This is a genomic window from Pedobacter metabolipauper (assembly GCF_004362715.1).
In the GTDB taxonomy this organism is placed as follows: domain Bacteria; phylum Bacteroidota; class Bacteroidia; order Sphingobacteriales; family Sphingobacteriaceae; genus Pedobacter; species Pedobacter metabolipauper.
Genome location: NZ_SNYC01000003.1, coordinates 1114671 through 1171822 on the forward strand (window position 1 = coordinate 1114671; position 57152 = coordinate 1171822).

A 57152-nucleotide genomic window follows, 5' to 3' on the forward strand; every position below is an offset into this window, starting at 1 on the left:
GAAACACTGAGCATGAACAGTACGTTAATGAAGAAAAATACGAGGGGAGGCATCGGTCTGGTGAACATAAAAAAAAGGCTGGAGCTTTACTATCCCAATAGAAACCAGCTTTTACTTCATGAAACCAATGATAAGTATACCGCAGAACTAATCCTGAAACTCACATGAACTGTATAATTTTAGATGATGAGCCTCTTGCACACCAGGTACTTGAACATTATATTATGGAAACACCCGGTCTTACACTTGTTGCTAAATTCCGAAATGCGGTAGAAGCCTATGAATACCTGGGCAAGCATACCATAGATATTCTTTTCCTGGATATAGAGATGCCGCTGGTAAATGGGGTTAGTTTTTTACAGGCCCTTCCAAATCCGCCTAAAACCATCTTTACGACGGCATACAAACAATATGCTTTTGAAGGTTTTGAGTTAAATGCTTTGGATTATTTACTAAAGCCTTTTTCTTATGAAAGGTTCATTACCGCAATAAAGAAAACCGAAAAGGTAAATTCAGCACCAGGGCCACATTCTGGTACATTGGCCGTTAAGGATAAAGATGGTGCGTTGATCCTGAAACAGGCTGATGTTTTATACATTGAAGGATGCAAGGATTATATTAAAATTGTAACGACCGAAAAAACCCATATCATGTATCATACGCTCAAAGCCATATTACAAAAGCTGGATCCCTCCATATTTATACAAGCACACCGCTCCTACCTGATTAACAAAATACACGTAATCAGAATTTCACAAAACAACCTGATCTTTTCAAATCAAACCTTTGTACCTATTGGAGAATCCTATAAGAAAGAACTTCTGCTGCACATCAATATTTAGAATTTACGCATGATATTAAAGCCCTTTATTTAATGATGATATAGTTTAAAAGCTCTGTCAATAAAGAATACATGGAATTTTAATTTTACCCGCTTACTCTTCAATTTGCGTGAAAATAACTGATAAGTTCACTGCCCATTTTCATTTGTCGTTCTTAGTGCAATACCGATGATGTTAAATGCTTCTATTGTGATTTTATTCATATATCTGGTTTGGTCAGGCTTAAGCTGAATCTCTCAAATTTATAAATCTATACGCGCTAAACAAACCAACTTTATCAACAATGCGTATTCCCATTTAACCGCATTATTCATTATATTAGCCTCATATAAAGGATTGCCTAATTTTAATCTAACTATTGTGAAAATATCTCTGATCGTACCCTTTTTATTAATCTTCAGTGTTGGCTATGCACAGCAACAAACAAGTCCCGTTAAAGAAGATTACAGGGATGATTGGGCGGCACTTCATCATTACCAGGAACTCAACAAGAAGCTGCCAGCACCAGGAAAGAACGAAAAAAGGGTGGTATTTCTTGGCAGTTCGATATTTGAAAACTGGACACAGCACATGCCTGATTTTTTTAAAAACAAGAACTACATCAACCGTGGTATAGGTGGCCAGATCTCTCCGCAGTTATTGATCCGGTTCAGACAGGATGTAATCGATCTGCATCCTAAAGCGGTGATTATCCTTGCCGGTAGTAATGATATTTCTGGAAGTACAGGCCATATTACAAACGAGGTTATTTTAAATAATATTAAATCGATGGCCGAATTGGCTAAACTAAACGGCATTAAAGTGATCCTTTGTGCATACGTTCCCGTATTTAAATATCCATGGCGAGAAGAAATAATTGATGCTCCCGGAAAGATCATATCTCTTAACCAGGAGATTGAGAAGTATGCAAAATTGAATAAACTGGTTCTTCTTGATTTTTTTCATCCACTGGTGGATGAAAAAAACGGACAAAAAGCAGAACTGACCTTAGATGGTGTACATCCCAATGCTGCTGGCTATAAAATCATGGCCAAAGTTACAGAAGAAGCAATAGCTAAAGCGCTCAAATAAAAAAATTGCTTATTTAACGGTCGACTTCAGTTCCTTTTTGGTGAATTCTTTCTGAATGATCTCTGGTGTGCTTGCCCCGATATATTCCTGCTGCGGAACCAACGTTACACTCGCACCTTCAGCTGTATAGAAATGAGGGGTTACAAAACCATAAACACTATTCGATTTTTGAAGCGTACCAGCCGTTTCCCTGCCAAATTCTAATGATTTAAGATATACGATCCGAATAGAACTGTGAAACTTGCTTCTCACATTCGATCGGCTGTTGACACCCAAAATAGTACCGGGAAAAACAGTTTGACCGACTTTAACAGGGATACTACCTTTTTTAAAACCGATATAGGTTGCCATAGTACCGTCTGCATGTTCAACGATCAGTTCATTTTTTTTAGAGCTGAATTCAACATTTGCGTTTTCGTCACTTTCAAACTTATCCTTCACATCTACCACGATTCCTTTTCTTATGGCAGTAACGGTATCTGCAGTTTCGGTAAAAAAGGTATAAACTTTCCAGTCTGCCGGAGTGGTATCACCAAAAAAAGTAGCCCCTACAAATGTTGATTCTGCAGGTCTTACTTTTGAACCTTTTTTACAAGGAAGGATATATACAAATTCGGTATCGTATTTAGGGTTGAGTTTACCCCTGATGTAAGAATAGCTATAGGAATATCCGATTCCCTGCTCTTTATTTGTTGGTGTTAATGTCGTTACATTTCCTGAAGTGCTTTTAATGGTAAAATCCTTTTTCTGAGAAGCAATGGTGTTGGTAAAATCATTGAAGCTGAGGATTAAGGTAACAGTTCCGGGATCAGGTTTTTCATATACAAAATCGACACTATTGTTGGTATTTCTTCTTGCTGTTACCTTTACCAGTGCCTCCTGGGCCTGTATCGTTAGGTTGCTGAATAAAAGCATGCTGAGCGCAGCCAATTTTAAGATATTTTTCATCGAATTAAAAGACGTTTTATTTAATGCAAGCTACATAAATTCTATTTCTTCCTACGCAGCTTTCTTAAAATTTTAAGCTTTTCTTTTTGTCAGCACCCAGTTTCTCAACAGCTGTTAAGAATGCTGCCGGATGCATGATACCGGCGTATTTATTTAAAATTAACAAATTAATTTATAGCCGAGTCCCCTAATATTTAAGATCTCAATGGAAGGATCATCACCCAGATGTTTACGGAGCTTACTGATAAATACATCCATAGTTCTGGTATTGTAAAAAGTGTCATCACCCCATAAGGTAATCAGTGCATATTTACGGTTCAGTAATGAATTCTTATTCTTATATAAAAGCATCAGCAATTCTGTTTCGCGGTGCGACAGCTTGATCACCTTACTGTATTCCAGCGTTTGCTTGTGCGGAATAAAGGAATACTTACCAATAAGAATAAGATCTGGAGGTGTTGCCGGGACCACAGAACTTCGTTTGATCAATTCGTTTACCCTTAAAAAGAGTTCCTCCAAACTAAAAGGCTTTTTCAGATAATCATTGCCCCCGCTATGATACCCCTCAACAACATCATCCGTACCGGTCTTTGCAGTCAAAAAAAGAACCGGAACTTCTGTATTTAACAAACGGATCTGCTTTACCAAAGTAAAACCATCCATAAAAGGGAGCATAACATCAACAATGCACAATGAAAACGAATGGTTTAAAAACAGATTATAGGCTTTAGAACCATCGCCGGCAAGCGTTACCCTGTAATTACGCTGTTCCAGACTTTCTTTGATCACCTTTGCTAAGAAAGGTTCATCCTCCACTAAAAGTATGCTTAATCCTTCCATCAGCATATAGGTAAACGAATGATAAACACAGCACCATTAATTTGATTTGCCGCTACAGAAACCGAACCTTTATAATACTCAATCATCTGCTTAACAAAGCTTAAACCAAGGCCATAGCCCTTAATATCATGAATATTGCCTTTTGGTATTCTAAAAAACCGATCAAACACCATCGGCAGGTATTCTGGTGGAATACCAATTCCATTATCGGAAAATGTAATTTCTGCATTGCTGCCCACGGCAGTTAATGTAATGTCCAAATGAGCAGTCCCATGGTTGTATTTCAATGCATTATCAATAATATTGGTAAACACATGGATCAGGCTCTCTATTTCTGCCCGAACACATACTGGCTTTTGCGATGGCTGAAATTTAATAACGGCTTTATGATGTAATGATTGAGGCTCCATTTCTTTGATGGCCTTTCTAAGTACGTCGTTTAATTCTATTTCTGGCAGATCCTTTTTAACGTTTTTCTTAAATCTATTTAAGGTTAAGATCTGGGTGGTTAAGCCAGACAACTTTTCTGCCTGGTAACTAATAATATCTAAATAACCTTTTTGGGTATTTCTGTCGTGATCAAATGTTTTGAGAGACTCGGCCGTAATGCGGATGGATGATAAGGGCGTATTGATCTCGTGTGTTATGTTATTTATAAAATCATCTTTGAGTTCTGCCAGTTTATGCTGGGACAATAATGTTTTTACGGTATATGCAAAGCAAAAAATAGTAATACTGATCAACAATAAAGAACTGATGATCAACCATTTCATTTCTTTTAAAAAGAAATAATCCGGACTTTCAAAACCAGCCGAGATCATTTCTTTCCGGTATGGCCTTCTTAATGCCGCATTTACCTTTTGGGTTAGGTAAGATTGCTGATCCGGGTTTTTAGGGTTTAATATAAAACCGGAATGAATTCCTTTTGCGGAGAGTTCCTCCGTATAAAAGCGGGAAAGCACTTTGATGTTTAAATTACTGGCCTCATACGCCGTTTCTAAGCTATCGCCCAACCGCGCTGTATAATAATAAATATTACCATCATGCAGGTCTTTTTTTAAAATAACATCACCGAAATGATCAATGAGCAGCTTTTTGGCTTTCGGAGTAACTTTCGTCAATTTCTCTTTATAATCAGTCAAACCAAAAGTTGCACCCTTCTGTCCTTTAACATACGGATGGGTATCATTAATGTGAAAAATGGTGCTGAGCTTTCTGTTATCAAGATTGCAGGTAATCTGAACAAAAGAAGTATCTGAAAGCCAGCCTTTGAATTTTTTAATTAATTGTTGATGGCGCTCGTCCATTTCCCGGTTAAGGGCATGATTTAATGCTTCATTAATGCCACGGTCAAAACTCTTAACGGTGCTTTTGTAATTCTGAAAATTCCAGTAAAGCTGTAACCCGGCAATACCCGTAACACAGACAGACATTAAAATAAGGATCAGGGTAATGTGCCTTTTCATGGTGATAAATGTAATACAACAGTTTAGGATTATTGAGCTTATTAACACTAATTAACTTTACTTAACGTGCATTAACATTTTCATCATGGTATTTTAACGTCATTTGATCCATGGTAAAGCTAACCCTGCTATTCGTCCTTTTTACACATTTTACCTCTGCCAAACTGAAAAGTGAACCCATTAATGTGTCATCCGTTATTTCTGATGATGCCATCTTTGGAAACATTACCCCTTACACTCCGAAAAATCTTGTAACATGTACGCCGGAAAACAATGTGGTACGTTTCCCGGTAAAAATTGCAGTACGTACCACTGATAGCAGACCAGACAGCATTACGGGAAAGGTATTGGATGTCAACTTTAATACCCTGTTAAATGCACCAATAGGCTCTATAAAGCTCAGTCAGTTAAAGGGCAAAATTGTACTGATTGATTTTTGGGCTACCTGGTGTGGATCCTGCCTTGTCGCCATGCCCCATTTAAAAGAACTGCAGAAAAGATACCCGGAACAGCTGCAGATCATTACCGTTACGGATGAAACTGTTAAACGGACCCGCCAATATTTGTCTGCAAGGCCATCAAACCTGTGGTTTGCCGTAGATACGGCCAACCATATTGCTCAGCAGTTTCCACACCAGCTCATACCGCATGCCGTACTGATCTCTAAGGAAGGCAGGCTTATTGCAAACACTGATCCAGCTTCCATAACCACAGCTGTCATAGACAGCCTGTTAAAGGCCCGGAAAGTAAATTTACCAGAAAAGAAAGACATCCTGATCTCTCATGAAGAAATCATGAAAACTTATTTTGATGCTGCCGATACCACCACACACCGTTTTTTAATACAGCCAGAAATTAAAGGGGTATCCGGTATGCGCAGCACCCATTTAATGGATCCCATTTTTAAAGGAAGAAGAATCACATTCATCAATGTTAACCTTTCTACTATATACAATACCGCTTTTGGTGATTTTTCACCTGGCAGGACCATCAATAAAATTCCTGAAAACAGTAAAGATCCACTGTATTGCCTTGATCTGATCGTTATGCGGTCCAAAGATCTCCTGCCAGCCCTTCAGCAGGAACTCTTAAAAAGATTTGACCTTCAGGCTAAGATTGTGCAGCAGGATAAACAAGTATACCTGTTAAAGATCAGCGACCAGTCAAAATTTAAGCAGTTGTCCGTTAACCAGTCCGGTATAAGAACCTATTACTCCAGACATGGAGAAATTGATCAGCAATCGATAACCATGGATGATCTTGCCGATTACCTGGAGAGCTATGGTACCGGGAAACTTCCCGTAATCAATCAAATCCATGTTGCTAAAAAATACGACATCAAATTTTCATTCCAGCCTGAAAATCCGGAAAGTCTAACACAGGTGTTAAATGACATGGGATTAAAACTGGAAAAGAGCAGAAAGAAGATAGACCTGCTTTTACTATTTAAGAATTAAAAGTAAGGGTAAAGATTGCCCCCCTAAATTGTCGTGTTCACACCTTCGAAAAAACATTCAGGTTCATTAGATTTGAGTGTCATGCATGAACTATTATCCCTTTTACAAATACAATGTAATCACGCAATTATGGAAAATCAAAAATTGGAGATCACTGCAAAGATCCAAATCTCAAAAATGGCATCAGAAGTATTCGAAGCCATTGCAGATCCTCAAAAAATGTCTAATTACTTCATTTTAGAAGGAGATAAACGGCTGGAAGAAAATCAGGAGGTAACCTGGAAGTGGCCGGAGTTTGAAGGAGAGTTTAAGATCCGTACCGGCAAAATAGTGAAAGATGAACTGGTTTCTTTTTATTGGGAAGCAAGTGGAAAAGATAACCTGGTAGAGATTAAGCTCGATTCTGCAGATCATGGCAAGGCCACAATCGTTACCGTTACTGAAAAAGATGCAGACAATGATGAAAAAGGCATCAAGTGGCTAAAAGGAAATACTGAAGGCTGGGCTAACTTTTTAGCCTGCATGAAAGCGTACCTGGAATACGGCATCAATTTAAGGAAAGGCGCGTTTGACTTTATGAAAAAATAAATCCCGCGCAGGTAATTCGATTTAGCGGTTGTTGTCAATAACTTCAAGGATCCTGTCCAGATCCTGCGGTGTATTGTAAAAATGAAAGGCTACCCTGATTCCGTTACCCCTTGGCGAGCAAATGACCTGTTCTTCACGGAGCTTTTCATAAAGCTTATGTTCAATATTCAGGTTAAAAATGGAAGAATGTTTTTTTCTGATCACTACAGAAGGATCCAGTAAACCACGTTCAGCAAATGATTCTTTCGCTTTTACTGCTAAAGTACTGATCTGATCTTTAATGAGATCCACGCCCAGCTGCTCCATAAACAAAATAGATTCCTTCAGGGTGCCAAAAGCCAGGGTATCCTGATGACCGGCTTCAAAGTACATGGATAAAAACTGTTTATCCTTTAAAAAAGGTTCTTTAGGAAGTGCTATTTTTTGTGCTTCAGGATACAAAAGTTCCTTAACCCTGTCTTTAAGCAGCATAAATCCATTGCCATAACCTGCAAGCATCCATTTATAACCGCTGCACATGAGCACATCAAGACCGGATTGCTCAAAATCAAGCGGCTCGGTACCGCAGTACTGCGTTCCATCAGCAACCAACAACAGATCGGGATAAAGTGCTTTGATCTTACTGATAAATTCCTGACTGATCTTATTTCCATTGATATACTGAACCACACTAAAAACAAATACGGTAGGTTTAAACGTGTGGATGCGTTCTAAAATTTGTGCTTCTAAATGCTGATCAGATGGCAGAACCTCAAAGGCAAATCCCCTGCTCCGAACCGGATAGTTTACAGAAGGATAATCTTCATCCAGCAGCAGAAAACGATTTGATGGAGAGATCCCTTCTAAAAAAGTGTTAAAACCAAAAGAGAAATTGGGTACAAGAAAAGTATTATTAACCTTCGTATTAAAAAAACGGGCGACTGTATCTTTGACACCCTGAAGAAATTCAGCCTGGTACAGGCGAAATTCGCTTCCATGGTTATAAAAATCAAGATCGTGACTATTGCGCCATTCAAGAAGTGGTTTGGAGAGGATCCCGGAATTGGCAGTATTTAGGTAAGTAGCGTCTTTGAGAACGGGAAAGAGATGATTTAGATTCATTTTTTAAAGGTAATTATTTTTATAATAATGGCAATTCTGCCCTCATTTCAATTTTAAGATGTTAAGTAACTTTTATGATAGTATTAAGAAATAAACCGGGTACCTGATTATTAAAAAGTCAATATACAAAAAAGCGGGAAAGATCATGCCGACCCTTCCCGCTTATCTAAATTAACGCTCTCAATAATATAGACGTTTAAAAAACCACATTATTGTGCAGCACCTAAAAATTTAGACTTTATTCTGCATCTTTTTTTGGTACTTTATGAAAATCTTCAGATGAACTTCCTGTCCCATCCTCGCCATGGTCAGTATCTTTTGCCGACGAGCCCGTATAACCATCATCTTTTAAAGAATCATAACCCTGCGTACCGGTATTATCATACCCATCACGAGGACCTTTAGGCTGAAACGGATCACTGACAATTTGTCCATCCGCATTCTTTTTCTGATCATTCTTTTCCTGTTCTTTCATGGTTTAACGTTTATTATGTATAATCTCCTCTGATTAATATAACAATCTCAGCTGATCCTTGTTTTTGGTATAATTATTAGCTGTATTCTGATGAACTTAAGTAGAAAGGAAAAATAATGTTAAAATATACCGATGTCATTAAATTTGCCAATCATGGCAATCCAGCTCCGGAAACAACAGTTGTTAAAACGGATGCAGAATGGCGTGAACAATTGTCTGAAGAAGAATACCGGATCACACGGCTCAAAGGAACAGAACGTGCACACAGTTCTGAAATGTGCAGTCTTTTTGAACCGGGATCTTATGCCTGCGTATGTTGCGGTACTTTATTATTCGATGGGCAGGAGAAATTTGAATCCGGAACCGGATGGCCTTCATTTACACAACCTGTACAGGATAATGCCGTAGCTTACCATAGCGATTCAAGCTTTGGAATGATCAGAGTTGAAGCCTTATGCAATACCTGTCAGGCTCATTTGGGGCATGTTTTCCCGGATGGTCCCGCACCCAGCGGTCTGCGTTACTGCATGAATGCGGTATCGCTCAAAAAAGTCACTGAAGCATAAAATACCGCAAAGCTGACCGATGATTAACGAAGCTTAATACCGACACTGATGCCTGGAAATATTTTCTTAAAATCATGAGTAAGGTACAATTCAGGCTTAATCCTGATAAATGAATTATTTGGCACTATAGTGCCAAATAATTTAAATGTATTCCCTTCAAAATAATCACCGCTCTGTTTCACCAGGTATCCTAATCCTATTGACAGTTCATCAAAATATTGGTATTGGTAATTACTGATCTTATTGTTGTACCGGTTTCCAAAGCTGGCTTCAACAAAAATTTGGGAAAAGGTTTTATGGCGATCTGCCCCATCTGTATCAAATAAATAACACGCATTTATTGCCACATTGATAAATGTATAGAAACCTGGATAAAGTTTACTGTAATAATCCTGTCTCTGGGGGGCAAAATCCAGTGCTAATCCTAACGAGGGACTTACTTTATCCCGGATTAAACCAGCACCAATCAGCGGTTGGAATGCAAATATCTGATGCTTTTTAAGTACCTTATAATATCGTTCTTCCATTGAAAGCTTCTTTTTCTTAAGCGTATCCAGTTTACGCTGCATTAAGGAATCTTCAACAGCTTGCAAAGCTTTGCGGATAAGCGAATCTGTTTTCATGTTTTTAAAAACATTCAGATCATTACCTATTAAAATAACCTTCTCTCCTGTTTTGGTTTCCATTACCAGGGTATCCGGCACTTTTGTCTGCGAAAAAGAAAAGAAAGAAAACAGCAGGAACATTCCTGTTAACAATGGATATTTCATCTTAGAATTTAATTTTAAATTTAAAGGGTTTAGCCTCTACATAATACAATGAGTCACCTGGCAAAGCTTTATTATAGTTAAAAACAGGACTTTTCCCTTTAAACAGGGAGACTTTAACAGGCAGTACCGCTTCTGCTTCCTGCGGTTTACCGCGCTTAAAGGTAACTGTGCTTAATGCTGCATATGTAGCCTCAGAAATGGCCACTTCTTTCCTTACCACTTCTTCATGCGCTTTAATGGAAGCAGTACCATTAGGATGCTGTGCCTGAACACCAGTAACAGATTCAGAGCGTTGCTCTTTAACGGAAGCGGTATGTTCTGTTTTGGCAGGCATAATACCCGAAATAGCTGTATTAATTGTCACTGAACCCGGTTTAATAATTGCCGAAGCCGTTAAATCAACAGATTCCAATTTTTCTGCAATTGTAGTTTTTGTTCGATCAATACGTTGTCCTTCAATCAATTTTTCCTTAACTGTAGCTTCCGTTCGATCGCTCTGCCGAACAGCCTGATCCCGTTTAGGATTTTGAAATTTATCATTTGCTTGTTGAAACGGATGTTTTTCATTATCATAGAATGATAAAGCAAATGCCATAAGCAAGATAACGGCAGCTGAAAGTGCCGAATATAGCTTCGTTCTATTCCCGCTCCCTGCTTTACTTTTATTCCAAACCCGATTCCGGTTAAAAGAAGGAACATGCTTTTCATCATGTTTAAGTACCGCGTCTTGTAATGCCTGATCAAACTTTTCTTTTTCCATATTGATTTGATTCAATGTCTAATTTTTCTTTCATCATTTTCCTGGCTTTGTTTAGCTGAGAGCGTGATGTGCCTTCATTTATACCCAACATAGCCGCAATTTCCTTGTGGCTGTATCCTTCAATTGCAAATAAATTAAGAATGGTCTTATATCCTATCGGCAATTCATTTAAAGCCCTTACAATATATTCTGCTTCAATTTTTCCCAGGTTATGATCTGCATAGCTGATTTCTTCATGGTCGGAAAGGCTTACCAGCGAGAAGTTGACAGATTTGCGCAATCCCATCAGGCATTCATTCACCATAATTCGTTTAATCCATGCCCGTAAACTGTTTAAATCCCGGTACTCAAAATCGGGCATAAATTTAAAGACCTTTGTAAACCCCTGAGACAGCATGTCCTCTGCTTCTTCCCTATTGTTCATATACCTGTTGCACACATTGAACATTTGACCGGCAAAAAAGTCAAATAGTTTCTGCTGACCTTTTCGCCGTCCTTTCTTACAGTCCTGTATGGTATCTATTGTAATCAATGGTTTATTTACCGAGAATAAGTGCAAAAGATAAGTAATACGTTTGGTTATATCTGCCAATATCATAACCAACAGAAGGCATAAAGGAGCCCATTGTTAAACTAAATCCAAGTTTAGCACCATAATTGAAATTCCCAAATTCAGGGATAACTCCGGATGCAATTACAGCGTCCGGTTGTTTGGTACTCCATAAATTAAGTCCGGCGTATGGAATCACATTAAACCAGATTGGCTGTTTTCCACTTTGAAAGTATTGGTGGGTACCGATCTTAAAACCAGTAACCAATGGAAGGTCTAAATGATGAAGCCTATGCTTAATTCCTGAAAATGATCCGCTGCGAACGCCAAACTGCAACCCCGGCTGAAAGTAAAACTTCCGCGCTCTGTAATCCATAAAATAGGTGAACTGATAGCCTGGTAAATAATGGCGCTCTGAATGGTCCATATCATTTAAACGGATCCCGAGCGATACACCAGGCTTCCATTTGCTAAACATAGCCACATAATACATTTTCATAAACCTGCTGGGTTTACGGGACATGATGATCTGGTATTCGCGATCGGCAATGCTATCTGGTTTGGGCTTTCTGATCTGAGCGCCCGAAGTAAGATCTGAAGGCAATTTCAGCACACTATCATCTGCTGCATTCAGCTGGCTGTCCTTTGTCAATGCGGCAACATCTGAAACCGGTTTCATCATGGAGCTTGGCGAACCAACATTGCTGATGAATTCTTTAAACTGCTTTAATTTCACCCCACCTACCAGGTGTTTTAAAATGACCTCGTCCGGATTAATGATATAAAAATCAGGGATCCCCACATTCTTAAATTTCAGATATACCCGTTTGCCTTTTTCTGTATCGATGTCCAGCTTTAAGGCGACAAAGTTTTTAGTGACGTAATTTGTGATGCTGGCATCCGGAAAGATCATCTGCTGCATGTATTGACATGGTCCGCACCAGGTTGCCGTAAAATAAAGCAATACCTGTTTATCCTCAGTTTTGGCTTTTAGCAGTGCCTGCTGATACGTACCCGGAAAAAAGTCTATTGCATACATCGGCAGTGCAAAGAAAAGAAATAGAATTGTTGAATAAAATGGTTTCATATATTTTGTGTTATAACCACATAATGCCATTTGAACATCAAACGTTGCCTGGATCTTTGTAAATAGTCCGTTAATTATTGCGTTACTGTTTTAATCGGATAAAATGATGTTTATATTGTCCCGACATTTCAAATCCAATTACATGCGTATTCCGATCAAACTGGCTTTCTTATTTTTTTTCATTACCGCAACCGTCTCTGCCCAACAGCTAAATGTGGCTACATTTAACATCCGGTATAAGAATGGCGGAGATGAGAGAAAGGGAAATGGCTGGGATAAGCGCGGACCTGTTGTGGCAGATATCATCAAATTTCATGACTTTGACATCTTTGGTACACAGGAGGTATTACACAGCCAGCTGGAAGATCTTTCAGCAAACCTCAGTCCTTACAGCCACATTGGTGTAGGGCGCAATAATGGAAAAGAAGCCGGTGAATATGCCGCCATTTTTTACAAGAAAGAAAAATTTAAACTGATCAGCAGTGGTAATTTCTGGCTATCAGAACGCACAGATTCACCCAACACCGGCTGGGATGCTGCGCTGCCGAGAATCTGTTCATGGGGACAATTTGAATACATCGGTACAGGAATTACCTTCTATTTTTTCAATACCCACTTTGACCATGTTGGTATTAAAGCGAGGTCTGAAAGCGCAAAGCTAATTCTCAGAAAGATCAAAGAACTTGCCGGTGATCATCCGACCATCCTAACCGGTGATTTTAATGTAGATCAAACCAATGAGATCTATACCATTTTAACCGGTTCACAGCTGGCAGATGCCTACGAAACGGCCCAGTTCAGATATGCTACAAATGGAACATTTAACCATTTTGATATCAATACCAAAACCAACAGCCGGATAGACCATATCCTGCTTTCAAAATGTATCGTTGTAAAAAGATATGGTATCTTAACGGATACCTACAGAGCTGAATCTAAAGACAAAAAAGAAGTAAATACATCCGGCAACTTTCCAAAGGAGTTATCTCTGCAAAGTTATGAAGCTAAATTACCATCAGACCATTTTCCGGTGATGGTAGTTGTAGATTTGGAGAAATGTAAATAAATTCGGGTAGATGAATATGACTTACCAGAGACTGAATAGTGAGAAATTATTAGAGATCTTATCTTTATCAGATAATGCGACAGCCATTTATACAGGTGCAGACATCGTGATCCAGTCTGCAAATGAAGCCATGCTTAAATTTTTAGGTAAAGATAAAAGCATTATAGGAATGCGCTTCGCAGAAGCGGTCCCGGAATTGGTCGGTCAGCCATTTATTGGACAGTTGCAGGAGGTATGGAGCACCGGTAAAACCTATTCGGCATATGACACTGTAGCGGAGCTGATGATCAATGGAAAACTGGAAAAATCTTATTTTGACTTTAAATACCGCGCTATAAAGAACGATAACGGCGAAGTATACTGCATTTTACATACCGCAACTGATGTGACGGAACGCTTTCTAAACCGCATTAGTTTAAAAGAGATACAAATTCGTGAGCAATCCCTGATTGAGGAACTGGCCGCTTCCAATGAGGAGCTGACCACTACGAATGAAGAATTGCTGGCCATGAACGATAAGCTCAGCGATTCTGCCGAAGAGCAGGTACATGCCAGAAAAGATCTTGAAAAACTAACGGATACCTTGCAGCAAGCCATGAACTCTGCCCAATTGGGAATCTGGAGTGCTGAACTGGTTACGGGTAAACTGACCATATCGGAACTTGGAAAACAAATTCATGGTATTGCAGACGATAAAGAGATTAGCCTCGAAGATGCTAAAAAGATGATCGATCCGGACTTCCTGGATAAGATCATCAGCACAGTCAGAAAAGCAATAAATTCTGATCACAACTTTGAACTGGAATACATTATTTTCCCGGCAGACGGCAGTAAGTCTAAATGGCTTAAATGTACTGGAAAAACCTATTTCAATCCTCAAAATAAACCCGCAGCCATTTCAGGGATCATACGGGATATTACCGAACAAAAGCAGGATGAACTGCGCAAAAATGACTTTATTGGTATGGTAAGCCACGAGTTAAAAACACCGCTTACCTCATTAAAGGGATATGTTCAGCTGCTGCTGTCCAAATCCAAAAAGCAGGAAGACAGCTTTGCCGTAAATGCACTTTCAAAGGTTGAGATCCAGGTGAGTAAAATGACGGCAATGATCAATGGTTTTTTAAACCTTTCCAGGCTTGAATCTGGCAAGATCCATCTGCAAAAGCAGGATTTTGACATTGACGTACTGATTGAAGAAATTATTGACGATGCGCGCATCACCACCATCAACCACATCATTACCCTGCACCCCTGCGAGAAACTGATCGTAAACGCCGACCGGGATAAAATTGGCCAGGTAATTTCCAACCTGTTAAGCAATGCGGTTAAGTATTCACCAAAAGGCAGATCAATCGAAGTAAACTGTCACCTTAATAACGAGATGGCCGAGATCAGTATCAAGGATGAGGGAATGGGAATTAAGCCCCAGGATGTAGATAAGCTATTTGAGCGGTACTACCGGATAGAGAATAAACATACGGAACACATATCCGGATTTGGAATCGGCTTATACCTTTGCTCAGAAATCGTAGTACGTCATAAAGGTAAAATCTGGGTAGAGAGCCAAAGTGGTGTGGGGTCTACCTTCTACTTTAACTTACCATTGTCAACGGCTTAAATTTATCTTATGAAAATCTTGCGGGTTACGTTATTTCTGGCATTCCTTTCTTTATCTGTTAGCGCACAATCTGTATATGTACGCCTAATAACAAATAAAGGCAACATCATCTTACGCTTATATGATGAAACCCCTAAACACAGGGATATGTTCCTTAAGAGCATTAAGGAGGGAGTATATAGAGATGCCTTGTTTAACCGGGTGATCAAATCTTTTGTAAGCCAGGGTGGTGAGCTGGATGATTCGATCTTAAACCAGGAAAAACGACATCCGGAGATACCGGGAAAAAGACTTGCAGCCGAGATTAAACCTGGATTATATCATAAAAAAGGCGCTTTAGGAGCTGGAAGAGATGATAACAAAGAAAAAAGCTCTTACTACAACCAGATCTACCTGGTAGATGGTAAACCGCAAACCGATGCACAGCTCGATGCCATAGAACTAAAGAAAGGTATAAAATATACTGCCAAACAACGTGAGATTTACAAAACTGAAGGTGGCATTCCGCGCCTGGATCAGGATTACACCATATTTGGAGAAATTGTTGAAGGAATGGATATTGCCGATCAGATCAACTCAGTGGCCACCGATAAAAATGACGTGCCACTATCCCCTGTTGTATTCAAAGCAGTCGTACTTTCTAAAAAGGAAGCTGTCCGGTTAAAACTTAACCCGTAATCCAATCCCAACCTTAAATATATCCGTGATCTTTAAAGCCGTTGAATTCTGGAAGTAATTTACCAGGTAAAAATCGTTGGTATTAAACTCCGAGTATATGCTAACTGCCTTTAAGCCAGTTTTCTTCAACACCTCTTCTCCAACAAACTGAAACTCATTACTGATGGATAAATGCGGACGAATGGCCTCTGACCAGTAATAATATCCCTTTGGATAGGTCTCTGACGGAAAATTAAAGCTCAGGTCCTTATGAAAGGTATAGGTAACAAAAACACCAGGATTAAAGGGGTAGATCTTAGCCCAATCACTAATCTTGATTACAAACGGCCTGTAAGCGAATTTGGCGGTAACAATATGGAGTTCACCCCCCTTGGATTCAGGCACGTAACCATAATTTATGTCCAGATTACCTCTTTTATTTTTAAAAAGTTCATACCCTCCCCCAACACTGAAATACCCTATACTACCTGCATATTGCATGATGGCCTCATCAGGAATTAAAAAGCGCTGCGCCTGAACTGGTCTTGCAAAACTTAAGGTTAATATAAAAAGAAGGGTTAAGGTTCTAGTAAAATATGCGTTCATAAGTAAGTTGATCATTGATAATTTTCACCAAAATAAATTCACTGGTCTCAGCAGATCCGGTTACGAGGTATGGAAAGGCAGAATTCTTGTAAGGACCGGCAGAGTAAACATGGGTATGACCATGAAGAGATGCTAAAAAGTGATCGGTTTGTGAAAAGAGTTTGGTATATGGATCAATCAGTTTCTGGTCAAAGTCGAGAGAAAATGGGGGAACATGAGAAACGGCAATAAAACCGTTCACCCCCTGCTGTGGCTGCATTTCTTTACTAAGCCACTCCATATCCGGTACTTTGCCATTAAAGTTATATTCCCTGCTATTGGTGTCGTGGCATACAAACTTAATGCCCCTGTAAACAAAAGAGAAGTTCAATTCACCAAACATGCGTTGATACACTTCATTTCCCCTTGCTACCAGGTCGTGATTTCCAATTACGGTAATTACCGGCACGTTTACTTCGAGCAGGCGTTTGGCATACCAGTCCATCTCCTGTAACGTTCCGAATTCGGAAATATCACCGGCAACCAGTACCAGATCGAGATTGTCAATTGAATTTACTTTTTTAACAAGACCAGGAATCTCATTATAGGAACGCTGCGTATCGCCAGCCAAAACGACCTTAATGGTATCATTTTTTGGCGTTGCCGCAGTCAGTTTTTTAAGGGCAGCGGCATTTAGGTCTTTCAGCGAATTTTGATTAAACACTTGGTTTGGGCTGTATTCAAAAGAGTTACACCCCATTAAACACCCAATAATTAAAATTAGCGGTAAAAAAAATCTCATATTCAAATTTAAAAGACACATTATTCCAAAAACAGTGCCTTTTATTGTGCTTAAAAGCAGATTTTAGATTCAAATGACGATAGTCCTGGCAGCTATTATCAATTCATCATAAATCACTCCTTATAATCCGGGAAGCTTTAATCCTGATTTAACGAGCGTAGTCATTAATTTTTCCTGAAATTCCATTTTAGCATCTATAAAACCATGTGCATTGAGCCATAGATTTAACATCACCTTATAACCATCAGATTCTATAGATGAAATGCCGATCCGGTAAGTGGGATCTTTTAATATATCCTTTGAAGATTTAATAGCAGATTCAATCTGGTTTTTAACTTCAGCATAATCCATGCTGTTTGCAAATTTCAACTCAATATCCAATCTTCTGCTTCCTGTTCTGCTGATGTTAATGATTACCTCATTAGACAACTTGCTATTTGGAACGATAACCGTTTTATTGTCGAAGGTGGTAATTATGGTATAAAAGATCTTAATGGTGGTTACGGTTCCCTCCTGTCCCTGGGCAATGATGTTATCCCCAACAGAAAAAGGCTTCAGGAACAGGATGATGATCCCGCTTGAAAAATTCTGCAGCGTGCCGGATAAGGCCAAACCCAATGCAACGGTAACGCCACCTAATATCGCTCCAAAAACAGTAATATCTATTCCTAAAATTTGAATGACCGCAATAACGAGCAGCACACGTAAAACAACGACCAGGAGACTGACCAGAAAAGGCTTTAAAGAGGGGTCTATTTTCTTTTTATGTAGTCCTGAATTCAGCCATTTAGAAAATTGTTTAATTAACCACAGGCCGATAAACAATACCACAACTCCTAAAATAATTGGCGGTCCGTGAACGATGATCCAGTCTGCTGATTTATCTTTAAAGTCTTTAAGATTCATATAAATTGTTTTATGGTTAACAACTACATTAGAAATTTTGTTTAATAAAGGGCTATATTAATGTTAAAACACCAGTATTGTTAACTATTCTGATCGAAGATTAATGCGACTGATATCCGGCCAGGATCTATAGCTTTATATTACAGATTACCGGTCCGGTTTTAGTATGATGACCTGAATTTCTGAAAAGCAGGTAAATTAGTGTGCTATTTCTGTAAAAGTGTTGATTTAAAATTGATTAAACCCACAATTTTAATTAAGTTTGAGAGCTGAATAACATGAACAATCAACGCTTTCTTAATGGATAACCAACTCGAACTCTATAAAAAGGCAGCAGAGCTAGCCAATATAGGCACCTGGGAATTTGATTTAGAAAATGACCAGTTGTTTTGGGATCCCATTACGCGGAAGATCTATGAAGTTGATGAAGATTATTCGCCCTCACTCCTGGAGGCCTATTCATTTTATGTATCAAAAATTGAAAGCATTGAAGAGGATCTCAAGAGATTAATTTCCAATAAAAAGAATATTGTAGACCGCCGTCAGATCCAGACCACCTCTGGCAAATTAAAATGGATAGAAATAAATGCCCATACGGAGTTTGAAGATGTTAACTGCGTTAAGTTATTTGGAACAATTCAGGATATAACCAGTCACAGGAGACTTCTGGAGACGCTTGAGATCAATCATAACCGTTTTTACAATGCTTTTGACCATGCCCCAATTGGGATGGCCCTGGTTTCTCCCAGCGGCAAATGGATTAAGGTAAACACCAGTTTGTGTGCCACATTGGGCTATACGATGCATGAACTCATGATGATTGATTTCCAAAAGATCACACATCCTGATGATTTGGAACAAGACCTGAAAAATGTTCAAAGTCTGCTGCAAAGGGAACGCAAGACCTACACCATGGAAAAGCGGTATTTCCATAAAAGCGGACAAGTAGTATGGGCTATGCTGAGTGTAACACTGGCCTGGAATGCAGACAATACACCATCATATTTCATATCACAGGTTAAAGATATTACTGACCGCATTAAAAATACGGAGAAGCTTTTAAAAGAGCGCCAGCGACTGGATAATGTAATTGAGAGTACCCAGATCGGTACCTGGGAATGGGACCTGGTTAAAGACGTGATGTTATACGATACGCGCTGTTATCAGATGCTGGGCTATTCATCCGAAGAAAACTTTGACTCCTTATTAAAATGGTCAGGGGTTGTACACCCGGACGACATACCCGCTGCCAGAACTTGTTTGGAAGAATGTTTTAATAAAAATCTTGAATATTACAATTGCGAGTACCGAGTTAAGCATAAAAACGGTGAGTATCTATGGATTGAGAGTCAGGGGAAAATCATTGAATGGTCTGACGATAATAAGCCGCTTACGATGGTGGGTACCAGAAAGGACATTACTCTGCGAAAACTGAATGAGCAGGAACAAAAAAATACGATGCACATCATCAGTGAGCAAAATAAGAGATTGATCAATTTTGCACACATTGTTTCGCATAACCTGCGGTCTCATGCCGGAAACTTCCAAATGATGCTGGACTTGCTGACTCAGGAACATGATGAATCAGAAAAAGCATTGATCATAGACCTTTTAAAACAAAATGCAGAGAATCTTTCAGACACTATTGTAAACCTGAATTCTGTAGTAAATATTCAGCTCCATGCAGCGGAGCAGATGAAACCTTTAAATTTATATCAGGAAATTAAAAAAACCCTGACTAATATCCGGGCACTTATAGAAAAGGAACACGCTGAATTTTCAATTTATGTGGATAAGGATCTTATTCTGAGCTATAATCCGGCATACATGGAGAGCATCTTGCTTAATTTCTTTACAAACGCAATTAAGTATAGACATCCGGACAGACAACCCAAAGTAATTATTGCCGTAATTGCGGAAGGGGATAAACTTACATTAGAAATTAAAGACAACGGCCTTGGCATTGATCTGAGCTTACATGGAAATAAGCTTTTTGGCATGTACAAAACATTCCATGTACATGATGATGCGAGAGGAATCGGCCTTTTTATTACTAAAAATCAAATCGAAGCCCTGGGTGGGAAAATTGAGGTAGAAAGTGAAATCGGCATTGGTACAACTTTTAGAATATTATTTTAATAAAAAGATGAAAAGAATAGACACGGCATGTGTGATTGATGACGACCAGATCTACACCTTTGGAATTAAGAAATTGATGGCAATTACTGAATTCAGTAACCACATCATGATCTTTAAGAATGGCGATGAAGCGCTAAAATATTTAAAACCTGTTATTGAGGATGCTGAATCTTTACCAGATGTGATCTTGCTGGACCTGAATATGCCAATTATTGATGGATGGCAGTTTTTAGATGCTTTCATTAAGTTTAAACTCGCAAAAAAGGTCACCATTTATATTGTTAGTTCATCTATTGATACAAATGATTATGAGAAAGCCGCAAAATACAGTATTGTAAACAACTTTTTTGTAAAGCCGATCCGAAAAGACGATCTGCAGCGGATCATGGAAGATTATGCTGCAAGATAGAATTACTGGTAAAAAATAAAAACAACAATGACTGGATTTGGTTATAAGAAAAACTTAATCAAATACCTATCATTATGAAAAACAAAACTTTAGTGGCCTTACTCTTTGCGTCGGCAATCGGTATGCAGGCTTGTAATTCTTCAAAAAACGATTCGAATGCAACAGATTCATCCATTACTGATAGCGGATCTGTCATTTCTGCAACAGATACTTTGCCTGTTGCAGATTCTTTAGCAGTCACAGATTCATTAACCAGGGATCCGGGAAAATATCCTACAGAATTTATGACGCAGGCCGCCATTGGCGGAATGATGGAAATTGCAGCAGCAAAAGTTGCACAAAAAAATGCTGCAGATCCTAAAGTGAAGGAATTTGCTGCATTGATGATTAAGGACCATACAGCAGCATCGAATGAATTATCTGGTATTGCCAGGTCAAAAGAATTTTCCTTACCGTCTACCCTACCCGCTAAGGAGCAAATGCACCTTGACGAAATGAAAAAACTATCAGGAGCTGATTTTGATAAACATTATATGGACATGATGGTGAATGACCATAAAAAAACAGTGGATTTGTTTAAATCTGCAAAATCTCTTTCTGATGCAGATTTGATGCTATTTGCTACAAAAACCTTAAAAACGATCGAATTGCACAACAGAATGGCTGAAGATCTGAATGGATTGATTAAGGCAAAATAAAAAACAAGTAATAACCTATATTTTTTAACAACAATTTATACAATTTATCATTATTTGACGTTTATAGACTAGAATGGGATTTAATTGATGCTTTTTTGTTTAAGAAATATGGGTTATTTACTAAACCTGCGTTCAAAAAGTGTTAAAACTTGTTAAATTTTAAAAAAAATAATAGTGTATATTATACACTATGATATAATAGTTGTATATTTACATCGTTAAACAATCAGTAAGTCAGAAGACGCTGCTAAAATTTGAAATACAATGTTCCCGGTTTATGTTTAATAAGCCAATACAGTGCCTGAACCGGCTAAGGGAACTTTAAAGGAAAACCCGTTCATACAGGTTTATATTTGGTTAGAATAGGGATGCTTCGTGGATGCGACAACCCTTTCTTTTTTTTATAGCCTTTTGTAATTTCAAATCCATCCTCTCCATATTCAATAAAGTACTAATTTTTAGTCTATACAGGGTCTACCCCTTTATTTCAATTCAACAGAAGGCGTAGTTTCTTTAATAAATATAACTGCATCAAAGTCTTCTCCTGGTCGGATCGGGATAGGCTTGGGCTCTTGCCAATTGGAGTATATATTGGTGATCAAACTTACTGCTCCTTTGAATGGGTTGCTTTTTGAGTTAAATGACAGGAAAAATCTTGGGTATCTGGCTTTAGATAAAGTGCCGGAAAGCGTGCTGTCACTTGTTTGAAAAGCATGGGGCTCAAATTTGCCATTGTTCAATACGTTTGCTGTTCCGCTATAAGTATCTAATGCTATCGAAAAAAATTGATTACCAAAGTGTTTTTTTAAATGCCCGCCCATAGGCCAATATTCGGCCGTTGTGTCCTTTGATAAATGTACATTATGTGCCCATAATATGATTTTATTTTTTTTACCAGGAACAAATCGAATCACATTATCCGCCATAAATTTGTCCCTGGTAAAGGGATTGCTCCAATAATCCGGATTGTCGAAACCAACCAGTTTCACCCGGTCATTTTTCGTCTTACCCCTGTTATATTGGCTTAGCTTCTGAAAAAGCAGATAGATTTCTTCGGTATGATATAAACCCCATCCCTTCATCAAGTCCTTAAGATTTCCCTGACCTGTTTGTACATATAAATCAACCGGCTCCATCATAGATTTCGGCACTTCGAAGGCTACTGATCTGAATCCACAGTTTTGAATAAGATAACTGATCATGTGCGCCTTTTGCATATAAAACTCATGCGTACCATGCGAAGCCTCTCCAAGACCAACGATATGCTTTCCACTTACTTCTCTTTTTAGAAAAGATAAATCAGACTGGCCGACAGCTGAATCTGCCTGTATTATTTCATGGGAGTTTTTATTTACCCATTCGAGAGAAGCATCCTGAGCAGATACGGTAAACGTCATCAACAGCAATGCTGTTAAAGATGTACTGATGTTTTTCCAGGTAGTAGATTGGCATAAATGTTTCATAGGCTTTATTTGAATTTTTATTCAATAGATGCCAGAAACGAAAAAATTCCATAATAAGTAATAACATTATTGGTTAAGATTGATACGCAGGAACGGATGGTTTAAAAAAACAGAGACAGTTTTTTAATTAAAAGATTGTCTGAATTTTAACGGAGACAGGTTCGTCTTATTTTTGAATAGTTTATTAAACGATTGCGGATATTGAAATCCAAGCTGGTAAGCAATTTCACTTACAGATAAGGATGTTGTTATTAATATTTCCTTTGCTTTCTCAATCAATTTATCATGAATGTGCTGTTGTGTACTTTGTCCGGTCAGCACCCGAAGCATATCACCCAGGTAGCTTGAAGAAATATTTAGCTTTTCTGAAATATATTGAACCGTTGGCAGGCCAGCTTCCTGAAACTGATCCGTCTCGTAGTATTCAGAAAGCAGTTCATCTATTCTGGCCAGCAGATCGTGATTTGAATTTTTGCGGGTTATAAATTGGCGGTTATAAAAGCGGTTGCAATAGTTTAATAATAATTCAATATGCGATACAATGACATCCTGACTAAAGTTATCAATTATTGCCCCATACTCCTGCCTGATATTCTTCATCGTATTTTCTACAATAGCCTCTTCCTTTTCAGACAGATGTAATGCTTCATTTACGGCATATGAAAAATACCCATAATTTTTAATGTTTTTAGATAAAGGATATTGCCTGATAAAATCAGGATGAACAACCAGCCACCATCCTTCCAGTTTTAGATTATCTACTATATCGGTGGTAACTACCTGTCCTGGTGAAAAAAAGGTCATTACCCCTTCATCAAAATCATAGTAATGCTGTCCGTACTTCATTTTACCTTCAAAATTCTTTTTCAGGGCAATGCAGTAAAAATTATAAGCTACCGACCTGAGGTATGCTTCAGAATAACACTTAATCTCCGCAAAATTGATTACGCTAACCAATGGATGCTCCGGCTTGCTGAGTTCCAGCAGCCGGTGCAATTCATATATTGAATTTATCAGATAAGGTTTTACTCTCATTTTATCCATTTACATAAAGGTAATCAAAGTATTAATCAAAATTAGTAGACAAGGTAACATCCTTCCAGGCTTCAATTTCTTGTTTTTCCTTTTCTCTATGCTCGTTTACCAGCTGATAAGTATCCGGGCCTAATAATAAATGCAGCGGTGGATTTTCATGATCCACAAGACCGGCCAGAATTTGAACCAATTTCTCTGGATCCCCTTGTTGCCGGCCACTAAAATCTGTCCACATTTTCTCCGCAGCATCCAGATTATAAACATCAATCCGGTTCTTAGCAAACGTAAGTGACCCTTTATCCATAAAATTAGTCCTGAACTGCCCCGGGGCCACCACGGTAACTTTAATGCCAAATGCTTTTGTTTCTTCAGCTAAGGCCTCTGAAAGACCAATCACTGCAAATTTAGCTGCATTATAGCTTGCTGCATTTGCAAAACCAACATAGCCTGCATTTGAAGAGATGTTAATGATGTGGCCTGATTGCTGCGTTCTTAGATAAGGTATTGCCGCCCGGATCACATTTACCGTTCCAAACAGGTTTACATCAATAGTCTGGCGAAATTCCTGATCGGTCATTTCTTCCATGCTCCCTACAAGGGAATAGCCGGCATTATTAACGACCACATCCAGTCCGCCAAACCGCTCCACCGTTTTCCCGACCGCTGCGCCAACACTTTCATCAGAAGTAAGATCTACCTTTAACGGAAGGAAATTTTCGGTATGTTCTTGAATACTCTTCGAAAATTCTTCAGCATTTCTGGAGGTTGCAGCAACTTTGTCCCCTCTTGACAGCAACAGCTTTGTTAAGACCAACCCCAGGCCTTTGGATGCTCCGGTAATAAACCATATTTTTTGATTATTGATAATTTCATTCATAACGTTGATTTTTAAGTGTATCGGCATTACAAATGTCCGGGAAAACAAAGACATAAAAGTATCCGGATCGAGCGGTGTTGTGTCCAAAATGATCTTTATGCCCAGCTTAAATTAAAAACCATCCGATAAAGCATTGCCAGGGGCCTGCCTTTAACTATAAGGAGATTATCTCGTGTTGTATTTCCAATGGCTTGGCAGAGGCATTGTGGTCTGAGACCACGAATAGACCGCTGATAGACCGGGAATAGACCAAGAATAGACCAGGAATATATACTTAACTTGTCTTGCCCTGCTTTAGCTATACAGGTTATTGATTTAATTTTAAATTGACTATACACGCAAATCTATAATTCCTGATTCGGTTATACAAGTTGCACTTTGTTCTTGTTTATACTTTTTTGGTTTCCATCTTTTTTTAAGTTCACCTTGTTTATGGTGCGCTTGTTCAGGTGTCAGGTAGTCGCAGCTGGCATGTGGTCTGATTTGATTATATGTTTGAATATTTTCCCTGATCTTTCTTGTAGTTTCCTTTAACCCTGTTTGTGGTCCATATAGGTCAAACTCTGCTTTTAAGATACCGTTTACCCGCTCAGCGATTGCATTCTCGTATGGATCTCCATTCTCAGTCATGCTTATTGCAATACGGTTTCGGATAAGTAGGTCTACATAGGCTTTACTGCAGTATTGTGATCCCCGGTCAGAATGATGGATAAGCTTGGTTTCCGGGTATTTCCGATCTGCTACTGCCATCTCCAGGGCATCTGTGCAACCCTGCGCTGAAAGATCTTTCCGAAAAGCCCATCCCATAATCTTTTTAGAATAAGCATCGGTGATCAGGCTTAGGTAGCCCCACTGCTTTCTAAGCTGGATATAAGTAATATCACTTACCCAGACCTGTTCAGGGTGATTGATAACCAGTTCTTTGATCAGGTTATTATACTTGTGCATCCAATGCCTCGAATTAGTGGTGAACACTTTTCTTTTGCGGTTCCTGATATACAGGCTATGTTCCCTCATCAAGTCAAAAAGATAGTCCCGTCCAATTTTGATGCCGTGTTGACCCAATGGCTCCTGTAGCATATAATGCAGCTTTAGGGTGCCTATTCTATTTTGTTTCTTGCGAATATCAAGTACATGCTGCAAAACAATCTCATCTTTAAGTCCCAGGTCCTGAACCCGCCACTGATGGTCATAATAAGCGTGCCTTGTCTTGCCAAACTGTCTGCACAGCAACTTGATCCCCAGCTTGGGGAAGTTCTGTTTCATTTTGATGACTGCCTGGCACCAGACTTTTTTCTAATATCGATCTTAAGCTGTTCTTCAGCAATATCGATCATAGTATCCAGTGCCCGGATCTTAAGGTTAGCCTCATCCAGAGCCTTCTGCAGAGCTCTGAGTTCAGTATTATTGGATTCTGATGTCTCCTTTTTTGGCATAACTGGCGGATTGATACTGTTAAGTTCGGCATTTTCTTCCTTAAATCTCTTTATCCAATGATTTATCACTGTTCTACTACTGATATTGAATACAATCAGTGCCTCCTTGATACTCATACCAGACTCTACAGCACGTACTACAGAACGCCGCTCAGCCTGTGTATATGACTTTATTCCACTGCGATATCCGTGTTTGGAAAGCCATTCCTCAAGGGTTCTTGAGGACATACCATATTCACGAATTAGATCTTTACGGGGAACACCCTGCTCGACAAGGCTGACAATATGAGAGATCAAGCGTTTGTCAAAATGCTGATTCGGGTTTGATCTTGGACCAACAATAAATTCTGTTTCTTTTGTTTCCATACACTGTTTTTTAGTGTATAGCTTTTTTAGGAATCGACACTGACAGGAAACTTGTCTTGTCCTGCTTTAGCTATATAGTATCCAAGCTAAACTCATTTAAGAGACGGACAACCTGGTATCAGGCTGTCATCCGCTTTTGCGTGTTCTTCCAATAAATCAGGTACAACAATCCAGTAAATGTAACGCCTGCAGTTGCATATAGTAAATAAGGAATCATGAGGATCACGTCCTGGTAAAACCAGCCGGTAAATAATGCGCCCAGTCCAATGCCCGCTTCCAGTGCAATATACATTGTGGCCATGGCTTTGCCCCTGTATTTAGGATCACTCAGATCAATGGTCCACGCATTTAATGCCGGTGACAGGATTCCCGTAGCTACGCCATAAACCACTGCGCCGCTAAGCAGTCCTGCTTCCGTTTTAAATGTACCAATAACAATTAATGACAAACAAAGGGTTACAAGTCCGGCAATAGCTACATTAAGACGGCCATGCCGGTCCGATACTTTACCTGAAATAAAACGGATTAATAACGAAGAAAGTGTAAATGCCATAAAAAACAAACCCTTGTTTGCCATGCCCAGGTAGCTACTCCAATCCGGGATCAACGTTAAGATTGCCCCATAGCCTACATAGGAAAGAAAAGTTACGATTGCCGAAGGTATGACACGGATATCTATAATGTCATACCTGGAGATCTTTAATGCTGACAGGCTGAACTTCTGCCTGTTCTGAAGCGTCTCTTTCATATTCATGAGGATGATGATGGACAGCAATGCAAAAAATGAAGAACAATAGAAAAGTACGTCTATTGAATATACACCGCTAATAAAGCTTCCGATTGCCGGGCCGATCGCCATTCCTGTGCTAAAACACAATCCATGAATCCCCAGTGCCTCTCCCCAGCGCTCCCTCGGAATAATATCTGCCACATAAGCTGCTGTTGCCGTTGGTTTAAAACCTGTAGAAAAGCCATGGATCAACCGTAAAAACAGAAATCCGGATACCGTTCCCAGAATGGGATATAGAAAACCGCAAACGAAACAGACTATGGAGCCCACAGCCATAACAGGAACCCGTCCGATGGTATCGGTTAACTTTCCGCTAAAAGGCCTGGAGATCCCCGCTGTAAGTGTAAATAATGCAATGATCAGTCCTTTATATTCTGCACCGCCAAGACTGCTCAGATATTGGGGCAGATCAGGGATCAGCATATTAAAGCTGGCAGAGAACAGCAATGAACTCAGACAAAGCAATGCAAACGGAAGGTTATATATAGGATCTTGATACCAGGAACTCTTCATAAACGCTGCAAAAATAACATTTTACAACCAGTTAAGTCTTATCGTTTTCCAGCAGATAAAATATAATCAGCAATGCGGTCTGTATCTGATTTGCTGGTGTGAATAACTATAGACACAGCAATTTTATAAACTAATCTGACAGCGCTCACCCTTAAGCAGGGTTACGCATTGCGCATCCGTATAATCATCCTTTATGCTGGCTTCATCCTTTTTGTAGTTGGCTTTAAGTTTCTTCCGGTTTAAGGACTGTGCAAACCGGCGCACATCATCTGCACTTTTTAAGATTAACCCCGGCACCACCTTAGGTTTGTGGTCGTCACCTATTGCTACCATTGTAAAGTAACTCGTATTTGTATGCTTTTTAACCTGTGTTTTTAAATTCTCAGAGATTACACGAATCCCAATGATCATAGAGGTATTGCCTACATAATTAACAGATGCCATCAGCGAAACGAGATCACCTACTTCTACAGGTGCCAAAAAATCAACAACATCTATTGAGGCAGTGATGCAATAGCCATCTGAATGTTTTGCTGCACAAACATAGGCTACCTTATCCATAAGGCTTAAGATGATCCCTCCGTGGATCTTACCGCCAAAATTGGAATAAGATGGGATCATTAATTCGGTTAAGGTAGTCTGGGAATCTTGAACAGCTTTAAAATCTTGCATAATACGTTGAAATTGATGAATAATGTTCTGGTTATTCAAATATGTAATTTTTTAAGGATTTAAGCTAAATACAGGGTTTATATACTCTTTTAAACATGCTTGATTGGTAGAATATTGCGTATGATTTCTATTTGGGAATCTATTTTATTATTAACTGAAAATAAATGATTTTACATCAAACAAATAAAATCAGCGCGTGTTATAGCGATTGACGACTGTTTTCTACCAGCTGCAGTTGTCCGACTTTGCTAGAAAAGATAAACACAAATCCTATGAAAAACACCTCAGATTCTGAACCAAAGTTCAGCACTCAAACACCTGCAAAAGCAGAGCCTGCATTAATGGAACTTTTTCTGGACTCCATTAAAGATATCTACTGGGCAGAAAATCACCTGGTAAAAACACTACCCAAAATGCAGAAGGCTGCTACTACAGAAAAATTAGCCAATGCAATTGGACAGCACCTTACACAAACAAAAGGGCACGTAGAATTATTGAACCAGGTATTTGAGCTTCTCGGAGAAAAAGCCGTCGCCAAGAAATGTGATGCCATGGAAGGCCTGGCAAAAGAAGGCGAAGGAATTATTGAAAGTACGGAGCAGGGAACTGCAACACGGGACGTGGGCATTATACTGGCTTCACAGAAAGTAGAACATTATGAAATTGCTACCTATGGCGGCCTAACCCAGTTGGCAAAAACACTCAATCTAACCGATGTGGCTGATATTTTTGCCCAAATCCTTGCTGAAGAAAAAGACGCTGATGCCATCCTGACGGACATTGCTGAAAATGACATCAATTACACGGCTGCTGAAGAAGCATAAATAAATCAGATATGGCGACTAAAAAGAATTCCGCAAAACCTGCGGCAGAGGCTATCTCTGAAAAAATAGTAAACCTTGCACCACATACCGAAAGCGGAAGTGGTGAACTGATGACCACCAACCATGGCCTAAAGATCAATGACGACCAAAATTCACTAAAGGCCGGTGAACGTGGGGCTACCCTTCTGGAGGATTTTATCCTGCGGGAAAAGATCACCCATTTTGACCATGAAAGAATCCCTGAGCGCATTGTACATGCCCGTGGTTCTGCAGCGCACGGTGTATTTAAAGTTTATGAATCACAAGCTGCGCTGACCAGGGCCAGCTTCCTTTCTGATCCGGAACTGGAAACACCCGTATTTGTGCGTTTTTCTACCGTTGCCGGGTCCCGCGGATCAACAGACCTTGCCAGGGATGTGAGGGGATTTGCTGTTAAATTTTATACACAAGAAGGTAACTTTGATCTGGTTGGTAATAATATGCCTGTTTTCTTTATTCAGGATGCGATCAAGTTTCCAGACCTGATCCATGCCGTTAAGCCGGAACCAGACAATGAAATGCCACAGGCTGCTTCTGCTCACGATACGTTTTGGGATTTTATCTCCTTAATGCCTGAGTCTGCCCATATGATCATGTGGGCTATGAGCGACAGGGCCCTGCCACGCAGTTACCGCATGATGGAAGGCTTTGGGGTACATACTTTCCGCTTTGTTAATGAACAGGGACAATCAAACTTTGTTAAATTTCATTGGAAGCCCCTATTAGGTGTGCATTCTGTGGCCTGGGATGAGGCTCAAAATATTTCTGGTAAAGACCCTGACTTTCATCGCCGCGACCTTTGGGATGCTATTGAAAGTGGTGCATTTCCGGAATGGGAACTTGGTGTACAGGTGGTTCCGGAAGCTGATGAATTTAAGTTTGAATTTGATCTGCTTGATCCAACCAAACTAATTCCGGAAGAGCTGGTTCCTGTTCAAAGGATCGGTAAGCTGACATTGAACCGCAATCCCGATAATTTCTTTGCCGAAACGGAACAGGTTGCCTTCCACGTTGGCCATGTTGTTCCGGGAATAGATTTTACCAATGATCCATTATTACAGGGACGCCTGTTCTCTTATACCGATACCCAGTTAATCCGTTTAGGCGGAACAAACTTCCATGAGATTCCAATCAACCGTCCTGTTATACCGGTTCATAATAACCAGCGCGACGGACACATGCGGCAGACCATCAACAAAGGGAAATCAAGCTATAGCCCGAATTCACTGGGTGGAAATGATCCGGCACAGGCAAAAGCTGCTGAAGGCGGGTTTACTTCGTACAATGAACGTATTGATGCGCGAAAGGTGCGTCAAAGGAGTAAAAGTTTCTTCGATCATTTTAGCCAGGCACGCCTGTTCTTTAACAGCCAGTCGGAGCCTGAAAAAAACCACCTGACGGATGCATTGACCTTTGAACTTGGCAAAGTTAAAACCGTTGCCATCCGCGAGCGGATGTTAGGCATACTTGCCCAAATTGACAAGGGACTTGCCGCACAGGTTGCCTACGGATTGGGAATACATGTACCTCAGGTACCTGAACAACCGATCAATAAAAGTATTCCAGCTGACGGTAACCCTGCTGATTACCAGCCAATACAAGCAGAAAGTTCTTTAACTTCTTCTGAAGCACTAAGTATGGCAAATACAATAAAAGACAGTATTGTAAGTCGCAAGATCGCTATTTTAGCTGCCGATGGTGTAAATGAAAAAGCGTTGAATACGGTTAAAAAAGCATTGCTTGCTGCCGGCGCTGTTGTTGAAGTTATTGCACCAAGACTTGGTTTCATTGTTTCTGAGAATGACGAACAGATTCCTGTTGATCAAAGCTTTTTAACGGCTGCTTCTGTATTGTTTGATGCGGTTTATGTTCCGGGAGGAACAAACAGTGTTGCTTCTATTGAAGCTGAGGCTGATGCGGTCCACTTTTTAAATGAAGCGTTTAAACATTGTAAGGCGATTGCTGCAGACAGTGATGCGATTCAGGTATTGGAAGCTACCTACTTTAGTAAAAAACTACCAGAAGATTATACGGATGAAACCGTATTAACCGAAGGCGTTGTGATCCAAAGCAAACCGGCCAAACTCGCTGAACAGTTTATTGCTGCTGTTGCACAGCACCGGTTCTGGGAAAGGGAGAAACCAAGAAAGGTTCCTGCGTAATACAATAAAAATAACCCCGGCAGTATGATCATGTACTACCGGGGTTTTTATTTTTATAAAGTTCTTCTTTTAATAATGATCTGTTATGCGTTTTCCATTATTCTAATGGCTTCTTCATTACCTTGTTGTGCGGCAAGATCAAATGCGGAAAGGCCTCTTACATCAAGTACCGCTAGATCTGCTCCGGAATTAACCAGGAGCTGAACAAGCTCATTTCTGCCAAACATGGCAGCAAACATCAGGGCTGTGCCGCCATTGCCATGCTGAAGATCCAGATTTGCACCATTGTAGATTAGCAGTTCTGCAATTTGAGGATACCCTTTAAAGGACACACCCATAAGCGCGGTGTTACCTCCCAGATCCTGGGCATCTATATCAACTCCGGCTTCAAGCAATAATTTTACCGCTTCAAGCTGATTGTTATAACTGGCAATGATTAGCGGGGTATATCCTTTTGCGTCCTGAACATTCAGGTCAGCACCTTTCGCAATAAAATCTTTAAGTGTGGTCAAGTCTCCGATCCTTGACGCGTGAATGAGTAGATCTGTCATATTTAGTATAACAAATACCGCGTAGATTGTTTGAAAAATTACAAATTACATGACCTAAAATTAATCTTCCTCTTCGAGATAGATCTCATGCACGAGGAATTTCACTTTATCTGATTTTTCTAATAATTCCGAAACATCTTCAGAATCGATATTATAGATCGTTTCACCAGAATCGGGAATTTCTGAATTTGGCACCAGTTCAAAAAACTGGCATCCATTATAGCTATCCAGTTCCACTATTTTTACGTAATTGACCCCGTTACTTTTCCAGTCCTTTAGAATATCCGCATTAAACAGCACGTACGGGTTTGTCTGATTTTCCATGGTGTAAAATTAATAATTTCTTTCGGGCACAGCGCATTCACCGACAAATACCGCCCATTTATCGATGCTTATTGCCACATCATTAGAAAATCATCAATCTTTATTTATAATTAAAAATTATGAAACGATTTAGATCCCCACCTTTGTAAACACCAATACAACTACTACTTTTACGGCGAGCACTATGCTAAGCAACCGCAGGAACGACAGGGAGATAATAAAAATACCGGCTTGTAAATATTAAACCAAAAAATATATCTTTATAGCGGCAATTAATATATATAAGAACCAAATAGTATTGATATGAAACGCAAAAGAACAATTACCACAGCATTGATCCTGGCGCTAAGCCCATTCTGTTTTAAGTTAGGTGCAGATGTATTTAAGTCTGGCATCAAAGATGGGAAAGCACATGCCTCACAGAATAAAGTAAAATCAGAAACTAAGAAAGCAGTTATTTAATTTTTAAAAAACCGGAATATTAGTTAGAATATTTTTCAGCTAATGATTTATTTTTTTTCTATTTTTAATAAACTTTAACTAGTTTAGCCCTTAATAATAACCATCCCTTGTCCAATGAATTGTAGATAATTAACTACTCAATTGAATAAGAAATAATTTATGCCAAAATTAAGTATACAAGATTTAGTTAGAAATAAGCAAATAAGCATTCGTCGTATTTATGATAAATATGCAGATAGTATGTTAGGATATGTATATGAGGTGGTTAAGGACCGTAAATTGGCCGAAGAATACCTTGTAGAAATATTTTGTGACATCTCCACCCATTTCGATGATAATGATCTGGAGGAAAATATCAACTGGAGCAAGCTGCAGCGTTTTGCAAAGAACAAACTCCAGGCTTTTAATGATACAATAAAACTTAGTGACCCGGGTACTGTTGCAGTAACTGTACATAACTCAAGTAATATGTATCTGGACAAGTTAACGGACGAGCAAAGATTGGTGTTTTGTGCTGCTTATTATTATGGGAAATCTGTTATATCCATTTCAGAAGAGTTAAGCATACCTAAAGAACAAGTACAAAAAACTTTAAAAGACGCTTTCTCTATTATACGTAAAACGAGTGAAAATTAATGAATATATAGATAGTGGAATACTCGAAGCTTACCTGTTCGGTAATGTGACAGAGGAAGAATCTGCAGAATTTTTAAGATTCAAAGAAGAATATCCAGAAGTAAAAACAGCCTTCAAAGAGCTTGAACATACGATGGAGCTTTTTGCCCGCGGGATGGGGAAAATCCCACCCCCTGGACTACTGACACAAATTGAAGCCAATATTAAAGAAGTTGTTCTTTACGATTCTGCCCCGTTAATTATTAAGGTGCCACACAAAGAACCGGAAGTGATTAAAGCTAATCCTGGTGAATTTATCCAAAACAAGGAAACCGTACCATTTGATATTGAACCGCCGCTTATACCAATCGGCAAATCGATTTTCTATTACATTGCCTTTCTTGGGACTATTTTTTTAATCATTGCCTTAATCATCTTTTTCATTCACCTGAAAGATCAGCAGGATCTGGAGCAGATCAAGACTGAGATGAGGATGAAACGTTAAAAATGGTTAATTTCAGTTAAATCTTTGTTAAAGCACCTGCCCGAGCCTGTGAAAATGGATGGTAAAAAGTAATTTGCCAGCATTAAGGCTCTAACTACTTTAACCCAATTTAAATGAACTTAAAAATATCAGTCCTTCTTGTATTAATGATTATCAGCAATCTTTGTTTTGCGCAGGAAACCATTTCTATTAATAACCAGGCAACGTTGCAGTTACCTGCAGGTGCTGTTAAATATACCGATAAAAAGTTCATCGCTACCCTTTCTGAAACGTTTAGCGGCCCTGTTCTGGAAGCATTAACCAAACACATCTATCAGGCCGATGGTATCATCTTTAGGTTTGTAATTAATACTGTTGTATCTCATAAGAACTATGTGCCTGATAAGAAAGCTTCATTGGATGCGGTTTTTATGGAACAGGATGTTTCTGAAGACGGAAAGCCCCAGCATCAATACGAATCACGGATCCGTGTAATTAATGGAAATGAAATATTAGTTTATGGCTTTAAAGAATCCGGCAGGTATAATTTCTTTTGCCTGAGTAAAGACCGGAAAATAGTTTTAATGGGTGAACTGGAAACTAAACCGGAATATAGCACTAAGACAGCTATTGTATTTAACAATCTTTTGGAGAGTATAAAATTTAGTAAATAAAAAATACTATAAAACTAAAATAATTAGTAATATTGTATATTCTATAAAGTAATATTTAATCGTATGTCCTATCCAGCTATAGTAGTCGCCAACGAACTTATAAAGCTTTCTTTATCTGAAGAGATTCCAATTACCCCGATGAAACTTCAAAAGATGGTTTATCTGGCCAACGGAATAAGTCTTAAAAGGAAAGGTGAAAAACTGGTCAATGAACGCTTCGAAGCCTGGGACTATGGTCCGGTAGTGACGAGTATCTATCATGATTTTAAAGAATACAGCGGAAACGTCATTCCTGAACCAAAGAATGTAAATATCTTTCAGGATGGCTCTTCATTTGCCAATTCCTCCTCGATCATTGTCAATGATGAGGATCTAAAAATAATTAAAGAGGCCTGGGATAATGCGAAAAATATTGAAGCCATTGCGCTTTCCGCGTGGTCCCATAATAAAAACTCTCCCTGGGATAAAGCCTATCATTCCAAACCAAAATCCGTATACATTTCTGATGACCACATCAAAGCCTATTTTGAAGATTTCATTAAAAATTAATGAGCATACAGGATACTATAATAAATGACGCCAATAATTCTTCTTTGGAAGTCCGTGACCGGGCTAAAGAAGAGTATGAGCAGTATGTTCGGGCTAAAAAACTTCAGAATGATGTGGTTGAGCAGGACAAGAACGAAAGAAAAGACTATGCCAGTGTTTTGGTAACCATTACCACGATCTGGCTGGCTATGGTCTTAATTATTTTCATTGCGATCGGCAAAGGCGATCTCATCTATTCAGACAGCGTAATCATTACCTTACTGACCACTACTACCGCAAACGTGATCAGTTTACTGGTTATTGTAGCCAACTACCTTTTTAAAAAATAAAAAAGGGAATAAGCCTTGACCTATCCCCCCATTAAAATTTATCCCTCATTGTAAATTTACAAAAAAAAATGAAACGACTGCTCCTATTTTCAATAATTCTCTTTTTAGGTTTACAAAGCTGCACTGATCAGCGCAGCACAACCGATACAGGAACAGTTGTACTGCCCCAGCCAAAGGCCATACCGAACTTAGCGTATGAAGTTAAGGCTACCCTGCCCCACGACAAATCCTTATTCACAGAAGGGTTATTTTTTCATGATGGACAGTTATTTGAAAGTACCGGTTCTCCGGAAGATATTGCGGAAAGCAAATCTATGGTTGGAATCATGAATACCGAAACTGGTGTTTTCAGTGCTAAGGCAGAATTAGACAAATCTGTATATTTTGGAGAAGGCAGCGTTATCTTTAATGACAAACTGTACCAGCTTACGTACAAAAATCAAAAGGGCTTTATCTATGACGCCAAAACTTTTAAAAAGACCGGTGAATTCCGTTATGCCAATTTAGAAGGATGGGGACTAACGACAGACAGCACTAATTTAATTATGAGTGATGGTACCAATAAGCTTACCTTCATTAATCCTGCTACGATGCAGCCCGTAAAATCATTATCCGTACTGGAAAATGACACACCTGTTGACAGGCTCAATGAGCTGGAATACATCAAAGGGTATATTTATGCCAATGTATGGCTAACCAATACGATCGTTAAAATAGATCCTGCTACCGGTAAATTGGTTGGAAAGCTGGATATAGGGCCTGTGTTTTTTACAGAGAAGAGTAAGAACATTGCTGGCATGGAACTCAATGGTATTGCCTACCTACCAAAAACGGATCGGATTTACATTACCGGAAAGCTATGGTCTACCATTTATGAAATTGAACTTAAATCTGCACAGTAGGGTATTCCATCATAGTCAATTGAAAGCAGATCTGACAATTACCTTTCAATTTCTGGTTGCTTTTAACTCTTATTACGCTTCAATTCCTGGAAAACATCTTTTGTAATTTCAAACCAATGGTGTGGTACACCTTCATAATCAAATTGCTCCACACATTTAAGGCCTGATTTTTCCAGTACTTTTTTTGACGCTTCATTTCTGCAATCTGCTATTGCATAAATTTCTGTAATACCAAGTGTTGAAAATCCATAGCTTAAAGAAGCGTATGCGGCTTCGGTAGCAAAGCCCTTTCCCCAATACCGTTTAATCAGCCGATATCCAAGATCATAATGTCCGAAGCGGTTGTTGACAGGGGTTGTCATTAACTTTAGCCCTGCCCATCCTACAAATTCATTGGTACTTTTTTCAATTATGGCGAGTCTGCCAACCCCATTTTTCACATATTGATCGCGGATAAACTCAATTTGATGTACGGCTTCTTCTATGGTTTTAACCGGATGATTACCCAAGAAGGTATGTACTTCAGGATCTGAATCGAGTTCAAACATGGCGTGTTTATCTGTTGGTAAGATCTCTCTTAAATAAATGCGATCTGATTCAGTTAAAATTTTCATTAGGGATATAATAGTTATCTAAATGTATACTGGTTATCTGATTTGCTTCATTATCGCAATAATGTCTTCATTACCATATTCAGGTTCTGCCTGCTGAAAGGTTTGGAACAATACATTCGCTAATGGTGAATCTAACCCTTCATCTTTTGCCAGGCGCAGATCTTTCGCAATGTGTTTTAATGCAAATGCTGCGTTGTAATTTTCATTGATAATGGCATCTCCTTTTATTTTAATGAACACGCTGCTTAATGCGCTATTATTAATCAGCTCCATCATGGCTTCATTTGGAATGTGATGCTGTTGTGCAAATACAAGTGCTTCCGATAATCCCTGTGCATAAAATCCAAGTAAGGTATTGATGGCCAGCTTCGCGGTATTGCCGGATCCACTGTCTCCAATCCTTTTATTTAACTTACCCAATTTTTCAAATATTGGTTTCACTTGCTGAAAGGCAGATTCATCTCCCCCAACCATGATGACCAGTTGTCCCGTTTCCGCTTGCTTTACGCTTCCTGAAACTGGTGCATCCAGATAATAGTTACCTTGCTCTTTACATAGCTGTGAAAACGCTTTGCTTATACCAGGAGAAACTGTACTCATATTCACGATAACTTTACCACGAACGTTTGCAGCAAGCAATCCATCTGTACCATTGAAGAGATCATCAATGGCCTGATCATCCGAAACCATCATAAAGACGACCTCATTAAGTTCAATCAATTCTTTGGGAGAAGATGCAACTGCTGCTCCTAAAGACCTTAACGTTTCTGCTTTCTCTTTGCTCCGGTTATAAACGGTTACCGGATAAGCTGCATCTATCAATTGCTGAGACATTGGATTACCCATATTACCTAAGCCGATCCATCCTATTTTAGTCGTATTCATCTTATTTTTTGTATTAATGCTATTTTCCTGACCTGTAAAGGTATTGATTATATAAGTAGCCTGTATTTCTGCTCTATTGAGACAAGGGCAAAAATGTACTTTATTTATTAAATGAAGTACATTTTATTAAATTTAGTACCTTCATAAAAAATATTAAATGATTCCCAGAGGTAAGCTGGATATATCTTTTTCAGATATTGGTACCGGTATTTATTATTGTATCAGCAAGTTCTTAAAGTTCAACAGATCTTTAAGTCCGTTAAAAGACAATACGCTTTTATGTTTATCTGTAAGAACTGGTTTTGACCTTACCTTATCTGCATTAAAACTTCCTGCAGGTTCTGAGATAATTGTAACTAATATCAATATCCCGGATATGTTTGCCATTATCAAGGCACATGGTCTGGTTGCAGTTCCAATCCCGTTATGTAAACACACATTAGGTATTTCTGCCAGACAGGTTGAAGCTGTTATTGGCCCAAACACGAAAGCAATCCTGGTTACCCATTTATTTGGTGCTGTAATGGACACTGAGGAATTAGCAGATATTGCCAGGCGCAAAGGATTACTGGTCATTGAAGATTGCGCGCAGGCTTTTATAGGAAGCAAATATACCGGGAATAAGCAGTCTGATGTTGTGATGTATAGTTTTGGATTGATTAAAACCAATACAACCTTAACCGGTGCCATGCTTCAGATCAATAACCAGGTTCTTTGTACGGATGTCAGCGCCTTAAATGATGCTCTTCCCAGACAGAAAACCCGCTTATATCTTAAAAAACTATTCAAGGGTCTTCTTATCAAAATACTCACTTTAAAAATCATATACTCGCTATTGTACCGGTTTAGCCGGGCTAAGGGAATCGATTTTGACGACCTTTTATCTGGTTTCTCTAAAGGATTTCCAGGAACAGATGTTATGAAGAAGATCAGATTTAGACCTTGTGTTCCAAATGAACAATTAATGCATACCCGCTTAACTCATTTTTCTGACAAACAAATTAAAAAAAGAAAAGACCTGGCAACAGATCTTCTCCGGAATATTAGCCCTGATGCTGAAATTGGAAAAAGAAATATAAACCACGCTCATTGGGTACTTCCCGTTCAATGCAAAGACCCTGAGCTTTTTATCTCCCGCTTACGTGCCAATGGCTTCGATGCCACAGCTAAAGCATCCAGTTTAGTTCAGCTTCCTGCAAGTACGATTGACCACGAAGACAATTATGATCTATTACAACTGGAACATTTGGTATATCTGCCTATGTTTACAGGAATGAGTAAGCATAAAAGAGAAGAATTAAATCTTTTGATCAATCAAAGCACCGGTTAAGCGTTTTTATTAAACTAATCGCCTTAATTTTTGTTGCTACAGCAACGCTTAACGGAAATTCAAAAGCGCATCACATCAATGAAGTCAAAGTCTGCATCTCAAAAATCTATTTATAGTGCGTTAATCGCGAATCTTTTAATTGCCATTACCAAATTTGTTGCCGGAGGATTAAGCAGCAGTGCAGCCATGATTTCTGAAGGGATCCACTCGCTGGTAGATACCGTAAATCAGCTGCTGCTGTTATTTGGTTTAAAGCAAAGCCGCAAACCAGCCGATGCGCTCCGCCCGTTTGGCTATGGTAAAGAATTATATTTCTGGTCTTTCATTGTTTCTATCTTAATTTTTGGTCTCGGTGGAGGTCTTTCCATCTACCAGGGTGTTACACACATCATCCACCCCGATGAGCTTAGAGATCCGACCTGGAATTATGTGGTCTTGGGTATATCGGTCATTTTTGAAGGAACTTCCCTTTACATTGCCTTTAAAGAATTCAATGAATCGCGTGGAGATGATAAGTTTTGGGCTGCTATTATTAAAAGTAAGAATCCTGCTAGTTTTCTTGTTCTTTTTGAAGATGGCGGTGCGGTACTGGGGTTATTTATTGTAGCCATCTGCCTGTTCATTGGTCACCAATTTAACTTGCCATTTTTAGATGGCTTAGCATCGCTTTTGGTTGGATTGCTCCTGGTTGTTATTTCTATTATCCTTGCACGCGAAAGCAGGAGTTTATTGATGGGAGAAGGCATTGCATTGCCCACTCAACAGAAAATAATCCGATTGGCTGAAAAAGACCCGACGGTGATCCATGCCAGACATATTCTATCTACCTATCAATCTCCGGAAGAAGTGGTATTGATGCTGATTGTTTCGTTTAAAGCGGATTTAAACACAGATGACATCAACGATGCCATTATCCGCATCCGGGGAGACATCAAAAAAGCCTTTCCATTTGTAAGTTTCATCATCATCCAACCCGAAGCCTGATTTTAATATCATATCATTTCAATTAAATACAACGCTGTTAGTTTGTGTTAACTGGACTTTCAATTCAAACTTTAATTGACAACGAAAATTTAATCAGGATTAAGATCAATGACAAAGTCTGTTTGACCGGGCTTTACTGTTTTTAATGAAAATTCAAACCCATGGTTCAGCAGAATTTCCCTAACCAGTGTTAGCCCGATTCCCTGTCCGTCTTTTTTTGTAGTGAAGAACGGACTAAATAACTGCTCACTCAATAAATCGGAAATACCTGCACCGCTATCAGAAATGACCAGTTGGTTTAGTATGGCATCGATGCTTACCGTAACCGTACCCTGATGATCTATAGCTTCAATTGCATTTTTATAGATGTTGATCAATACCTGACCCATTTGCTGAATGTCAGCATTTATATAAAAGGGATCTACTGGCAGCTTAAACTTAAAACTAACCTGATGCTCATTCGCTTTGATCTGCATGAAATCTGAAACGGAGTGAATTAGCGCACACAGATCAACACTGCGCTTACTGACCGGGGAAAGCTTTACCAGATCTGCAAAATTGCGCATGAACAGGTTAAGGTTTTGATTTCGCTCTACGGCAACATACATCGCATTTTTTAACGCATCTTTATCTTTAGAAACCCAAAGACTTCCATGATCAAGCGCCATATTGATAATTGAGTTTACTGGTCCTATGGTATTGTTTACCTCATGGGCCATCATCTTGATCACTTTTCCATAAGCATTCTTTTCAGCCTCAAAGATCTCTGCCGTTACTTCTTCGATCATCACAAATACCCTGGAAAAACCACGGTCTATAAAATATGATTTCTGTAGTTTATAGGTATTAAATCCCCCTATCCGGATCATTTTAGATTCGCCTGCCTTTAAATGTGTTATCTGCTCAAGAAACAGGGATGGATTGGGCGTTAGGATTAAGGATGCTTTAGGATTGATCTGTGTGATCTGCTGGTCATAATCAAGAATGATGATACCTGTTGGCGACGTATGAATGAGTTTTTCCAAAAAGAAATGCTGTTCTTCCTGCTTGGTACGCTCAATTCTTAGTTCATCAATCATTTGATTGTATACAGAGATGAGGTTATCCATTTCGGGTTTACCTGTAGGCAAAAATTTCACATTAAAGTCTTTGTCTTTGATCGCATTGATCCCTTCATTTAAATAAACCAGGGGCTGAACCAGCTGCTGGTATAACTTGATCGAGATGACCACTGAAATGATGATCACTACCTCTGATGCAATAAACAGGAGCTTATTATTTTCAAAGATCAGATAGGTTAACACCACAAATATGAGGTGAAGCATTACCATAAACAGGATGTACTTAGTCTTCAGTTTCATTAAATGGAATTTGATACTTTTCCAGCCTGCGGTACAGTGCATTCCTGGTAATCCCTAAGGATGCGGCGGCCTTGCTGATCTTATTCTGGTGGAAGTTCATGGCTCTTTTTACCATCTCTACTTCCATTTGCTCAAGAGTAATGGTACCGACAACCGGAAACTGGGTATTTATTTTTTTTGACGGAGCCTGTTCCAGCTGTACTTTAAAATCATCCAGACCCAGTTCATCATTTTTACTGACCAGGATACTTCTTTCGACCAGATTTTTCAGCTCCCTGATGTTGCCTGGCAGCGGCAGCTGCTGCAGCCATTTCATTGCCGCAGCGGATACGGATAATGCCGGACGGTTATAGATCTCTTTCAGGTTATTGATAAAAAAACTGACCAGCAACGGGATGTCACCCGGGCGTTCACGCAGGGCGGGCAAACGAATGGTGATCAGGTTGATGCGATACAACAGATCTTCCCTGAAAGTGCCCGCACCGACCATTTCCTGAAGGTTTTTATTTGTTGCACACACCACCCTGATATCGACCACTTTTGTTCTGCTGCTTCCCAATACCTCATAGGTCCGGTCTTGCAGCACCCGCAGCAATTTAACCTGACTGCCGGGTTCCAGATCTCCAATCTCATCTAAAAAGATGGTGCCTTTATTGGCCATTTCAAAACGGCCCGTCCGGTCAAATCGCGCATCGGTAAATGCGCCGCGTACATGGCCAAACATTTCACTTTCAAACAATGAGGATGAAATACCGCCGAGGTTCACTTTTATAAATGGCTTATTGCGCCTCAGACTGTTTTCATGGATCGCTTCTGCAATGAGTTCCTTGCCGGTACCGCTTTCGCCCATTACCAACACCGATGCATCGGTACCGGATACCCGTCCAATTGTTTCCAAAATGGCCAGCATCGCAGGATCTTCCGCTATAATATGATCAAACTGATATTTTTTATCGAGCTGTTTACGGGTAACGTGTTCTTTCTTTGCCGATTTTAACTCTACCAGTGTCTTTACGGACTGCAATACATGTTCGTTGTTCCAGGGCTTATGGATAAAATCATTTGCACCCAGTTTCATTCCCTGAACCGCCAGGTCTATACTTGCCCAGCCTGTGATGAGAATGATTGGAAGATCGGAACCTGTATTTCTGACCCGGGTTAACAGATCCATCCCCTCTTTACCGGAGGTATCAATTGAAAAATTAAGATCCATGATGATCAGTTCCAGGTTATTGTGCTCCAATGACCTTAGTGCCTCTGCTGCATTATTTGCCGTGGTTACCTGCTTTCCAGCATTTTCCAGCAAAAGCGTGAGGGAGGTTCTTACCGCAATATCGTCATCAACAATTAATATCATATACAAATATAATATAAGTTATTCTTCATGTAAGGCTACTGCCGGATGAATAGCCGCTGCTTGTTTGCCTGGATAAAGTGAGCAAAGAAAAACCAACAGGTACACGAACAGCAAAGACAACAACAAGGCTACCAGGTACACACTTGACGCGATATTAAACACATTAAGCAACGGAAACTGAATGGCAAAGAATGTTCCCACGATAAGTGCGAGGGTAGCCAAAATTAATGACTCGCTCACCAGCTGATAACTGACTGATCTGCCGCTGGCGCCAATGGCCCTGCGTAAACCTATTTCTCCCCTCCTTTTACTGATGTTGTACCAGAGTACGCCAAACAGGCCAAGGGCGACATTGATGATCAGGAAGCCGGCAATGATGATGAAGATGGTCATTGGAAATATGACATCTCCATTTTTAGCATCGTGAATTTCTGATAAATGAACGATCTCAATGTTCGAATTCTTAATGTTGTTCGCTAAAACCTTGTACAGTTTACTTTCAAATGCAGCGTCGGCATCGGGGCTTACTTTAATTAATATATCTCCTATCCACTTCCGGGATCCGGTATCTATCCGGTTATACATCGCATATCCGGCAGTCAGGTAATCGCCATCTGCTTTTACATCCTGAACCACCCCGATCACTTTCATCTTGGCATTTTCCTCGTCGCCGATTAATTTTCCAACAGCACTTTCTGTACCGAACATGGCTTTTTTTAGGGCGTCATTGATTACGATGGGATTATATTTATTTACCCCATCGGTATTGTTAAACCAGCGCCCTTCACTGAGGTTCATTGACAGTACGGTATGATAGGTATCTTCCGTAAAATAGGTATTTATGCGATCATATTTTCTCCCATTACTGGTAAAACCGGTAGTAGAATGGCTGTTTGCGTAAGGAAAATTGCTGCTGGAATAGGTAATTTCCTGAACTTTAGACAGGGATTTAATATTGGTCCTTACATTTTCAAAGAACATTTTCAGGGAATCCGCATCCTTAATCTTTAACGAATTATTAAAGCTTACCGCCCAGACCCGTTCATATGCTATACCTCTGGGCTTACTATAATTCTGGTAATAAAAAACAAGAGAAGAGAACACGGCAAAAACAACCATAAAGGATACCAGAATCTCTGAGAGGAATAGAAAGTTTTGTTTTCTTTTATTCCAGATCAATTTAAATAAATGCTTAAACATAATAGTTTCTTTAGATCGTTTATTATTGTGATTTTAACGCGGTAACTACATTTAACCTGGACATGCGCCACGCTGGATATACTCCGGATAGCAATCCAAAGAGCAGACAGATCACCAGTCCGAAAGACAGCACTGTTAGGTTTAAAGACAGACTTAGATTTGGAACAAGATTGGATTGGTTAAATGCATAGATCACAATGATGGATAATACGACACCAATCAACCCGCCCAAAAGGGTCAGAATAATGTTCTCCACTACAAACTGGTAGACCAGTGTTCTTGAAGAAGCCCCAAAGGCTTTACGAACGCCAATCTCAGACGATCTTTCCATGATCCGGGTAATGTTTATGTTGATGAGGTTAATGGTTGGCAGCAGTAAAAACAGGAGAATTACTAAACTCATGATGGTAATCATTAACCATATTCCTGAATTTGCCCCATTGCCAAATATGTTTCTGGAAAATGCTTCCAGGCTGGTATCGGCATTCACATACATCAAATCAAATTCCTTATCCCCATGCGGTACTTTGGCGATCATCTGTTCGTATTCGGCCTTCATTTTGGGCATTTCTGCCTCCGAACGTGCGAGTAGCACTGCGCCATAACCACCCAGTAAGCCTACTTCTTTGTAATCGCTTTTAGATACGGTATATGGAAGGTACAGGTCTGCATAGAAATTACGCAGGGTTCTGGGCAAGTCTTTAACAACACCAACAACCCGGTAACTCACATTATCTGCCTCAATGTATTTTCCGACAGCTGTAGCTACATCGCCAAAGTAATTCTTCCTGGTGGCCGCTGTAATGACAGCAACATGGGCTGCTTGTTCAATTTGCTGTTTGCTATAAGGCTTACCTTCCAGAAACTGGTATTCAGCAACATCCCAGTAGTCGGCATTGGTATACTTATATTCAATAACCAGCTTCTTGTTGTTAATATAGGTATTTGCAGGGCTAGAAAACGTAAATATCGCCACCTTCTCCGGTGTTTTAAGTTTAGAAATGTACTTACTCAGCAAATGATATGATGCGGAGCTTACATTGATCCAGCCGTCTTTTGAATTTTCTAATTGTACGCGGGTGATATACAATGACCGGGCTCTTTTATAATCCGGATAATCGGGACTAAACATTTTATCTGTAAAGGCAGTAGCTACCATGAGGATGGTGAGCGTAAAGCTGATTCCGAATAAACTGATAAAAGTGAAGAACTTTCTTCTCTTTAATACCGCTATAGCTATTTTAAAGTAATTTTTAAGCATAACTATACGACTTGAGATCCATCAAATAATCGAACCAGGCGATGTGTTTTATGCGCCATATTTTCATCATGGGTAACCATGATGATGGTAGTTCCGTCATTCTTGTTCAGGTTGATCAGGATCTCCATGATCTCGTTCCCCATTGCACTGTCCAGGTTTCCTGTAGGTTCATCGGCGAGTATGATCTGCGGTTTACCAACAATGGCACGTGCAATGGCTACCCGCTGGCGCTGTCCGCCAGAAAGCTGATTTGGAAAATGCCTGAGCCTGTTGCTTAGTCCAACCTTTTCCAAAGCTTCTGTGGCAAGATCTTTCCGTTCTTTGGCCGATGATGCTCTGTACAAAAGCGGAAGCTCTACGTTGTCTATTACCTGAAGGTCATTGATCAGATGGTAGCTCTGAAAGATAAACCCGAGTTTTTTGTTCCGGAACTTTGCCAGTTGCTGGTCTGAAAATTTGCTGACATCCTGGTCGTCAATCCGGATAATCCCTTTCGATGGTTCATCCAGCAGCCCCATAATATTCAACAGTGTACTTTTACCACATCCTGAGGGCCCCATGATGGATAAAAATTCACCTTTTGCAACATCCAGACTGATGCCGTTGACAGCCAGTGTTTCAACCGTATCTGTACGGTATACCTTTTCAATATTTTGTAAACGTATCATAGTGTATAATTTTACTAATTATTTATTAATAAGTTATTTTTTCATTCTTTTCAAAATCAAACAGCGACAGGTACCGCAGCTGGTAATAAGCTCCCCAGAAGTCCCTCAACGATGCAATGTAATCCCGTTTGGCCCGGTCACTTTCCTGAAAGGCAATACTGAGGTCTGTGATGCTTAGATTTCCAAGCACGTAGCGCTCACTGGCAATCTGGTATTTTTCAGACGCAATGCGGTCTGCCTGCACCGTTAGATCCATCTGTTCGCGGATCATGTTAAAGAGTGTTACCTGGGTTACGATCTGCTGTTTAAAGGTTTGCTTGTCCTGCTCTACTTCATAGGTTGTAAATTGTTCATTAGCCTGTGCTGTTTTAGCCTTTGACTTAGACCTTCCCCAATCCATTACCGGGATAGATAGCTGAAGATGCACTGACTGCTGACTTTTGGGTGAGCGGTACACATCAAAAATGCTGCTGGCTGCATTTGAAAATCCGAGGTTGGCATTGAGGGTTGCGTTGAGGCCATTTTCGCCTTTTGCCTTGGCTACTGCTTTTTTTGCTTCCGCGATGCGCCTGACAAATGCAATGGCATCTGACCGGTTCTCAAATGCTTCAGACAGTACACGGTCTGCCGAGACACTCATCTGGTTTACCTCTGCTGGTGTAACCAGTACGATTCTTTCTGCTCCGTCAAGACCAGCATAGCTCCGCAGGTTCAGCGTGGCTATTTCTACATCACGCCTGGCCGTTCCAACTGATTTTTGCGCATTTAACTGTTCCAGCTGCAGCTGAAGGATCTCATTTTTTGAGATTTTCCCCAATTCAAACTTGGTGTTCGCAATGCTGAGGATCTTTCCGGTATTGATGTAATTTGTTTCTGCAATGTGCAGGTTTACCTGTGCCAGCAGCAAGTCAAAGAAGTAACCGGTTACTTGTACTGAGATCTGTTCCTGAGACTCTATATAGGCCTGTTTACTTTCATTGAACTTGAGCGGTTCTATCTTCTTATCCCATTTTAAACTGTTAAACTGCAGCAATGGCTGTGTGTATCCCAGTCCGTATGGAATTCCATTATACAGCACATTATCCCTGTCAAAATCAGTAAACCGCTGCAATTGCGTGGTTCCATAGATGGTACCTCCTGTTGCCGCCAGACTCTGACTGAAATTTAAGGTTAGTGATGAATTATCGTTATGGATGGGTTGAAAAAGAATGGTTCCATCTGGCTGAAGCACCTGCGCATATGTTTTATTATATCCGGGCAGCGTTCCGCTTAGCGAAAGCTGGGGCTGATAGTTTGACTTAAACGTACGCCACTCCCAGTATTTGGTTTCTTTTACGGTAACCGCCTGCTTCGCTGAAATGGAATTGGCCTTTGCTTTGGCCACCACTTCCGTTAATGTTAACCGCAGTGTATCTGCCTGGCTATTGCCCAGTGCTGTTAAGCTGCACAGTATAGCAGATGCTAAAAGCATGGAGATTTTCATATTCTTTAGCATCATTTGTTGATTACGATTTCTTTGGTATGCAGATAATTGCTCATATCGGAAGTGATTACGGTTTCTCCTGCCTTAATTCCGCTCAGGATCTCAATGTAATCGAAATTGCTGAGCCCTGTTTTTACTGTTCTACGCTCTGCTTTATCTCCTTTAATTACAAATACTTCCTGCAGGTTAGATCCTTTAAATGCCGGGCCATTCTCAATCCGCACAACCTGGTTACGGGTTTCGGTAATCAGGAATACATCCACTTTCATATTTGGCCGGAGCAGCTTATTGTTCTTTTCGTCCAGTTTGATGTCAAATGAAACAATGGCATTGTTAACTGAAGGAGATACATTGACTATAGACCCTCTCAGCTGGCTGTCATTGATCTTGATGATGGCGACCATATTGTTATGGATTTGATCCAGAAAGTTATCTGAGATGCTTCCTGCGAGCTTATAACTACTCAGATCTGCTATTCTGGCCAGTGATTCTCCTTCCTTGATGCTGGCCCCAATGTTTTTATTTACCCAGGTTACTACACCATCGCGGGTAGCTACGATATTGGCAAGATCCAGCTTCCGCGTTAAAGCAGCCTGCTCATTTCTCTGGATGGCCAAAGCGATCTCTGCTTCGCGGATCTCAATCTTCATTGTCTGCTGTTTATTTTTGATCTCATTCTCCAGCTGCTGTTTTTCAAGTTCGGCAACCTTCAGGTTCAGTTCTGCCTGGTCAATTTCTTCTTTGGTACCACCACCGGCCTTAAATAATCTTTTTGCACTCGAAACGGCATCTTTCAGATTACTGATGCGAAGTTGTTTGATGTTGTTGTTGGAATTGATGTCATAGAATGTTTTCGTAAGATCCAGTTTCAGTTTGCGGATCTCATTTTCTTTAGATTCGATCTGGAACTTCAGTTTATCGACATCGGTTTGGGCAGCTGATTTATCTAAAGTGAGTATAGATTGTCCGGCCTTTACTTTTGTACCGGCATCCATAATTACATTTCTCAATGCTGCGTTAATGGGACTCGTTAATATTTCTTCAAATTCAGGAAGTACCTCTCCGGTTGCATTGATCGTATTTTCAATATTTCCAACCGCTGCTTTTGCCGTTACAAATTCTGCTGGATCTATAGCAGGTTTAAAAAAACTGCGCAGGATCAGAACACTGCTGATGATCAGTACCAGAACAATAAATACCAGTATGATCGTTTTCTTTCTTTTTTTGGCTGAAACCTCTTCTTCAATTATGATGTCCATTATATCCTTTATTTGGACAAGGCTTTACAAGACGAATGCCAACATCAAATATCTGAATATCAAATATTTATAAAATATTAAATTTATAAAAATGCCCGATATCGAACATTTGGTTTGGTATCGGGCAATTGGATTACAAATAGGGATTTGAAGGAATGAGGAGCAGGCGGTAGTTATTGTCTTTAAGGGCGCGTTGTGTATTTTCATCAGGCATCTGTTTAAAGATAATGGCAGAAAGCACCTGTCCGGGTATAATCTTTAAACTGACCAGAAGATCCAGGAGCTTCTTTTTTAGCCGGAGGATTCGAAACTTCCCTACTGCCGGGTCTGCCACTATATTTTCAAAATCTTTATTGTAAAAATTCGGGTTTATGCGCTTGAAAGCTACCATAGGCAGGTTAAGGCCTGCAGCAAATTTCTCAAACTCCCGTTCTGATACTTTATATACAAAGTTACCTACAGGTTCATAAGAAAACCTGTTCTTCCAGACTTTCTCTAAAAGCTTTGATTTTTTAGATAATAGATTAGTCAAAAACAACAAGGCCGGCATTTTAGAAACCGGATCCTGGGGTTCAATGATCACGATGCCTTGTTTGGCAACGCGGATCATTTCATACAATGCAGCGTATGGCCTTGGGAAATGGTGGTAAGATTCTTTACACAGTACATAATCAAAACTCTGATCATCAAAAGAAAGCTGCTCTGCATTTTCTGCAGCATATTTTGTGATGATCTGCTGTGCCAGAGCGACCTTTAGGAAGTCGCCGTTCAAATCTGTTGCCAGTACCTCCGCCCCTGCAGATGCCAGGTATTGTGCATCGAATCCATACGCATCACCTATGGTTAGCCAGGATGGTTTAGAACGATCCATTAACGGATCTATGCAGGTATAGAATAGTTGCTGAAGCCAACTGGCGATTGTGTTCTTGCCGGCTGATCTTTTCAGATCATAATAGTTTTCTTTATCTGTATCTGTTGGAAAATGATGGTTATACCATTCGCCATGACGGCCATAACTTTTTTGGTGGAACATATGATCTGTTTGGTATGTACATTACGGATGCTGCTTAAAAAACGCTTGGTAGAAAAAAACTTACTTTTGTTTTCGTTTTTACCCAACGTTTAACATCTGGCCTGCGTAATGGTAGTAGTTATATTTATGAGCACTTTACTGAATTATTTGAATGAACCTCTTTGTTAAGCAAAGTTCCAGGCTGATTAAGGGCTGCAAAGCCAATGACAGAAGTGCCCAGGAAGGCTTATATAAGCAGTTCTATGCCGAAATGTTAAGGATATGCTATCGCTATTTAAAAACTGACGATCTTGCATCTGAAGCACTAAATACAGGGTTTTTAAAGGTTTTTAGCCACATTAATGAATTTGATGAAGTTAAGGGTGAGCTGGGTGCCTGGATCCGTACCATTATGATCCGGACGTGTATTGACCTTTCCCGGAAGGAATTAAAATTCAGCAGCATCAGCAATTATACCGATGATTTGGAATCTGTCTTTGTAGAACCGACCATACTCAGTAAGCTTTATGCAGAAGACTTGTTGAAAAGTATCCGCAAACTACCTGAAGCCTCAAAATTGGTCTTTAACCTTTCTGTGCTGGATGGTTATTCCCACAGGGAAATTGCCGGACAGCTAAACATTAGCGAAAGTACTTCCAGGTGGCATTTGTCTGAAGCTAAAAAACTGTTAAGGGCAATGCTTACCCGCTCCACAAATAAAATGTATCCTCCAACTGATAATAATAAGGCCACATGAGAAATTCAGCTTGGTATTCTAAATTATGGCATAAAAAGCTTGGTGAAATTCCTTTAAAGGAGGATGCTGCTGCTGCATGGCAAAATATGAACAGTTTACTCGATCAGCAGCTGCCGGTTAACAGCACGCCTTCTTCTGCCACCTCAGCCGGGCATACCGCTGCCGGGCATGCTGCGAAATCAATTGCTGCAAAGATAGCCGGGTATTTGGGTTATATACTTCCTGCTGCAGCAATCATCAGCACTACCGTTTATTTCTTCTCTCTGGGTTCGGATCAGTCCAAATCTATTGATCCTGTAAAGGATCAGAAAGTAAGAGCAGCCACTAAGTTTACAGATACTGCAGTTTCCAATGATCCTGGGCTTGATTCTCTTGAGTCTGCTACAGATACTTCGTTTAACAACGCTGGTATTCCTGAATTTGCTGGTGCAGATGCAAATTTAGATCTTACTGGTGCTGTCCGCAAGACTGCCGGGTCTAAGCCGCTTGGTGTAAATCAAACCCAGGTGTCTGCATCGCCCCTGGCTTCTTCAAATTCTTCAGGTGTTCCTGCCATTCAAAACGGAAATGCATCATCTGGCAAACCCCGTACAAGTTCTCCTTTAACGCCATTTCAGAACACAAGGGCATCATCTGGTAAAACCGATACAAAATCTGCTTCCGTATATCAAAGGAAAACGGTATATGCTGCCCGATCCCATAAAAACACCCCTTTAATTGAAGATCAGAACAAAACCGCTGGATCCGGTCAAACCCGGGGAAACCCACATGTATCCACTAATCAGGGTTGGAATTTTAGCAGTAATGGGATCCTGCAGCCTGTAGTGCACAACGGTTCAGGTATTGTCCAATCAGCAGGATACACCCGGCCGGAGCACAAACTGACGTTAAATGGCAGTGGGTCCGCTGTAAGACCAAACATTCCTGGAATGAAGAAACCCGGGGATTCCAGGTTTGAAAAATTGAAGGTCAGGAACGAGGTTAAAGCAGCAAAAAGATTGAGACAAGAACAACTCCGTGCAGATAAGTATGCCGCTAAAATTAAAGCGGCTAAGGTAAAGATCATTAAAGAAAAACCTGTTAAGGAAACTAAGCTTACTGCATATAGTTACAGTTTGGAAGCTGGTATAAACGCCTCAAAACAAAACACCTTTTATTTTGGTGCATTTGGCAGTTATGTGCTCACACCCAAGTGGTCTGTTGGGGCTGGCCTGCGCTTAAATACCCCAAGATCCTTTTCCAATGATTACCTAGACTCTATCGCCACCCAGCTGGATTCGTTTTATTCAGTAACCGTAAAAGATCAGAGAAGTGTGCTGGTCATGGATATTCCGGTATTCCTGTCTTACAAACTTACCGACAAGCTCAGCATTAAAGGCGGGCCTGTAATAAGTTTTCCTTTAAAGCAATCAAACATTAAAGCAACTTACATCAGGAATCAAACTGACTCTTTAGTGAATATAATTAACCCTATACTTAAAAACACAAAGATGAATGGCTTGAATATTGGATTTAGCGGTGGTTTTAATATGCAATTGAAACGGTTTGGGATCGACGCTAAATATTTATTGATGAGTCCTTATAAATTTAACAATGATCTTGGATCATTTAGAAACACCTACCAGACCTTTCAGCTGGGGATTACTTATCGTTTAAAATAACCCATAACTTTCTCAACATGAACAACAAACTCAAACCGGTAATTTTTTATACCATCGGCAGCATGATTGGTTTACTCGCTCTATTTTCCTATATTTCTTTTTTTCAGTCTGTGGACTTAAAAAAAGCCGGGGATATTTTTTTCAAGGTTGGCTATGTTATTGGCTACCTTTCCATTCCTCTTCTTTTAACTGCCTTAACCATTTTCTTGTTCATAAAAGCAAAAAATGCAGGCAGGATTAAAAAGAATACCCGGTATTTTTAACCGATCAACTGCTTTAGTACCGGCCAAACTTTAGTAGCCACAATGCGATATCCGGCTGCTGTTGGATGCAGACCATCGTTTAAATTGAGGTGTTTAACTCCGAGTACGCCATCCAGAAGAAACGGCACCAGTGCCATATCGTTATCGCTGGCCAGTGTACGGAATATGTTCCGGAAGGAAGCAGCCAGTGTACCCGGAATCCATGCGGGGATCTCCATTCCCAGAAGCAGCATTTTAGCTGCCGGATACCTGTTTTTCACTTTACTGATAATAGCCTGTAAGTTTTTATGGGTTGTAGCCGGTGAAATGCCCCGCAGGATGTCATTTGCTCCCAGTTCCAGCACAAACACATCTACAGGTTCATAAAGCAGCACATCTACCCTTTGCAGTCCGCCTGCTGAGGTGTCTCCGCTAATGCCTGCATTGGTGATCTTATATTCCAGTTTTAAAGCGTTGATATTTTCCTGTAATAACGCTGGCAGGGACTCTAAAGAAACATTTGCCAATCCGTAACCAGCCGTTAAGCTATCTCCTAAAAAAAGTATGCGTTTCATTTTGTAATAAACTGAGTTTTGGCCATTATGTTTTAAAAGTTAACAGATACGATTCATTTTAATTCTTATATTGTACCTGTATGACATGGAACCGTTTTAACTTTCTGATCCTTTTGCTGCTGTATACCTCCTTTCAGCTGAATGCACAGGAACAAACACTCTTTAATGCAGCTGATCTAAAGCTGATCTCTGCTGATTTCAGTTTTACCGAAGGCCCTTCTGCGGATAAATATGGAAACGTATTTTTTACCGATCAGCCGAACGATAAGATCTGGAAATTTGACACCGATGGAAAGCTCAGTATATTCCTGGAAAAGTCTGGCAGGTCTAACGGCACTTATTTTGACAGGAAAGGCAATCTGATTGCCTGTGCAGATGAAAAAGGAGAATTCTGGTCCATTACACCTAAGGGTACAGTAACTGTTTTTAAAGCTTCTTACCTTGGAAAACAGCTGAACGGCCCGAACGACCTGTGGATAGATGCTAAGGGCGGGATCTATTTTACTGATCCCTATTATCAGCGTCCCTACTGGACAAGGACTGCACCTGATCAGCCTGCTGAAAACTTATATTATATGGCTAAAGGAAGCCAGGTTATCACTTTGGCTGCAGATAGTTTAAAAGGCCCAAATGGTATTGTCGGTACCCCGGATGGTAAATATTTATATGTTGCGGATGCTAAAGACAACAAAACGTACAGATATAATATCGGAAAAGACGGCAAACTAAGCGGAAGGCAGCTTTTCATTAAACGTGCCTCAGATGGGATGACACTCGATGAACGTGGAAATATCTATTTAACCGGCAATGGTGTAGATATTTATGATCCACAGGGAAAAAAGGTTGCACACATCAATGCAGCTGGCGGCACTACCAATGTATGCTTTTCAGGAAAGAACAGCGATGTCTTATTTATAACTGCGGGAAAATCAATTTACACCCTTCCGATGCTCGTTAAAGGTATGCCGTAATTTAGCGTTCAATATGCTGCAGAATCGCTTTACAAGGAATGGCTGAGGTAACGATAACGGTATGTTTTTTATGCAATGGCACATTAAAATATTGACCTGGCACAAGATCATAGGTTTCTTCACCATCATTAATGTCCACGGTACAAGTCCCTTCGAGGATAAAAAACTTTTCCCTTTCATTATCATGAACTTCTGGAAATGTGTTGTTCTTTACCCAAATCAGATAGGAGGTCATCCGGGCATTCTTATCGATCTCCCGTATAAATATGTTCTTATACGGTTTGTCCGGCGCAAGATCAGCGTTGTTTGCCCAAATTGCAAAATCTTCAGAACGGGAATTTTCATTGATCTCAGGGACAGGATTAAGCATTTTTAATATAGTTGCCAAGCCTCCCTTACGGCTGGGTTCTTTTTCCCATTCTTCATTATATTTTTCTTCAACGGCATCAAGAAAATCGGTTATTGTGCGTATTGAATGCTGAACCCTTGGGTAAAGTGACTTACCTTTTGATTTTGAATACTCAAAAAGGGCATGGATAATTGAACGGATCTCTTCCCGAAGACCTTCATGAACTGCCGCTATTTGTTCGATCGTGATGGCCTCATCACGGCTTAACTCACCTGATATGTATAGATTCAACATTTCTGAAGAAACAAAATCATCCCAATTTTCCATTATATTAATGAATTTCAAACGTTAATTTTAGCATCACGAGCTATTTTTTGTAAAGTATTACACTTTTATTTAAGAAATACCAGCTTATTGATCGCATTCAGACCACATTATGTGTTCTGTTTAAGTTTTTATAAAAATAGTTAATTTTATTCAGCTAACAAAATTGATTTTTTTAAAATTAATCTATGGCAAATAAAACTTTATTTATCCTAATTTTTTTCCTCAGCACCAGCGCACTGATTGCGGAAATTATACATCCAAGCGGAAATACCTTTATATAGGTGAACAGTACAACGAATGCTGGTTTTTTATACATTTCATTATTGATGGAGATCGCTTCGGCCCTGGCAGCTATTTCAGATGCTGTTGCTCCAGATGATTTCAATTGAGATAAAACTTTTGCCGCATATATTTCCATAAAATCAGGCATGAATATATAATACTCAACTAACCATACCGCAACATACATGGAAGAGGATAAGAGCGTAATATAAAAGCCTATTTTAAATGCTTTCTTAAACGTGATCTTTCCATTTTGATATTTGTCCCGGTAATTTTTAATCCCGATTGATACCATTGAAAAAGCCAGGAACAGCATTCCATAATTAAGAATTATGCTGTCCCGGGAATCCGGACGGGTATAACACTGGATTGTTGAATAGAGTAACATGGCAATTGCCATTAACCCGGCAATGAGCCCATAAGTTAGGATGATCTTTTTCACACGTTTAAATTTGGCTTGAATTGTTTTCAAAATTATAAATTTTACAGGTCTCAATCAACTCATTTTGACAATAAGTAAAACTCTTTTATCATTCAGATGTTATAGAAGAAACTAATAAAAATATTATGGGACTTTTAAAAACAGCATTAATAGGTGCCGCATTGTACGGAACTATTAAATATATCAATAAAAAGGACATTAACGGCAGATCAATTGCAGACGACATTAAGGAAAAAGCACCGGAATGGCTGGAAAAGGCGAAAGAATATACACAGGAGATGAAACTTAAAAATTCCCTGTAATATGCCTGATGCTTAATTTATAAATACCTCATTCCAAAACGGTTAGAATAAGGTATTTATGTACTAAAATGAATTCCTGAATTGCGCTCTCTATCTCTCAATCAACCAATATTCCATAGCACTGACTGGCTATTTCATATTCTTCATTGGTAGGTATAACGAGGATCTTTACCGCTGATCCTTCTGAACTTATGTCCAAAAGTGATCCTTTATATTGCGTATTCTTTTGCTCATCGATATGAATATTCAGATATTCCATCTCTTTGCAGATCGCTGCCCGCATGGCCTGATCATTCTCTCCTACTCCTGCAGTAAATATGATCGCATCAATTCCATTTAACACTGCAGCATACGCACCAATGAATTTCTTAACCCGATATGCATAGATCTTTAAAGCCAGTATGGCATTGGCATTTCCTTCTGCTACAAGTTTGCCGATATCACGCATGTCACTGGATCCGCCCACTCCCAGTAATCCGGATTGTTTATTGAGCAATGCGCTAAGCTGCTCCAGGCTGTAACCGGAGTGTTCCATCAGGTGGAAGATCACAGACGGATCTATATCTCCTGAACGCGTTCCCATCATTAAGCCGCTTAAAGGACCAAAGCCCATGCTGGTATCAATAGACTTACCTCCTTTAATGGCAGACATGCTGCAGCCGTTACCCAAATGGATACTGATCAGCTTTGCTTCTGGTCTATTCAACGCGCTTATGGCCTGCTCACTCACATATTTGTGGCTTGTTCCATGAAAACCATACACACGGATGCTGTGTTCTTTATAGTACCATTCAGGAATGGCAAAGCGATAGGCTTCTTCCGGAATGGTTTGATGAAACGCTGTATCAAAAACCGCCACCTGCTTTGCATTTGGAAAGGTTTCTTCTGCAACTTCTATACACTTATAATTTACAGGGTTGTGCAATGGTGCAAGTGAAAACAGTTTTTTAATCTGCTGTTTAACTTCTGGCGTGATCAGTGTGGCCCCGGAAAAATGCTCCCCGCCATGTACCACCCGGTGTCCGACAGCTGAAATATCATCGGGACTGCTGATTACAGCTTCTTCACCTTCTGACAATAACCGGAGCACCTGTTTCAATGCATCGCCATGGTTTGCAATAAAGCTATCCTTTTCTGTACTTTTTTTCTGGCCGTTTAAAAATTGTGTGTGTTTTATAAAAGATCCTTCTATTCCAATCCGCTCTACTAAACCACTGCATATCGGGTCTTTGGCCGGCATTTTAAAGAGTTGGTATTTTAAGGAACTGCTTCCTGAATTGATCACTAAAATATTCATATATCTATATATCCTGGCATTGAATGGCTGTAATTACGACTGTATTGAAAATATCATCTACC

General features: G+C 39.7%; 64 protein-coding genes (2 of these 64 cut by a window edge). 28 read left to right on the forward strand and 36 right to left on the reverse strand.

The window, feature by feature from the left end:
• The 3 genes from ATK78_RS04800 to ATK78_RS04810 form a co-directional block, all read left to right on the forward strand.
• On the forward strand, positions 1-168 hold the 3' portion of the coding sequence (locus ATK78_RS04800; protein ID WP_133574899.1) for a sensor histidine kinase. 894 nt of this gene lie to the left of the window's left edge; 168 of the gene's 1062 nt are visible here — the last part of the coding sequence; the start codon falls outside the window, past its left edge; the stop codon is at positions 166-168.
• A complete protein-coding gene (locus tag ATK78_RS04805; protein ID WP_133574900.1) occupies positions 165-842 on the forward strand; it encodes a LytR/AlgR family response regulator transcription factor in 678 nt (225 codons plus the stop codon). The genes ATK78_RS04800 and ATK78_RS04805 overlap by 4 nt, the downstream gene beginning before the upstream one ends.
• A gap of 360 nt (positions 843-1202) precedes the next feature.
• Positions 1203-1913, forward strand: a complete 711-nt coding sequence (locus tag ATK78_RS04810; protein ID WP_243732438.1) for a GDSL-type esterase/lipase family protein — start codon at positions 1203-1205, stop codon at positions 1911-1913.
• A 9-nt stretch (positions 1914-1922) separates the two neighbouring features.
• On the opposite strand, the gene ATK78_RS04815 is transcribed toward ATK78_RS04810, so the two are convergent.
• The 3 genes from ATK78_RS04815 to ATK78_RS04825 all read right to left on the reverse strand — a co-directional run bounded on the left by ATK78_RS04815 (position 1923) and on the right by ATK78_RS04825 (position 5167).
• Positions 1923-2861 (reverse strand): M23 family metallopeptidase, encoded by a 939-nt coding sequence (locus tag ATK78_RS04815; protein ID WP_133574901.1) that lies wholly within the window; start codon positions 2859-2861, stop codon positions 1923-1925.
• 159 nt (positions 2862-3020) lie between these two features.
• A complete protein-coding gene (locus ATK78_RS04820; protein WP_133574902.1) occupies positions 3021-3701 on the reverse strand; it encodes a response regulator transcription factor in 681 nt (226 codons plus the stop codon).
• On the reverse strand, positions 3701-5167 hold the full coding sequence (locus tag ATK78_RS04825) for a sensor histidine kinase (protein WP_133574903.1): 1467 nt from the start codon (positions 5165-5167) through the stop codon (positions 3701-3703). Before ATK78_RS04825 ends, ATK78_RS04820 begins: the two co-directional genes overlap by 1 nt.
• A gap of 110 nt (positions 5168-5277) precedes the next feature.
• Between ATK78_RS04825 and ATK78_RS04830 the strand changes: the two genes are divergently transcribed.
• Together ATK78_RS04830 and ATK78_RS04835 are read left to right on the forward strand one after the other, a co-directional pair.
• On the forward strand, positions 5278-6624 hold the full coding sequence (locus ATK78_RS04830; protein WP_133574904.1) for a DUF3738 domain-containing protein: 1347 nt from the start codon (positions 5278-5280) through the stop codon (positions 6622-6624).
• A gap of 129 nt (positions 6625-6753) precedes the next feature.
• Entirely contained in the window at positions 6754-7212 is a 459-nt protein-coding gene (locus tag ATK78_RS04835) for an SRPBCC domain-containing protein (protein ID WP_133574905.1), read from the forward strand.
• A 21-nt stretch (positions 7213-7233) separates the two neighbouring features.
• Here the strand turns inward: ATK78_RS04835 and ATK78_RS04840 are convergent, their stop codons facing one another.
• Together ATK78_RS04840 and ATK78_RS04845 are read right to left on the reverse strand one after the other, a co-directional pair.
• Positions 7234-8313 (reverse strand): aminotransferase class V-fold PLP-dependent enzyme, encoded by a 1080-nt coding sequence (locus tag ATK78_RS04840; protein ID WP_133574906.1) that lies wholly within the window; start codon positions 8311-8313, stop codon positions 7234-7236.
• 238 nt (positions 8314-8551) lie between these two features.
• Positions 8552-8788, reverse strand: a complete 237-nt coding sequence (locus ATK78_RS04845; protein ID WP_133574907.1) for a hypothetical protein — start codon at positions 8786-8788, stop codon at positions 8552-8554.
• Between the two features lie 116 nt (positions 8789-8904).
• On the opposite strand from ATK78_RS04845, the gene msrB reads away from it, so the two are divergent.
• On the forward strand, positions 8905-9354 hold the full coding sequence (gene msrB, locus ATK78_RS04850; protein ID WP_133574908.1) for a peptide-methionine (R)-S-oxide reductase MsrB: 450 nt from the start codon (positions 8905-8907) through the stop codon (positions 9352-9354).
• A 23-nt stretch (positions 9355-9377) separates the two neighbouring features.
• On the opposite strand, the gene ATK78_RS04855 is transcribed toward msrB, so the two are convergent.
• The 4 genes from ATK78_RS04855 to ATK78_RS04870 are packed head-to-tail and all read right to left on the reverse strand — an operon-like array spanning position 9378 to position 12521.
• Entirely contained in the window at positions 9378-10124 is a 747-nt protein-coding gene (locus tag ATK78_RS04855) for a hypothetical protein (protein ID WP_133574909.1), read from the reverse strand.
• Position 10125: 1 nt separating this feature from the next.
• On the reverse strand, positions 10126-10884 hold the full coding sequence (locus ATK78_RS04860; protein WP_133574910.1) for a hypothetical protein: 759 nt from the start codon (positions 10882-10884) through the stop codon (positions 10126-10128).
• Positions 10865-11416, reverse strand: coding sequence for an RNA polymerase sigma factor (locus ATK78_RS04865; protein WP_166664824.1), 552 nt, complete (start codon positions 11414-11416; stop codon positions 10865-10867). The genes ATK78_RS04860 and ATK78_RS04865 overlap by 20 nt, the downstream gene beginning before the upstream one ends.
• Positions 11417-11420: 4 nt before the next feature.
• Complete coding sequence (locus ATK78_RS04870) at positions 11421-12521, reverse strand: thioredoxin family protein (protein WP_166664825.1); 1101 nt, start codon at positions 12519-12521, stop codon at positions 11421-11423.
• A gap of 142 nt (positions 12522-12663) precedes the next feature.
• Between ATK78_RS04870 and ATK78_RS04875 the strand changes: the two genes are divergently transcribed.
• The 3 genes from ATK78_RS04875 to ATK78_RS04885 are packed head-to-tail and all read left to right on the forward strand — an operon-like array spanning position 12664 to position 15886.
• Positions 12664-13587 carry an endonuclease/exonuclease/phosphatase family protein gene (locus tag ATK78_RS04875; RefSeq protein ID WP_133574913.1) on the forward strand — a complete coding sequence of 308 codons (924 nt, stop codon included), beginning with the start codon at positions 12664-12666 and terminating at the stop codon, positions 13585-13587.
• Positions 13588-13597: 10 nt separating this feature from the next.
• Entirely contained in the window at positions 13598-15208 is a 1611-nt protein-coding gene (locus ATK78_RS04880) for a PAS domain-containing sensor histidine kinase (RefSeq protein WP_133574914.1), read from the forward strand.
• Positions 15209-15217: 9 nt separating this feature from the next.
• Positions 15218-15886, forward strand: coding sequence for a peptidylprolyl isomerase (locus ATK78_RS04885; RefSeq protein WP_133574915.1), 669 nt, complete (start codon positions 15218-15220; stop codon positions 15884-15886).
• Here ATK78_RS04885 and ATK78_RS04890 read toward each other — a convergent pair.
• The 3 genes from ATK78_RS04890 to ATK78_RS04900 form a co-directional block, all read right to left on the reverse strand.
• Positions 15869-16471: a hypothetical protein gene (locus tag ATK78_RS04890; protein WP_243732439.1), complete on the reverse strand. Its 603-nt coding sequence runs from the start codon at positions 16469-16471 to the stop codon at positions 15869-15871. The two genes, ATK78_RS04885 and ATK78_RS04890, sit on opposite strands and share 18 nt — an antisense overlap.
• On the reverse strand, positions 16452-17174 hold the full coding sequence (locus ATK78_RS04895; protein WP_243732440.1) for a metallophosphoesterase family protein: 723 nt from the start codon (positions 17172-17174) through the stop codon (positions 16452-16454). Before ATK78_RS04895 ends, ATK78_RS04890 begins: the two co-directional genes overlap by 20 nt.
• A 198-nt stretch (positions 17175-17372) precedes the next feature.
• Positions 17373-18158: a mechanosensitive ion channel family protein gene (locus tag ATK78_RS04900; protein WP_133574917.1), complete on the reverse strand. Its 786-nt coding sequence runs from the start codon at positions 18156-18158 to the stop codon at positions 17373-17375.
• Positions 18159-18458: 300 nt separating this feature from the next.
• Between ATK78_RS04900 and ATK78_RS04905 the strand changes: the two genes are divergently transcribed.
• The 3 genes from ATK78_RS04905 to ATK78_RS04915 all read left to right on the forward strand — a co-directional run bounded on the left by ATK78_RS04905 (position 18459) and on the right by ATK78_RS04915 (position 21404).
• Positions 18459-20297 (forward strand): sensor histidine kinase, encoded by a 1839-nt coding sequence (locus tag ATK78_RS04905; RefSeq protein ID WP_133574918.1) that lies wholly within the window; start codon positions 18459-18461, stop codon positions 20295-20297.
• 7 nt (positions 20298-20304) lie between these two features.
• Complete coding sequence (locus ATK78_RS04910) at positions 20305-20706, forward strand: response regulator (RefSeq protein ID WP_133574919.1); 402 nt, start codon at positions 20305-20307, stop codon at positions 20704-20706.
• A 74-nt stretch (positions 20707-20780) separates the two neighbouring features.
• The gene (locus ATK78_RS04915; RefSeq protein ID WP_133574920.1) at positions 20781-21404 is read left to right on the forward strand and encodes a DUF4142 domain-containing protein; all 624 of its coding nucleotides are present in this window, start codon (positions 20781-20783) and stop codon (positions 21402-21404) included.
• Positions 21405-21886: 482 nt separating this feature from the next.
• Here ATK78_RS04915 and ATK78_RS04920 read toward each other — a convergent pair whose 3' ends face one another.
• The 7 genes from ATK78_RS04920 to ATK78_RS04950 form a co-directional block, all read right to left on the reverse strand.
• On the reverse strand, positions 21887-22867 hold the full coding sequence (locus ATK78_RS04920) for an erythromycin esterase family protein (protein ID WP_133574921.1): 981 nt from the start codon (positions 22865-22867) through the stop codon (positions 21887-21889).
• Positions 22868-22990: 123 nt separating this feature from the next.
• On the reverse strand, positions 22991-23911 hold the full coding sequence (locus ATK78_RS04925; RefSeq protein WP_243732441.1) for a helix-turn-helix domain-containing protein: 921 nt from the start codon (positions 23909-23911) through the stop codon (positions 22991-22993).
• A 22-nt stretch (positions 23912-23933) separates the two neighbouring features.
• Positions 23934-24779 (reverse strand): SDR family NAD(P)-dependent oxidoreductase, encoded by an 846-nt coding sequence (locus tag ATK78_RS04930; RefSeq protein ID WP_243732442.1) that lies wholly within the window; start codon positions 24777-24779, stop codon positions 23934-23936.
• Between the two features lie 330 nt (positions 24780-25109).
• Positions 25110-26045 carry an IS3 family transposase gene (locus ATK78_RS04935; RefSeq protein WP_133574923.1) on the reverse strand — a complete coding sequence of 312 codons (936 nt, stop codon included), beginning with the start codon at positions 26043-26045 and terminating at the stop codon, positions 25110-25112.
• Complete coding sequence (locus ATK78_RS04940) at positions 26042-26581, reverse strand: helix-turn-helix domain-containing protein (RefSeq protein WP_133574924.1); 540 nt, start codon at positions 26579-26581, stop codon at positions 26042-26044. Before ATK78_RS04940 ends, ATK78_RS04935 begins: the two co-directional genes overlap by 4 nt.
• Positions 26582-26699: 118 nt before the next feature.
• Positions 26700-27884: an MFS transporter gene (locus ATK78_RS04945; protein ID WP_133574925.1), complete on the reverse strand. Its 1185-nt coding sequence runs from the start codon at positions 27882-27884 to the stop codon at positions 26700-26702.
• Between the two features lie 123 nt (positions 27885-28007).
• On the reverse strand, positions 28008-28556 hold the full coding sequence (locus ATK78_RS04950) for an acyl-CoA thioesterase (RefSeq protein ID WP_133574926.1): 549 nt from the start codon (positions 28554-28556) through the stop codon (positions 28008-28010).
• Between the two features lie 272 nt (positions 28557-28828).
• Here ATK78_RS04950 and ATK78_RS04955 point away from each other — a divergent pair, with 272 nt between their 5' ends.
• Both ATK78_RS04955 and ATK78_RS04960 read left to right on the forward strand, forming a co-directional pair.
• Positions 28829-29380, forward strand: a complete 552-nt coding sequence (locus ATK78_RS04955; RefSeq protein WP_133574927.1) for a YciE/YciF ferroxidase family protein — start codon at positions 28829-28831, stop codon at positions 29378-29380.
• 11 nt (positions 29381-29391) lie between these two features.
• On the forward strand, positions 29392-31581 hold the full coding sequence (locus ATK78_RS04960) for a catalase (protein ID WP_133574928.1): 2190 nt from the start codon (positions 29392-29394) through the stop codon (positions 31579-31581).
• 83 nt (positions 31582-31664) lie between these two features.
• On the opposite strand, the gene ATK78_RS04965 is transcribed toward ATK78_RS04960, so the two are convergent.
• Together ATK78_RS04965 and ATK78_RS04970 are read right to left on the reverse strand one after the other, a co-directional pair.
• Positions 31665-32132 carry an ankyrin repeat domain-containing protein gene (locus ATK78_RS04965; protein WP_133574929.1) on the reverse strand — a complete coding sequence of 156 codons (468 nt, stop codon included), beginning with the start codon at positions 32130-32132 and terminating at the stop codon, positions 31665-31667.
• 60 nt (positions 32133-32192) lie between these two features.
• Positions 32193-32456, reverse strand: a complete 264-nt coding sequence (locus ATK78_RS04970; protein WP_133574930.1) for a hypothetical protein — start codon at positions 32454-32456, stop codon at positions 32193-32195.
• Between the two features lie 303 nt (positions 32457-32759).
• Between ATK78_RS04970 and ATK78_RS22685 the strand changes: the two genes are divergently transcribed.
• The 7 genes from ATK78_RS22685 (at position 32760) to ATK78_RS05000 (ending at position 36471) form a co-directional block, all read left to right on the forward strand.
• Positions 32760-32918 (forward strand): hypothetical protein, encoded by a 159-nt coding sequence (locus ATK78_RS22685; protein WP_166664826.1) that lies wholly within the window; start codon positions 32760-32762, stop codon positions 32916-32918.
• Positions 32919-33077: 159 nt separating this feature from the next.
• On the forward strand, positions 33078-33554 hold the full coding sequence (locus ATK78_RS04975; RefSeq protein ID WP_133574931.1) for an RNA polymerase sigma factor: 477 nt from the start codon (positions 33078-33080) through the stop codon (positions 33552-33554).
• Positions 33544-34038: a hypothetical protein gene (locus tag ATK78_RS04980; protein ID WP_133574932.1), complete on the forward strand. Its 495-nt coding sequence runs from the start codon at positions 33544-33546 to the stop codon at positions 34036-34038. The genes ATK78_RS04975 and ATK78_RS04980 overlap by 11 nt, the downstream gene beginning before the upstream one ends.
• A 113-nt stretch (positions 34039-34151) precedes the next feature.
• Entirely contained in the window at positions 34152-34691 is a 540-nt protein-coding gene (locus ATK78_RS04985) for a hypothetical protein (protein WP_133574933.1), read from the forward strand.
• Positions 34692-34754: 63 nt separating this feature from the next.
• The gene (locus ATK78_RS04990; protein WP_133574934.1) at positions 34755-35240 is read left to right on the forward strand and encodes a Panacea domain-containing protein; all 486 of its coding nucleotides are present in this window, start codon (positions 34755-34757) and stop codon (positions 35238-35240) included.
• Positions 35240-35569 carry a hypothetical protein gene (locus ATK78_RS04995; protein WP_133574935.1) on the forward strand — a complete coding sequence of 110 codons (330 nt, stop codon included), beginning with the start codon at positions 35240-35242 and terminating at the stop codon, positions 35567-35569. The genes ATK78_RS04990 and ATK78_RS04995 overlap by 1 nt, the downstream gene beginning before the upstream one ends.
• Positions 35570-35637: 68 nt before the next feature.
• Positions 35638-36471 (forward strand): glutaminyl-peptide cyclotransferase, encoded by an 834-nt coding sequence (locus ATK78_RS05000; RefSeq protein ID WP_133574936.1) that lies wholly within the window; start codon positions 35638-35640, stop codon positions 36469-36471.
• A 62-nt stretch (positions 36472-36533) separates the two neighbouring features.
• On the opposite strand, the gene ATK78_RS05005 is transcribed toward ATK78_RS05000, so the two are convergent.
• Both ATK78_RS05005 and ATK78_RS05010 read right to left on the reverse strand, forming a co-directional pair.
• The gene (locus ATK78_RS05005; RefSeq protein ID WP_133574937.1) at positions 36534-37085 is read right to left on the reverse strand and encodes a GNAT family N-acetyltransferase; all 552 of its coding nucleotides are present in this window, start codon (positions 37083-37085) and stop codon (positions 36534-36536) included.
• A 33-nt stretch (positions 37086-37118) separates the two neighbouring features.
• Positions 37119-37970 (reverse strand): NAD(P)-dependent oxidoreductase, encoded by an 852-nt coding sequence (locus ATK78_RS05010; RefSeq protein WP_133574938.1) that lies wholly within the window; start codon positions 37968-37970, stop codon positions 37119-37121.
• A gap of 157 nt (positions 37971-38127) precedes the next feature.
• Between ATK78_RS05010 and ATK78_RS05015 the strand changes: the two genes are divergently transcribed.
• A complete protein-coding gene (locus ATK78_RS05015) occupies positions 38128-39300 on the forward strand; it encodes an aminotransferase class V-fold PLP-dependent enzyme (protein ID WP_133574939.1) in 1173 nt (390 codons plus the stop codon).
• Positions 39301-39378: 78 nt separating this feature from the next.
• Positions 39379-40284, forward strand: a complete 906-nt coding sequence (locus ATK78_RS05020; RefSeq protein ID WP_133574940.1) for a cation diffusion facilitator family transporter — start codon at positions 39379-39381, stop codon at positions 40282-40284.
• Positions 40285-40373: 89 nt separating this feature from the next.
• On the opposite strand, the gene ATK78_RS05025 is transcribed toward ATK78_RS05020, so the two are convergent.
• The 8 genes from ATK78_RS05025 to ATK78_RS05060 form a co-directional block, all read right to left on the reverse strand.
• The gene (locus tag ATK78_RS05025; protein WP_133574941.1) at positions 40374-41645 is read right to left on the reverse strand and encodes a sensor histidine kinase; all 1272 of its coding nucleotides are present in this window, start codon (positions 41643-41645) and stop codon (positions 40374-40376) included.
• On the reverse strand, positions 41629-43002 hold the full coding sequence (locus ATK78_RS05030; protein WP_133574942.1) for a sigma-54-dependent transcriptional regulator: 1374 nt from the start codon (positions 43000-43002) through the stop codon (positions 41629-41631). The genes ATK78_RS05025 and ATK78_RS05030 overlap by 17 nt, the downstream gene beginning before the upstream one ends.
• Positions 43003-43020: 18 nt before the next feature.
• Complete coding sequence (locus ATK78_RS05035; RefSeq protein ID WP_133574943.1) at positions 43021-44202, reverse strand: ABC transporter permease; 1182 nt, start codon at positions 44200-44202, stop codon at positions 43021-43023.
• Between the two features lie 22 nt (positions 44203-44224).
• On the reverse strand, positions 44225-45463 hold the full coding sequence (locus ATK78_RS05040; RefSeq protein ID WP_133574944.1) for an ABC transporter permease: 1239 nt from the start codon (positions 45461-45463) through the stop codon (positions 44225-44227).
• Positions 45464-45465: 2 nt separating this feature from the next.
• A complete protein-coding gene (locus ATK78_RS05045) occupies positions 45466-46131 on the reverse strand; it encodes an ABC transporter ATP-binding protein (protein WP_133574945.1) in 666 nt (221 codons plus the stop codon).
• Positions 46132-46156: 25 nt separating this feature from the next.
• On the reverse strand, positions 46157-47614 hold the full coding sequence (locus ATK78_RS05050) for a TolC family protein (protein ID WP_133575288.1): 1458 nt from the start codon (positions 47612-47614) through the stop codon (positions 46157-46159).
• A gap of 11 nt (positions 47615-47625) precedes the next feature.
• Positions 47626-48873: an efflux RND transporter periplasmic adaptor subunit gene (locus ATK78_RS05055; RefSeq protein ID WP_133574946.1), complete on the reverse strand. Its 1248-nt coding sequence runs from the start codon at positions 48871-48873 to the stop codon at positions 47626-47628.
• Between the two features lie 133 nt (positions 48874-49006).
• Complete coding sequence (locus ATK78_RS05060; protein ID WP_133574947.1) at positions 49007-49906, reverse strand: class I SAM-dependent methyltransferase; 900 nt, start codon at positions 49904-49906, stop codon at positions 49007-49009.
• 151 nt (positions 49907-50057) lie between these two features.
• Between ATK78_RS05060 and ATK78_RS05065 the strand changes: the two genes are divergently transcribed.
• From ATK78_RS05065 to ATK78_RS05075, 3 genes are read left to right on the forward strand one after another with little or no spacing between them, the layout of a single operon-like run.
• Positions 50058-50642 carry an RNA polymerase sigma factor gene (locus ATK78_RS05065; RefSeq protein ID WP_133574948.1) on the forward strand — a complete coding sequence of 195 codons (585 nt, stop codon included), beginning with the start codon at positions 50058-50060 and terminating at the stop codon, positions 50640-50642.
• A complete protein-coding gene (locus ATK78_RS05070) occupies positions 50639-52303 on the forward strand; it encodes a porin family protein (RefSeq protein ID WP_133574949.1) in 1665 nt (554 codons plus the stop codon). The genes ATK78_RS05065 and ATK78_RS05070 overlap by 4 nt, the downstream gene beginning before the upstream one ends.
• A gap of 17 nt (positions 52304-52320) precedes the next feature.
• Positions 52321-52566: a hypothetical protein gene (locus ATK78_RS05075; RefSeq protein WP_133574950.1), complete on the forward strand. Its 246-nt coding sequence runs from the start codon at positions 52321-52323 to the stop codon at positions 52564-52566.
• Here the strand turns inward: ATK78_RS05075 and ATK78_RS05080 are convergent.
• Complete coding sequence (locus tag ATK78_RS05080) at positions 52563-53120, reverse strand: arylesterase (RefSeq protein WP_133574951.1); 558 nt, start codon at positions 53118-53120, stop codon at positions 52563-52565. The genes ATK78_RS05075 and ATK78_RS05080 overlap by 4 nt on opposite strands.
• An 80-nt stretch (positions 53121-53200) precedes the next feature.
• Between ATK78_RS05080 and ATK78_RS05085 the strand changes: the two genes are divergently transcribed.
• Complete coding sequence (locus ATK78_RS05085; protein ID WP_133574952.1) at positions 53201-54091, forward strand: SMP-30/gluconolactonase/LRE family protein; 891 nt, start codon at positions 53201-53203, stop codon at positions 54089-54091.
• Position 54092: 1 nt separating this feature from the next.
• On the opposite strand, the gene ATK78_RS05090 is transcribed toward ATK78_RS05085, so the two are convergent.
• Both ATK78_RS05090 and ATK78_RS05095 read right to left on the reverse strand, forming a co-directional pair.
• Positions 54093-54767: a cupin domain-containing protein gene (locus ATK78_RS05090; protein WP_133574953.1), complete on the reverse strand. Its 675-nt coding sequence runs from the start codon at positions 54765-54767 to the stop codon at positions 54093-54095.
• Positions 54768-54945: 178 nt separating this feature from the next.
• Positions 54946-55521 (reverse strand): DUF4199 domain-containing protein, encoded by a 576-nt coding sequence (locus tag ATK78_RS05095; RefSeq protein WP_133574954.1) that lies wholly within the window; start codon positions 55519-55521, stop codon positions 54946-54948.
• A gap of 95 nt (positions 55522-55616) precedes the next feature.
• Between ATK78_RS05095 and ATK78_RS05100 the strand changes: the two genes are divergently transcribed.
• A complete protein-coding gene (locus ATK78_RS05100) occupies positions 55617-55793 on the forward strand; it encodes a YtxH domain-containing protein (protein WP_133574955.1) in 177 nt (58 codons plus the stop codon).
• Positions 55794-55890: 97 nt separating this feature from the next.
• On the opposite strand, the gene ATK78_RS05105 is transcribed toward ATK78_RS05100, so the two are convergent.
• Together ATK78_RS05105 and pta are read right to left on the reverse strand one after the other, a co-directional pair.
• A complete protein-coding gene (locus ATK78_RS05105) occupies positions 55891-57090 on the reverse strand; it encodes an acetate/propionate family kinase (RefSeq protein WP_133574956.1) in 1200 nt (399 codons plus the stop codon).
• A 4-nt stretch (positions 57091-57094) separates the two neighbouring features.
• On the reverse strand, positions 57095-57152 hold the 3' end of the coding sequence (pta, locus tag ATK78_RS05110; RefSeq protein WP_133574957.1) for a phosphate acetyltransferase. It continues 2036 nt past the right edge of the window; 58 of the gene's 2094 nt are visible here — the last part of the coding sequence; its start codon lies off the right edge, out of view; the stop codon is at positions 57095-57097.

Coding starts and splice junctions, on each gene's coding strand:
- ATK78_RS04805 (WP_133574900.1), top strand. CDS start 165: ATGAACTGTATAATTTTAGATGATGAGCCTCTTGCACACCAGGTACTT.
- ATK78_RS04815 (WP_133574901.1), bottom strand. CDS start 2,861: ATGAAAAATATCTTAAAATTGGCTGCGCTCAGCATGCTTTTATTCAGC.
- ATK78_RS04820 (WP_133574902.1), bottom strand. CDS start 3,701: ATGGAAGGATTAAGCATACTTTTAGTGGAGGATGAACCTTTCTTAGCA.
- ATK78_RS04825 (WP_133574903.1), bottom strand. CDS start 5,167: ATGAAAAGGCACATTACCCTGATCCTTATTTTAATGTCTGTCTGTGTT.
- ATK78_RS04830 (WP_133574904.1), top strand. CDS start 5,278: ATGGTAAAGCTAACCCTGCTATTCGTCCTTTTTACACATTTTACCTCT.
- ATK78_RS04835 (WP_133574905.1), top strand. CDS start 6,754: ATGGAAAATCAAAAATTGGAGATCACTGCAAAGATCCAAATCTCAAAA.
- ATK78_RS04840 (WP_133574906.1), bottom strand. CDS start 8,313: ATGAATCTAAATCATCTCTTTCCCGTTCTCAAAGACGCTACTTACCTA.
- ATK78_RS04845 (WP_133574907.1), bottom strand. CDS start 8,788: ATGAAAGAACAGGAAAAGAATGATCAGAAAAAGAATGCGGATGGACAA.
- msrB (WP_133574908.1), top strand. CDS start 8,905: ATGTTAAAATATACCGATGTCATTAAATTTGCCAATCATGGCAATCCA.
- ATK78_RS04855 (WP_133574909.1), bottom strand. CDS start 10,124: ATGAAATATCCATTGTTAACAGGAATGTTCCTGCTGTTTTCTTTCTTT.
- ATK78_RS04860 (WP_133574910.1), bottom strand. CDS start 10,884: ATGGAAAAAGAAAAGTTTGATCAGGCATTACAAGACGCGGTACTTAAA.
- ATK78_RS04870 (WP_166664825.1), bottom strand. CDS start 12,521: ATGAAACCATTTTATTCAACAATTCTATTTCTTTTCTTTGCACTGCCG.
- ATK78_RS04875 (WP_133574913.1), top strand. CDS start 12,664: ATGCGTATTCCGATCAAACTGGCTTTCTTATTTTTTTTCATTACCGCA.
- ATK78_RS04880 (WP_133574914.1), top strand. CDS start 13,598: ATGAATATGACTTACCAGAGACTGAATAGTGAGAAATTATTAGAGATC.
- ATK78_RS04885 (WP_133574915.1), top strand. CDS start 15,218: ATGAAAATCTTGCGGGTTACGTTATTTCTGGCATTCCTTTCTTTATCT.
- ATK78_RS04890 (WP_243732439.1), bottom strand. CDS start 16,471: ATGAACGCATATTTTACTAGAACCTTAACCCTTCTTTTTATATTAACC.
- ATK78_RS04900 (WP_133574917.1), bottom strand. CDS start 18,158: ATGAATCTTAAAGACTTTAAAGATAAATCAGCAGACTGGATCATCGTT.
- ATK78_RS04905 (WP_133574918.1), top strand. CDS start 18,459: ATGGATAACCAACTCGAACTCTATAAAAAGGCAGCAGAGCTAGCCAAT.
- ATK78_RS04910 (WP_133574919.1), top strand. CDS start 20,305: ATGAAAAGAATAGACACGGCATGTGTGATTGATGACGACCAGATCTAC.
- ATK78_RS04915 (WP_133574920.1), top strand. CDS start 20,781: ATGAAAAACAAAACTTTAGTGGCCTTACTCTTTGCGTCGGCAATCGGT.
- ATK78_RS04920 (WP_133574921.1), bottom strand. CDS start 22,867: ATGAAACATTTATGCCAATCTACTACCTGGAAAAACATCAGTACATCT.
- ATK78_RS04925 (WP_243732441.1), bottom strand. CDS start 23,911: ATGGATAAAATGAGAGTAAAACCTTATCTGATAAATTCAATATATGAA.
- ATK78_RS04930 (WP_243732442.1), bottom strand. CDS start 24,779: ATGAATGAAATTATCAATAATCAAAAAATATGGTTTATTACCGGAGCA.
- ATK78_RS04935 (WP_133574923.1), bottom strand. CDS start 26,045: ATGAAACAGAACTTCCCCAAGCTGGGGATCAAGTTGCTGTGCAGACAG.
- ATK78_RS04940 (WP_133574924.1), bottom strand. CDS start 26,581: ATGGAAACAAAAGAAACAGAATTTATTGTTGGTCCAAGATCAAACCCG.
- ATK78_RS04945 (WP_133574925.1), bottom strand. CDS start 27,884: ATGAAGAGTTCCTGGTATCAAGATCCTATATATAACCTTCCGTTTGCA.
- ATK78_RS04950 (WP_133574926.1), bottom strand. CDS start 28,556: ATGCAAGATTTTAAAGCTGTTCAAGATTCCCAGACTACCTTAACCGAA.
- ATK78_RS04955 (WP_133574927.1), top strand. CDS start 28,829: ATGAAAAACACCTCAGATTCTGAACCAAAGTTCAGCACTCAAACACCT.
- ATK78_RS04960 (WP_133574928.1), top strand. CDS start 29,392: ATGGCGACTAAAAAGAATTCCGCAAAACCTGCGGCAGAGGCTATCTCT.
- ATK78_RS04965 (WP_133574929.1), bottom strand. CDS start 32,132: ATGACAGATCTACTCATTCACGCGTCAAGGATCGGAGACTTGACCACA.
- ATK78_RS04970 (WP_133574930.1), bottom strand. CDS start 32,456: ATGGAAAATCAGACAAACCCGTACGTGCTGTTTAATGCGGATATTCTA.
- ATK78_RS22685 (WP_166664826.1), top strand. CDS start 32,760: ATGAAACGCAAAAGAACAATTACCACAGCATTGATCCTGGCGCTAAGC.
- ATK78_RS04975 (WP_133574931.1), top strand. CDS start 33,078: ATGCCAAAATTAAGTATACAAGATTTAGTTAGAAATAAGCAAATAAGC.
- ATK78_RS04985 (WP_133574933.1), top strand. CDS start 34,152: ATGAACTTAAAAATATCAGTCCTTCTTGTATTAATGATTATCAGCAAT.
- ATK78_RS04990 (WP_133574934.1), top strand. CDS start 34,755: ATGTCCTATCCAGCTATAGTAGTCGCCAACGAACTTATAAAGCTTTCT.
- ATK78_RS04995 (WP_133574935.1), top strand. CDS start 35,240: ATGAGCATACAGGATACTATAATAAATGACGCCAATAATTCTTCTTTG.
- ATK78_RS05000 (WP_133574936.1), top strand. CDS start 35,638: ATGAAACGACTGCTCCTATTTTCAATAATTCTCTTTTTAGGTTTACAA.
- ATK78_RS05005 (WP_133574937.1), bottom strand. CDS start 37,085: ATGAAAATTTTAACTGAATCAGATCGCATTTATTTAAGAGAGATCTTA.
- ATK78_RS05010 (WP_133574938.1), bottom strand. CDS start 37,970: ATGAATACGACTAAAATAGGATGGATCGGCTTAGGTAATATGGGTAAT.
- ATK78_RS05015 (WP_133574939.1), top strand. CDS start 38,128: ATGATTCCCAGAGGTAAGCTGGATATATCTTTTTCAGATATTGGTACC.
- ATK78_RS05020 (WP_133574940.1), top strand. CDS start 39,379: ATGAAGTCAAAGTCTGCATCTCAAAAATCTATTTATAGTGCGTTAATC.
- ATK78_RS05025 (WP_133574941.1), bottom strand. CDS start 41,645: ATGAAACTGAAGACTAAGTACATCCTGTTTATGGTAATGCTTCACCTC.
- ATK78_RS05030 (WP_133574942.1), bottom strand. CDS start 43,002: ATGATATTAATTGTTGATGACGATATTGCGGTAAGAACCTCCCTCACG.
- ATK78_RS05035 (WP_133574943.1), bottom strand. CDS start 44,202: ATGTTTAAGCATTTATTTAAATTGATCTGGAATAAAAGAAAACAAAAC.
- ATK78_RS05040 (WP_133574944.1), bottom strand. CDS start 45,463: ATGCTTAAAAATTACTTTAAAATAGCTATAGCGGTATTAAAGAGAAGA.
- ATK78_RS05045 (WP_133574945.1), bottom strand. CDS start 46,131: ATGATACGTTTACAAAATATTGAAAAGGTATACCGTACAGATACGGTT.
- ATK78_RS05050 (WP_133575288.1), bottom strand. CDS start 47,614: ATGAAAATCTCCATGCTTTTAGCATCTGCTATACTGTGCAGCTTAACA.
- ATK78_RS05055 (WP_133574946.1), bottom strand. CDS start 48,873: ATGGACATCATAATTGAAGAAGAGGTTTCAGCCAAAAAAAGAAAGAAA.
- ATK78_RS05060 (WP_133574947.1), bottom strand. CDS start 49,906: ATGTTCCACCAAAAAAGTTATGGCCGTCATGGCGAATGGTATAACCAT.
- ATK78_RS05065 (WP_133574948.1), top strand. CDS start 50,058: ATGAACCTCTTTGTTAAGCAAAGTTCCAGGCTGATTAAGGGCTGCAAA.
- ATK78_RS05070 (WP_133574949.1), top strand. CDS start 50,639: ATGAGAAATTCAGCTTGGTATTCTAAATTATGGCATAAAAAGCTTGGT.
- ATK78_RS05075 (WP_133574950.1), top strand. CDS start 52,321: ATGAACAACAAACTCAAACCGGTAATTTTTTATACCATCGGCAGCATG.
- ATK78_RS05080 (WP_133574951.1), bottom strand. CDS start 53,120: ATGAAACGCATACTTTTTTTAGGAGATAGCTTAACGGCTGGTTACGGA.
- ATK78_RS05085 (WP_133574952.1), top strand. CDS start 53,201: ATGACATGGAACCGTTTTAACTTTCTGATCCTTTTGCTGCTGTATACC.
- ATK78_RS05090 (WP_133574953.1), bottom strand. CDS start 54,767: ATGGAAAATTGGGATGATTTTGTTTCTTCAGAAATGTTGAATCTATAC.
- ATK78_RS05100 (WP_133574955.1), top strand. CDS start 55,617: ATGGGACTTTTAAAAACAGCATTAATAGGTGCCGCATTGTACGGAACT.
- ATK78_RS05105 (WP_133574956.1), bottom strand. CDS start 57,090: ATGAATATTTTAGTGATCAATTCAGGAAGCAGTTCCTTAAAATACCAA.